The sequence below is a fragment of the Anabaena sp. UHCC 0204 genome, from assembly GCF_009711975.1.
In the GTDB taxonomy this organism is placed as follows: domain Bacteria; phylum Cyanobacteriota; class Cyanobacteriia; order Cyanobacteriales; family Nostocaceae; genus Dolichospermum.
Genome location: NZ_VIKW01000022.1, coordinates 1 through 57671 on the forward strand (window position 1 = coordinate 1; position 57671 = coordinate 57671).

Consider the following 57671-nt stretch of genomic DNA (forward strand, 5'->3'; position numbering starts at 1 on the left):
GGTATTGTTTATAGAACAAAATTTTATAAATATATTTTTCATGCTTTTCAAACAAATGAAATAAAAAAGCAAATTCATGAGAATATAGGTGCAACAATTAACCAGATAACAAATAAAAATTTAAACTCTTTTGAAATATTGCTTCCTCCCCAAATAGAAGAACAAAAAGCCATATCCGAAATACTCAGCGATATAGACAAAGAAATAGAAGCATTAGAAAAAAACCGCGATAAATACAAAGCCATAAAACAGGGAATGATGCAAGAACTATTAACAGGAAAAACGAGAATTTAGATCCCCGACTTCTTTTGTTAACTTATTTTTAAGTATAATTTTAATTACAGAAGTCGGGGATCTTAGCCCTAATTATATCATCTTCCTTTGCGACTTTGCTCCTTTGCGACTTTGCGCGAAACCTATATAGGGGTAGGGGTAAAACGCAATGCTAAACCCCTACAATATCTGGTTAATTAGAGATAATTATTTAACAAAAATTAACCTTGCAAAAAATCATCGGGTTTAATCCCCGCTTGCTTTAAAATAGCTCTTAATGTCCCCTCTGGCATATCACCAGAATGATTAGGAATGGTAGTATAAAGATTCGTTTCAGCATTAAACCAAATTTCATGACTTCCTGCTGCTTGACGATAAAAAACAAAACCAAACTTTTTAATAATCTTAATAATTTCCCGATAACTAAAACCCGATAATCTACCCATAAATAACTAAAATCCTACCACCAAAGGATAATTAAATTCTTCAGCTATAGGTTGTAAATAATCTAATTGTTGATTTTGAGCTTCTAATAACTTTCTAGCAACATCACGAGCTATTTCTAAAGTTTCAGCAACCGTCCTACCTTGAGCAACTAACCCTTGTAAATCATCAGATGTTGCTAAATAAACACCCTCTGGTAATTTTTCAATATGGATATTAAGTAACTTTTCCATAACTTATGGTTTGCTCAATTAGTTAATTACCTTAAATAATAACATATAAGATATTATTTGCATCTTTACGTAAAAATACCATCACACTCATAAACTAATACAAAGTAAAATATGTAAACCATTAACAAAGAGTAACGTAATGAGTCAAGTCGGACAACCAGAACGCGCAACCCAAAACCGCGTAGTGCAACTATTCCAGCAACAACTAGGTTATACATACTTAGGAAATTGGCACTACCGCGAGAATAACAGCAACGTTGAAACCGACCTACTCACCGCATTTTTACGCGATACCCAAAAATACAATCAAGACATTATCACCAAAGCCCTTCACGAACTAAATAAACTCACCACAGACACAACCCCAAACCTCTACGACATCAACAAAGAAATTTATGGCTTATTACGCTACGGTATCAACATCAAACCAGAAGCAGGTGAAAATACTCAAAGCATTTACCTGATAAATTGGCAAGAACCCTTAAAAAATCACTTTTATATCGCTGAAGAAGTCAGCATTAAAGGCGAAAATAATAAACGACCAGATATAGTTTTATACATTAATGGCATCGCGTTAGCAGTTCTCGAACTCAAAAGTAGCACCGTACCCGTTTCCGAAGCTATCCGTCAAAACCTAGATAATCAAGAATCATTATTTATTAAATCATTTTTTAATCCTATTCAATTAATCGCAGCAGGTAACGACACCCAAGGACTACGCTATGGAACAACAAAAACCTCAGAAAAATATTATCTAACTTGGAAAGAAGACACTCATCAACATATCACAAACCCTTTAGACAAACATCTGCTGCAACTGTGCGAAAAACACCGCTTTCTCGACATCATTTATAACTTTATCCTCTTTGACGGGGGTATCAAAAAACTCTGTCGTTCTCACCAATATCTAGGCATAAAAGCCGCCCAAGACCACATAAACCGCCAAGAAGGTGGCATAATTTGGCACACTCAAGGTAGTGGAAAAAGCTTAACAATGGTCTGGTTAACCAAATGGATTCGGGAATTTAACCCTAAAGCTCGTGTTTTAATTATCACCGACCGGGAAGAACTAGATGATCAAATCGAAGGCGTTTTTTTAGGTGTCAACGAAAACATCTACCGCACCAAAAGCGGACAAGATTTAATTACCCAACTCCAAAAAACCACACCTCCATTAATTTGTTCATTAATTCATAAATTCGGAAAAAAGAAAGAAAACCTAACCCCCCAACCCCCTTCCCTACAAGGGAATGGGGAGAATTTAAAGCCTCTTTCCTCCCAGGAGAGAGGTTTGGAGAGAGGTTCTTCAGACTATGAAGACTATATAAAACAATTAAAAAGCAGCTTACCCAAAAACTTCCAACCTTACGGAGAGTTTTATGTATTTGTAGATGAATGTCATCGCACCCAAGCGGGGAAATTACATAAAGCCATGAAAGATATATTACCAAATGCCTTATTTATCGGCTTTACAGGAACACCATTATTAAAACAAGACAAACAAAGCAGTTTAGAAGTTTTTGGTAAATATATTCACACCTACAAATTTAACGAAGCAGTCGGTGATAAAGTCGTTTTAGATTTACGTTATGAAGCGCGGAATGTTGAGCAGTATATCACCTCACAAACCAAAATTGATCAATGGTTTGCAGCCAAAACCCAAGGCTTAACAGAAACCGCAAAAGCCGAACTCAAAAAACGCTGGGGAACAATGCAAAAAGTCCTCAGTTCCAAATCACGACTTGAGGAAATTGTCAAAGATATTTTATTAGATTTTAGCACCAAAGAACGACTAGCAAATGGCAAAGGTAACGCCATACTTGTAGCTGGAAGCATTTACCAAGCTTGTAAATATTATGAATTATTCCAAAATGCTGGTTTTACCAAATGTGCCATTATTACATCTTATGATCCTACCATCAAAAGTATCAAAGGTGAAAACACAGGAGAGGGAAAAACCGATAAAATACATCAATATGAAATCTATCAAAAAATGCTCAATGGACAAAATGCAGATAAATTTGAACAAGATGTAAAAAACAACTTTATCAATTCACCCGGAGAAATGCAATTATTAATAGTCGTGAACAAACTCTTAACAGGTTTTGATGCACCTCCCGCTACCTATCTTTATATAGATAAATCTATGGAAGATCATAATTTATTTCAAGCCGTTTGTCGCGTCAACCGTTTAGATAGTGAAGACAAAGAATATGGTTATATTATAGATTACAAAGACCTATTTAAAAGTTTAGAAAAATCCGTTAAAGATTACACCTCAGAAGTCTTTGCAGATTATGATATTGCTGATATAGCCGGGTTATTAAGTGACAGATTAGAAAAAGGCAAAAATGACCTAGACACCGCCAAAGAAGCCATTAAAGCCTTATGTGAACCTGTAAAACCGCCTTATCATACAGAAGATTATATTCTTTATTTTTGTGGTAATCCTCAAAACCCAGAAGATTTAAAAAAGCACGAACCGCAAAGATTAGTATTATATAAAAGTGTTAATTCCTTAATTAGAAATTATGCAAATATAGCCAATGAAATGGAAAAAGCAGGATATACAACGCGAGAAATTTATGATATTCAACAGGAAGTTAAACATTATCAAAAAGTCAGCCAAGAGGTAAAATTATCAAGTGGTGACTATATTGATTTTAAAGCCTATCAAAATGATATGCGTCACTTAATAGATAGTTATATTGGTGCGGAGGAAAGTCAAATTTTAGCAAACTTTGAAAATCTCACCTTAGTAGAATTAATAGTTAACAATGGTGTGAATGCAGTTGATAGTTTACCCCCAGGAATTAGAAACAATAAAACCGCAGTCGCGGAAACCATAGAGAACAACCTACGGAAATTAATTATTGAACAACAACCAACCAACCCGAAATATTTTGATAAAATGTCAACTTTGCTAAATGAACTAATTGAAAACCGCAAAACCGCAACAGCAGACTATCAAAATTACTTACAGCAAATTGTCGAATTAGCTAAACAAGTTCAACAACCAAATACATCATCAGCATATCCCCAATCATTAAACACCCCCGCAAAAATCGCATTATATGATAACCTAGATCAAAATGAAGAACTAGCGTTAACAATAGATGCAGTAATTCGTCAAACTAAACAAGATGGTTGGAGAGGAAATAACATCAAAAAAAGACAAGTAAAAAACGCCATTAAAAAATATTTACCAGCACCAGAAGAGATAGATAATATTATGGAAATTGTTAAAAATCAAAATGAGTATTAAGATAATTGATAAAGCCAGAAGCCAGGGAATAAATTCCCTGTCTAAAAGTTAAAGTCGGTTAAAACCGACTATTTTGATTTTATTTATTTGATGTTGGATGATAAATTTAGATTTATGGTTAAAAATAATAATAAATGAAAAATTTAGATTGTTAATAATAGTACGTTTTAACGTACTTTCGCTATTAGACAGGGAATTTATTCCCTGGCTATATTATATATAACTCATGACTCCTAATAATACCATGAAAACCTATCAAATAACCATCGCTGACATAATTATAGATGTTGTCAGAAAAGATATTAAAAACCTACATTTAGCGGTTTATCCCCCAGATGGCCGCGTCAGAATTGCGACACCTTTACATATTAATGATGAATCTGTACGGTTATTTGCAATTTCCAAATTAGCATGGATTAAAAAAAATCAAACTAAATTTCAATTAAAACCACGTCCAGAAACAATAGAATATTTATCAGGAGAAAATCATTATTTTCAAGGTAAACCCTATACATTAAATGTAATTTATCAAAATCATCCCAAAGTAGAAATTAGAAATAATCAATATCTTGATTTATCTGTCAAACCAGGAAGCGACAAAGAACAACGTCAAAAAGTCTTAAACTCTTGGTATCGTCAACAATTAAAAGCACAAATTCCCCCATTAATAGATAAATGGGAAAAGGTAATTAATGTGAATATAAATGAATGGGGAATAAAAATCATGAGAACCAAATGGGGTACTTGCAATATCCAAGCTAAACGCATTTGGTTAAATCTGGAATTAGCTAAAAAAAATCCTTTATGTTTAGAATATGTGATAGTCCATGAAATTACTCATCTTTTAGAACGCAGTCACGGGGCTAAATTTCAGGCTTTAATGGATAAATTTATGCCAAAATGGAGAGAATATAAAGCAGAATTAAACCGTTAGAAACCAAACTAATACCAAACCGTGAAAATAAACAGAAGTAGATGTAATAGGTAATAGGTAAAAATTTAACTAATTACCCATTACCTAATGATTAAGCAGTTACCTTGTTACTTTCTAAATGAGCCAATCTTTCAGCTAATAGTTTTTCCAAAGAAATCAAAGCCTTGGTAAAACCATCAATACCTTCTGCAAGTTTATCAGAAGCCATGCGATCGCTATTGTGCATTTGCTCAAAGGTAGTTTTATCAAGAGAAATCTTAGCAATTGATAGATTTGCTACCTTAGCAGGATCAAGCTTCCGGGGTAATTCTGCCACAGTGTTTTGTAATTCTGTCAACAACCCTGGAGAAATAGTTAACAAATCACAACCAGCAAGTTCAGTAATTTCGCCGATATTACGGAAACTAGCACCCATCACTTCAGTTTTATAACCAAACTTCTTATAGTAGTTATAAATGGTAGTGACAGATAATACACCAGGATCTTCCGCAGCGGGGTAGCTATCGCGGCCAGTATCTTTCTTGTACCAGTCGAGAATGCGGCCGACAAAAGGAGAAATGAGAGTAATACCAGCTTCAGCACAGGCGATCGCTTGGTGCAGACCGAACAGTAAAGTTAAGTTACAATGAATACCTTCTTTTTCCAAAATTTCCGCAGCCTTGATACCTTCCCAAGTCGCAGCAATCTTTATTAAAACTCGCTCCGGAGAAATACCAGCAGCTTTATATTGAGCAATCAAATCTCGCGCTTTAGCCAGAGTAGCATCTGTATCGTAGGATAAACGAGCATCAACTTCTGTAGATACTCGACCAGGGATAATTTGCAAAATCTTCAATCCAAAAGCAACCGCCAAGCGGTCAAAAGCCAGGGACACTATCTGTGCTGGACTAGCACCTGCACCTGCATCTTTCTTCGCTGTCATTAAAGTTAGATCAACAATATTCTGATATTCCGGCATTTGTGCCGCCGCAGTAATCAGTGAGGGATTGGTAGTAGCATCTTGAGGTTTAAATTGTTCAATTGATTGGATGTCTCCAGTATCCGCTACTACAACTGTTACTTCCCGCAGTTGCTCTAGTAAGTTTTTAGGCATAACATACTCCTTCGTCAGTTGTCAGGGGACAGGGGACAGGGAATAGGAGACAGGAAATAGGGCAGGGAGAAGATGTTTCCCAATGACCAATGACCAATCACCAATTACCCTACCAATTACTATTTTAGATGTGTCAAGCAGTAATTGGCTGTCCAATAGAATGCACTTTAATTAAACTGGTTGTTCCTGATTGACCAATTGGGACACCAGAAGTAATTACCACCTTATTGCCTTCCTTAGCAAAACCACCTTCAACAACACTGTTGACGACTTTCTCAAACATCTCTTCAGCAGTGTGAACTGGTGGAATCAGCAAAGGTTCTACACCCCAAGATAATGCTAACTGACGATAAGCAATATCCTCAGAAGTGAGAGTAATAATCGGAGTCAACGGACGGTACTTAGAAATTAATCTCGCGGTATTTCCCGATGTTGTATTGCAAAGAATAGCCTTAGCGCCGGTTTCATAAGCCATACGACATACAGATTGGGCAACTGATTCGGTGACACTCAAACGACCAGCTTCATGATTCCAAGTATGTCTAGCACCTTCCTGAATTGCCTTTTCCGTTTCCACAGCAATATTGTGCATTGTTTGGACTGCGGCTATGGGATATGCTCCCACAGCGGTTTCTCCCGACAACATCACCGCATCCGTCCCATCTAAGATCGAGTTAGCAACGTCAGTCGCCTCGGCACGGGTAGGATCAGGGGCGCTAATCATTGACTCTAGCATTTGGGTAGCCGTAATCACTGGCTTACCAGCATGATTACAACGACGAATAATATCTTTTTGAATTAAAGGAACTCGATGAATCGGTACTTCTACGCCCAAATCACCACGGGCAATCATAATTGCATCAGCCACCTTGAGAATAGAATCTAACCGCTCTACAGCTTCGGCGCGTTCAATTTTAGCAATGAGGCGAATTTTTGCACCAGCAGCTTCAATCATCCGTTGGGCAGGTTCAAGGTCTTGAGGCGATCGCACAAAGGAAACTGCAACCCAGTCTACACCCAACTGAATCCCAAACCGCAAATCCATCAAATCCTTTTCTGTAATCGAACTCACAGGTAAAGGAGTCGCAGGTAAATTCACACCCTTATGAGTCGAAATTAATCCCCCAATCTTTACCTCAGCCCGAATTTTATCAGCATCACGGCTAGTCACAGTCAACTTCACCCGACCATCATTAATTAAAATCGGTTCACCTGGTCGCATCATTGCAAACAAAGTTGGTAGAGGTAAAGGAATTTCATCAATACTTTCCCCTTTATCTTGGAGGAGAAAAGTCACCTCGCTACCAGCTTCTAGCATTAACCCTTCTGGAGGTAACTTCCCCAACCGAATTTTTGGACCACACAAATCCTGCATCACTGCTACTGGTTTATGTAAATCCTTACTAATTTGCCGCAAATGATGAAAAGTCTGGGCGTGTGCCTCATAAGCCCCATGAGAAAAATTTAGCCGAGCCACATTCATTCCCGCTTTTATCAAAGCTTCTAGCTTCTCTGGTGCAGAAGTAGCTGGACCAATAGTACAGATAATTTTAGTGCGACGCATAACAAAATTAGGGAATAACGGTACGGTAGAAGCACTCAGTTAAGCCCAGGAGGGAGTAGGGGAGCGGAGGGGCAGGGGGCAGGGGGGCAGGGGAGCAGGGGGGCGGAGGAGCAGGGGAGCAGGGGAGAATAATGTATCATCTATTGTCTTTTGCCTATTCCCTTCTTACTGTCACCTGTACACTGTCACCTTTACCCTGTTACCTAAATCAACTTTTCCTTCCGTGCCATTGACAACATTAAATCAACAACGCGGTTGGAGTAACCCCACTCGTTGTCATACCAAGAGACAATTTTGAAGAAATTGGCATTGAGTTCAATTCCTGCACCTGCGTCGAAGATGCTGGAGTGGGAATCACCTTGAAAATCAGTAGATACTACTTCTTCATCTGTATAGCCCAAAACACCTGCTAATTCAGCCGCAGATGCTTTTTTCATCGCTGCACAGATTTCTTTGTAAGTGGTAGATTTTGTAGTTTTGAAAGTCAAGTCAACTACGGAAACATCAGGAGTCGGAACTCTAAAAGCCATCCCCGTTAACTTACCTTTCAATTCTGGTAACACCAAAGCCACTGCTTTAGCAGCCCCTGTAGCCGAAGGAATAATATTTTGTCCTGCACCTCTTCCACCACGCCAGTCTTTTCGACTGGGTCCATCTACCGTGGGCTGAGTGGCTGTTGTCGCGTGAACTGTAGTCATTAACCCTTCAGCTAAACCGAAGTTATCATTAATAACTTTAGCAATAGGTGCTAAACAATTTGTAGTACAACTGGCGTTGGAAACAATCAAATCTTTTGCAGGGTCAAACAGATGATGATTTACACCCATAACCATCGTTTTTACCCGCTCTGGTTCTTTTGTCGGTGCAGAAAGCACTACCCGCTTTGCACCTGCTTTGAGATGATTTTCAGCCCCAGTGTAATCTGTGAAAAGTCCTGTAGATTCCACAACATAATCTACACCTAATTTACCCCAAGGCAATTCCGCCGGATTTCGCACCGACACACAAGGGATAAAATGGCCATCAATCACCATTCCATCTTCTCTAGCTTCAACTTTGCTATTCAATCTACCGTGTGTAGAGTCGTATTTTAAGAGATAAGCAAGGTTATCTGATGGAACTAAATCATTAATTCCTACAAATTCAATGTTAGGATTTGTAATACCAGCACGCAGTACAAGCCTGCCAATACGACCAAATCCATTAATACCAACTTTCAACTTCGTCAAAATTAAACCTCCTGTTGTTGGGACTACAATCAATAATGATGGGCCGGGTTAATTCTAATCTGACTTAGTTGATCGTTACAGTCACAAAAGGCATAAAGCTAATTTAACTGGCATATTTTAAGGTTTAGTCATTAGTTATTAGTTATTTGTGATCATTGGATACTTTGTTGATCTATCTGTGTATCTGTGTCACTTTTTCATCTTTTACCTATTTTCCAATCTTCACCACCAGGTAACTGAGTTAAAAGTTCAGCAATAACTTTTGGTAATTCTTTAACAGAATATAAATAAGTCAATTCCAAAAAATTCTCAGTGATAGAAATCACCTGTTCTCTATTTACTATTTCTGCTAATTGAAATTCATTATAAATCCCATTCAAGACTTCTAAACTAGCATCAGCTATGGCTAATTCAATTTCATCTTCTAACCAACTATCCCATTCATCTTGATTGATATAATAGGATTTTTTATTTTCTTTGAGATTTACTTTTTTAATTTCTATCAATGAATTGCGAATAGAAGCAACCCAAGAATTAGTTAATCTTTGTTCTATTTGGTTTTTAATTAAATGAATTAACAAAATTCTCAAAAATGCTTGAATATTTCGTAAAATAGCTTGTTTACTCATCCCCTCTAATTCATCAACAATAGCTAAAGCGTCGGTGTAACGTTGTTCTATAATACTATTTCTCAGGTCTATTAATTCCTGGGTCATATTGATTACCTCAACTTAGAAATTTACTAATCTCAAAAAAGAAAAATTAAGAGTTTTGCAGCATTTTTAAATATTATCACGGTCAAATTCGTGATATAAATCTAATAAATTCTCCTGGAGTTCTTTTAAATAATTTCCTTGAGTCCAATAATCAGGATATTCTTCTAAGTAACCGATAAACATATCCTCGTCTTGCCAATAAATATATTTTTTTTTAGTGATTGTTTCCATGATCATCTCAACCTATAAGTAAAGGCTTGATCTAATTATATCAGATTTTTTCAAAAATTAAACATCAACTAGCATTAAGCAATTTTTTGATAGACAAGGTTAATCTTTGATTGAGATGTTTCTGTTTTTTGAGTGTCAAATAAATTAGGATCAACTTCAATACAATCATTTAAAATATGAACAGGTAATAATTCTGTTACTCCTAAAATATCTACAGAATAACCATCCCTGATAAAAACAGTAATAATTTCTTGAGTATTTTTAACTAAGGTCGCTTCTAAATCTATAATTTGTCCTTCTTCTTGCAAAATTTGTAAAAAATCTGAGGAAGAAATGGTGATATTTTCTTGATTATTCAAAATAGATGTTAAACTATTTCCTAATAATCCTGTTGCATCTATTTCAGTAATTAGCCATTGTGATTCAGGATAGGTTTTAGCTAGATCATCAACAATGAAATAAACTCGATTTTCTAGTTTTTCTTCTGGTTGAATAACTAGGGTAAAAGCCGATTTTTGCAGGTTATTCATAGAGGTTGTGGTTGTTTACTACGGTTGGGAATACCACCTGTTATGTTAGCAAGCCAAAGATGTTGATGAGGCGGTGGTAAATGATCAGGGCGGGGTGTACCATTAGGATATGTAGGACTGGTAAAGTCAATATCTCGCACTGGTTGACCATTAGTATCAAATTCTCTAGCTTGATAAATTCTTTGATGGTATTGATCCCATCTTAATCTGGAATGGGCTGCTTGTGCTAAAGGATCGGCTATAGGTTCACCAAATCTGGGAGGTATTTGACTTTGATAAACTGGTGTTCCATCCGCATATCTGGAATGGATTTTTTCAGACACTAATTAGAGACTCCTGAAAATTAAGTGTTTTATTATTAACCCACGTTTTGACCTAATTTTAACGCCCCAATTGCTTTAATAAATTATTACGATTCTTGATTGCTAGTTCAAAATCTGGTTTAATACTAATTGCCTTTTCACAACATTTTAGTGCTTCTTCATACCTTTGTAGATACCATAGGGAAACACTTTTAGCGGTCCAAGGTTCATGTTTGTCAGGTTTAATAGCAATGGCTTTATCATAAGATGCGATCGCTTCTTCGTATTTTTGTAATTGTCTTAGGGAAACACCCCGGTTATGCCAAGCATCATAATCATCAGGTTTAATAGCAATAGCTTTATCGTAAGATGCGATCGCTTCTTCGTATTTTTGTAATTGTCTTAGGGAAATACCCCGTCCATGCCAAGCTTCATGAAAGTCAGGTTTAATAGCAATAGCTTTATCATAAGATGCGATCGCTTCTGTGTATTTTTGTAACTTCTCTAAGGCAACACCCCGGTTATACCAAGCTTCATGAAAGTCAGCTTTAATAGCAATGCCTTTATCATAAGATGTGATCGCTTCCGTGTATTTTTGTAACTTCTCTAAGGCAACACCCCGGTTACTCCAAGCTTCGTGATAGTCAGCTTTAATAGCAATGGCTTTATCGTAAGATGCGATCGCTTCCGTGTATTTTCGTAACGCACCTAAAGCAATACCCCGGTTATACCAAGCTTCATGATCGTCAGGGTTAATGGCAATTGCTTTATCGTAAGATGCGATCGCTTCTCTGTACCTTTGTAATTCGTCTAGTACAGTACCCCTGTGAAACCAAGCATCATGATCGTCAGGGTTAATGGCAATTGCTTTATCAAAATATGAAATAGCTTCTTCATACCTTTCTAAATCAATTAATTCAATCCCCTGTTCAAACCAATATTGACTAGATTGATTTAGTGTTACTGGCTGTCTATTCTGTTGTTTAATAATTGAAAAAACCTGATTTAATTCTTCTAATGCTTCCTTTGCATCTTTATAACGTTGTCGCCAATCATAACGCACCATTTTAGTAATAAAATTCTCTAATTTATTACTAACAGAAACTAAATTACTCCAAATAATTTCCCCTTCCTCATCTTCTGATAATGTATTAAGAGAAATTCCAGTTAATCCTTCAATTGCTGTCATTCCTAAAGCATAAATATCACTACTTAATTTAGGCTTACCAAAACCCTGTTCTGGTGGCATATATCCATGAGTACCGACACCTACAGTTTTACTTGTTAAGCCTGATTTCATCGCAATAGTAGTATTAATTTGTTTGACTACCCCAAAATCAATTAATACTAATTTCCCATCTTTGCGTCGCATGATATTGGCAGGTTTAATATCTCGATGAATCACCTTATTTTCATGGACATAAACCAATATTTCTAAAACATCTCGTAAAAATTGAATTGCTTCTCCTTCATTCAACTTCTTACCAGGTGTTATTTCCTGAGTTAAATCATATCCATCAATAAATTCTTGAATCAAATAAAAATCTTGATCTTCCTGAAAATAGCCAGACAATTTAGGAATTTGATCGTGATTTTGTCCTAATTGATATAGTATTTGTGCTTCTTGTTCAAATAAACGGATAATTTCTGGGTCAATAATTGTTGGGTGCAGCTTTTTAACCACACAAATCGGTTTAGGAGTCACGGGAATATCTAAATCTTCTGCGAGGAAGGTTTCACCAAATCCACCTGCACCTAGTTGTTTAATAATCCTGTAACGTTGACGGAGAATATTACCAATCATAGAAAGATATTTTTATAACCCTGGTCTTTAAATTCTAGCATCAAGAGCAATAAACTTTTACAAGAGTACGAGAACCTTAAATGTGTAGGGGTTTAGCACTGCTAAACCCCTACCGATAAAATCAGCTTGACTCAATTATTAATATGGCCAAGTCCAATCACGGATTTCTGGCATATCTTCACCATGCTTCTCGATATAATGCTTATGTTCAATCAAAGTATCTTGTAATCTTTGCTTCACATAAGCAGCTTTAGAACCTAATTTTGGTACACGATCTATGACATCCATTACTAGGTGGAATCTATCTAAATCATTCATCACCACCATATCAAAAGGAGTGGTTGTTGTTCCTTCTTCTTTGTAACCACGGACATGAAGATTTTTATGATTAGTATGACGATATGTGAGGCGATGAATTAACCAAGGATAACCATGAAAAGCAAAGATAATTGGTTTATCAGTTGTGAAAATTGTATCAAAATCTTTGCTGCTTAAACCGTGAGGATGTTCACTTTGTGGTTGTAGTTTCATCAAATTAACTACATTCACTACCCGCACTTTTACTTCTGGGCAGTGCTGACGTAAAATATCAACTGCTGCTAAAGTTTCTAAAGTAGGAATATCCCCTGCACAAGCCATAACTACATCAGGTTCACCATCTAAATCACTGCTCGCCCATTCCCAAATACCTAAACCTTTGGTACAGTGTTTAATGGCTGCATCCATGTCTAAATATTGTAATGCTGGTTGTTTTCCAGCCACAATAACATTGACATAATGACGACTTCTTAAACAGTGATCAGTGACGGATAACAAAGTATTCGCATCAGGTGGTAAATAAACACGAATAATCTCTGATTTTTTGTTCATGACATGATCAATAAAACCAGGATCTTGGTGAGAGAAACCGTTATGATCTTGTCGCCAAACGTGGGAAGTGAGAAGATAATTTAATGATGCAATTGGTCTTCTCCAGGGAATTTCCAGAGTTGTTTTTAACCATTTAGCGTGTTGGTTAAACATGGAATCAATGATATGAATAAATGCTTCATAACAGGAGAAGAAACCATGACGACCTGTGAGAAGATATCCTTCTAACCATCCTTGACAATTGGTTTCACTCAGCATTTCCATGACTCGACCATTAGGTGATAAATGATCATCTTCGGGAAGAGTTTCGGCGACCCAAGTGCGGTCTGTGACTTCTAATACAGGATCAATGCGGTTGGATGCGGTTTCATCAGGACCGAAAACGCGGAAGTTGCGGCTTTCCTCGTTCAGTTTCATGATATCCCGCAGGAATTTACCACTAACTTTAGTAGCTTCGGCGTTAACAGTACCTGGTTTGGGGACTTCTACTGCATAGTTGCAAAAATCAGGCATGATTAAATCACGCAGCAACATACCGCCGTTAGTATGGGGGTTGTCTCCCATGCGACGATGGCCTTTAGGTGCGAGTTCTGCAAGTTCTGGAAGAAGCGTACCGTTTGCGTCAAAGAGTTCTTCGGGTTTGTAACTCTGCATCCAGTCTTCGAGGAGTTGCAGATGTTCTGGATTACCAACTACATTACCAAAAGGGACTTGATGCGATCGCCAATAATCTTCTGTTTTCTTTCCGTCTACTTCCTTGGGACCTGTCCAACCTTTAGGAGTCCGTAATACAATCATCGGCCATTGCGGGCGTTCTTTGAAACCATGTACCCGCGCTTCTCTTTGGATACCTTGAATTTCTTGAATGATTGTATCTAATGTTGCCGCCATTTTTTGGTGAACTTCGGCGGGATCAGACCCTTCCACAAAGTAAGGTTTATAGCCATAGCCGATAAATAGGCTTTCTAGTTCATCATGAGGTATCCGTGCTAATACTGTGGGGTTAGCAATTTTGTATCCATTCAAATGCAGAATTGGTAAAACTGCACCATCAGTAACGGGGTTGAGGAATTTGTTAGAATGCCAACTGGTAGCTAATGCGCCAGTTTCTGCTTCTCCGTCACCAACAACCGCAGCGACGATTAAATCAGGGTTGTCAAAAACCGCACCAAAGGCGTGAACCAAAGCATAACCGAGTTCTCCCCCTTCATGGATAGAACCGGGGGTTTCTGGGGCGACGTGGCTGGGAATACCACCAGGGAAGGAGAATTGTTTGAACAGTTTTTGCATTCCTCCAGCATCTTGGGTGATGTTGGGGTAATATTCGCTATATGTTCCTTCTAGGTAGGTATTGGCGACAAGTCCGGGTCCGCCATGTCCGGGTCCAGCTATGTATATGGTGCTGAGGTCGTATTTTTTAATGACTCTGTTCAGATGGGCGTAAATCAAGTTTAGCCCTGGAGTAGTTCCCCAATGTCCTAATAGTCTGGGTTTGACGTGTTCTTGTTTGAGTGGTTCTCTCAGTAGGGGGTTGTCGAGGAGGTATATTTGTCCGACTGAAAGGTAGTTGGCTGCACGCCAATAAGCATTAATTCTTTGTAATTCTGTGTCTGTTAAGGGTTTTATTTGTGGAGTGCTGGCTAATGTCATTTGGAACTCCGGTAAGATGTATTTACACCAATGTCAGTGTAATGGTTTGTTGTTTCTGTGTCATCTTACCTATGATTAGTTTTTCTGGGGGGAAGTTACAGATTTTTTTTATGTCACGCAGAGGCGCAGAGGCGCAAAGAGGAGTTAAGTGTTTTGTAGTATTTTGAGAATATGTTTAGCTAAGTTCTCATTAATTTCTCTATGTCTAGGAATGGGTTGTGATACTTTAGTAATAGGATTTTGATACCAATCATGATTGCCACCATGTCTGATAAAAATACAACCCATTGCTTCTAATTCTTTTATTAAGTCCCTTCTTTTCACAATAATTCTAACTCCGCAACTTTTCTGATAGCAGGAATATTACCACTGGTAAATTCGTGATACAAATCTAATAAGTTGTTTTGGAGTTCTTCTAAAGAATTTCCTTGAGTCCAATAATCAGGATATTCTTCTAAGTAACCAATAAACATATCCTCGTCTTGCCAATAAATATATTTTTTCTTAGTGATTGTTTCCATAATGGTTTTGACCTCATAATTAAGTATGGGAATAATGCACAATTTAATTATATAGTATAAGCCATTCCAGATAATTTATAAATATGATATTTGATTTGCTTTAGTGTTTCTACGACTTAAACATCTTTAAAAAAGACAGATGGAGAAATATGAAAGAATTTAGCCAGTTTTTCTATGTGATTCATAGTCATTTGCTGTTTTCCGCTGAGAACCTCATATAAAACTGTTTCCTGTTCAAATATTGGCATTAAATCTTGGGATTGTAAGTTCAATTCTTCCAGTAATACTTTTAATAATTCGATTCCATAAATGTCTGCCACAGGATAATGATGTTCTTCATATTCAGATACTAATAGTCCTAATAAATGAAGATAATCTCGTTCGTCAGAAGTTAGCCTTTCTTGATCTAATAAGGAATCAATGATATTTTGAGTTGTCGCTAGTTCTTCCTCTGATGTAATTTTGCGAGGAGGAAAAGCAGTTATCAATTCTAGATATGTTTTAGGTGTACCAAGGGTCTTGTTTCCAATTTTGTTTGTCATATTCTGCATGGGTAAGGATATGGCGAATATAAACTTCTTGATATTGATAGTCTACTAAAGCGATCAGTCGGTAATTGTTACCACTAATATTAAAAACAGTAAAATTGCCAACTAAATCAGCAGATGGGAATACTTGACGTAATGCAACAAAATTTTCCCATTTGGCTTTATTAATAATTTTATACCATGTTTCTAGATTTGATTCAGCTTTTGGATGTTGCTCCCAAAATTCTTTCAGTCTTTTTTTGCTGATAATGTGCATATCTAGACGTTAAGCAATTTTTTGATAAACAACATTAATTTTAGGTTGAGATGTTTCTGCTTGTTGATTTGTTACCATTATTTCTATATTTTGTCCTAATTTTATTAAGTAAGTTAATAAATTCTCAATTGTAAAATCTTTGAGAATACCGTTATTTAAATTATTTACTTTTTCAATTTCTAACCCTAAAAGTTGTGCCGCTTGTTGCGTTGTGATTTGTTGCTGTTCTAAAATATCAGCTATGACAGAAGCTAATTTAACTTTGGCTAGTTTTTCTTCTGCATTAGCAAATCCTAAATCTTGAAAGATGTTGCCGGAACTGATTGTATAATCTAACATAATCTTTATATTATATTGTATATAATAGCACATAATTATAGTTACATCATGCGTGTCAAACTATGAAATTCAACTTCTTTAAAAAATAGAGTATTTATAAAAACTTACTGATTATTATTAAATCGGCAGAATTACAAATTAACACATTAGCAAAAAACGAAAAATGCAAATTGTTAAACGCAATATCGAATTAAGAGTAGATGATAGTTTAATGCGGGTTTATGTCGCTTCTCCTAAAGCAGAGGGTAAATATCCAGGAATTGTTTTTTACAGTGATATTTATCAATTAGGTGATGCCATAATTCGCTTAGTTAATTATTTAGCTGGTTTTGGTTATGTTGTCGCAGCAACGGAAATTTTTCACCGCATTGAACCTGTGGGTTCTGTAATTGAACCTAATGATATTGGGAGAATGCGCGGTAATGATGATGCACGACGGACGTTAATTTCTGAATATGATGCTGATACTCGCGCTGTCATTGATTTTCTCAAACATGATAGTTCAGTTATTGCTGATAAAATCGGAACATTGGGTTTTTGTATTGGTGGACATTTAGCTTTTCGGGCTGCTTTTGAAAGTGAAATTGAAGCTTGTGTTTCTTGTTATCCTACAGGTATTCCTATTGGTAAATTAGGTAAAGGTGTGGCGGATACTATTCACAGATTTGAGGAAATTAAAGGGGAAATGCTGTTGATTTTTGGTACTCAAGATCCACATATTTCTGAACATGACAGACATACTATAATTAATGCTTTAGAAAATGCTAAAGTTCATCATCAATTTTTCTCTTATGAAGCAGAACATACTTTTATGAGAGATGATGGTTATCGTTTTGATGCTGTTGCGGCTACTTCAGCTTGGGAACAAATAATTGCTTTTTTAGAACGGAAATTTAAAAGGTAATTCGTAATTAAGAGGATATTTTAAGTTTGGGTAAGTCTTCGGCTTTGACACCTACCAAGCTACCCAAACCAGTTTGATATTAGGATGCTGTCACCAACATCACAGGAACAGGTCTGGACTCTCCTTTGACACGCCCGACGAATTCCCATCCGTCAGTTCTGGTACAAGAGAGTGCTGGCAGCACCACCGCACACTACCCGAAAACCCACATTGTTGTTACGGTTGTCGGGGGTATTCCTGTTGCGATTGGCAGAACGACACCACTTAGGGTTGTTGTTCCACGAACCACCGCGCAGCAGCCGGAGTTGCCTGTCCCTTCTTTATCCTCTTGTTTGCACAAGAGAAATAAATAGCTGTTTAGGAATCTGATTTACAGATTCAGATTTATATGTTATTATAAATCAAACCAAGGCTGTAAAAGTTTCTATTAAATTAAATAACGCGGCTTTCTGAAAAAGCCCAAAAATTAAAAAAAGATCGCTCCACTCCGTTACGCTTGGTAAGGGTAAAGAGGAAAAGAGCAGAGGGCAAAAGGGCAAGAGTGTAAAGGGCTACTAAGTCCTGGCAGCACCACCGCACACTACCCGAAAACCCACAAGGCCGTTACGGACGTCGGGGGCAAGCCTGTTGCGAGTGGCAGAACGACACCACTCAGGGTAGTGGTTCCACGAACCACCGCGCAGCAGCCGATGTTGATTATCATTCTCATTTATCCATGCACTGCCGTCACTAGGTGCATCTTCATAGCTATCATGCCAACTATCGGCGCACCATTCCAAGACATTTCCGTGCATATCATATAAACCAAAGGCGTTGGGCGGAAAAGTTCCTATTGCTGTTGTTTGTACGCGATATTTTCCCTTGGGGGCATTACCATAAGTGTAGTTACCATCATAGTTTACCACATCTGTGGTGATTGTGTCACCAAAAGCAAAAGGTTTTGCCGAACCAGCCCGACAAGCATATTCCCATTCCGCTTCACTGGGTAAGCGATATTGTCGTCCTGTTTTCTTAGCCAATCTAGCACAAAATTCGACGGCATCGTACCAAGATACTTGCTCTACTGGTAGTTTATCACCTTTGAAGTAAGAAGGGTGTGGATCTAGCCAATCCTCGATGGTAGGACAGGAATAAACTACCTTTTCCCATTGTTCCTGGGTAATGGTGTATTTCCCCAGGTAAAACGGTTTGACAGTTACATAGTGTTGGGGACGTTCATCATCATCACTATCTACTTCAATTTTTGGTGCGCCCATTAAAAATGTACCACCAGGAATATAGATCATTTCTAACTTAACACCAAAACCCAATTCTTCGATAAAAGATTGATTTGTTGCTGGAGTAAGAGAAGTTTTAGGTAGTTTATCTAATTCCTGTTGACGTTCAGAAATTTGTAGTTTAATTCTATTAATTTCACTATTGTACTGACCGATAAGCCGTGGATTTGTTTCATCTCGCCGCTTTTCTTCATACTGCTTGAGTAAATTAAAATCTTTTTCTAATTCTTCTTCGAGGTGCTGATGCAAATTCACTGCTTACTTTCTCCCTAATTTATTCATAATTTGCTCCCAAGCAGACTTGATATTAAAACCAGTTCCTAATTCTAGTTCACCTTCATAATTAACTAACAAGGGAACAATAGGAAAAGTGACTGTGATTTTATGTTTTGCATCTAATTGAGGAGATTTAATAATTTCTGTAATTTCGGCTTGACTGCTAGGTGGTAAAGAAGGTATACGTTCCTCTAACACTGCCAACATCTGGTGCATTTCTGATTCAGATACCTGATTAGCTGCTACTGCATTTAATATATTTTCTGTCAGAGCTAATTGAGTTTGATTTAGCTGTTCGATAATAACTCTGAGGATGGATTGTTCCGCAGCATTATAACGATTTAATAACGAATCATGATTAATAAGAACAATATTTAACTTTGCGTCTATTTGCTGTAATTGGCTTTCTACTAACTGTAATTGATTTCCTACCACCTGCATTTGTGGTTCAGATATACCAATTAACTGTTGTTCTAGTTCGGTGTATTCTTGTCTATAGTTATTAATAGATTCCTTTTGTCGTTTAATTTCTTTTTTATATTTCTTAAGTATGCGGGGGTTGTCTTCGACACTTAACTCTTCCTCAAATTCTTTAAGTAATTTTTGGTCTTGAGTAATGTTATCTAGTAAATCTGTCAGTCTCTGTTGGAAAATCTGAGAAAGCATGAGTTAAATGCCTTAATTTGGGGATATTGTAGAGTTTACGGTATTTTTTAATTGTATCATAAGATCCGCTAAACTGGGATTGAAAGAAGCAAAATTTATTTAATTTATTTATGACTTTTTCCCCTCCTCTGATTTATCAATCAGATCCTCCTCTTCCTCCTTGGGAAAACCTACCGACAATGTATGATTTACCTAGTGAAAATCCAGAAAAATCCGGTTTACCAGACGAATTTCATTTTTTACAACCTTTACTTTTATATCTCACCTTTCAACCTCTAAACTGGAGTCCAGAACTCATTTTTAGTGCTGCTGATATGAATCTTTATTATGATCTGGAGCATCCTTTATGGTATAAACGTCCTGATTGGTTTGGTGTCGTTGGAGTTTCTCTGTTATTCCAAGGTAGAGATTTGCGTTTAAGTTATGTCACTTGGCAAGAAATAGTTAACCCTTTTGTGGTGGTAGAATTATTATCTCCCGGTACAGAGGATGAGGATTTAGGAAACACAAAAACTACAAAAGATAAACCTCCGACAAAATGGGAAGTTTATGAAAATATTTTGCGGATTCCTTACTATATTGTTTTTAGTCGCTACACTAATGAACTTCGTGCATTTCATTTAGTTGGTGGTCATTATGAACCTATGAATTTGATTGCAAATCGTTTACCCATGCCCGAATTAGGGTTAAGTTTAGGATTGTGGGAAGGTTCATTTCGAGGGATTTCTAAGTTGTGGTTAAGGTGGTTTACTTTGGAGGGAGAATTAATTTCTGAACCAACTGAAGAAGCTATTTCTGCAACTGAAGAAGCTGCTGCTGCGACAGAAAGGGCTATTATTGCTGAACAAGAAGCAACTGAAGCGAAAATAAAAGCTGCAAAATTAGCCCAAAGGTTGCGTCAGTTAGGTATTAATCCTGATGAAATTTAGGAGGATTGATAGTTAATACCCAAGTGCTAATCATGTTGGGTTTCCTTGCGTCCACCCAACCTACATTCAATTATTAGGAACTAATCATTAATTGACAACAAACCAGGGGGAGGAGTGATTTCAACTCGACGGGTTTCTAAATCAACAATAGGAACAATTTCCATGACAAAAGGAATTAAAATTGTTTTTCCGGCTTTATCTTCAGAAAAAGTAGCATCGAATTTGACTTCTAACAAATCATGACCTGAAGGTAATATATCTACTACTGTTCCTATAAATTGGCCAGATTCCTGCATGAAGACTTGCAATCCTAACAAATCTATCACATGAAATTCACCTTCTGCTAATTCTGGTCGATCGCTTACAGGGACAAAAAACCGGAAATGGGGGATAAAAATGCCATTTGTTACATTATTTGAAGATTTGGTGTAACATTATTGACCATAGTGGAAGATACAAACTGACTGGAGTTTGGACTAATTTCTTCGGGTAAAGCTTCAAACACAAGCTAAGAGAAGGTTTCAAACTTTAGAAATCTCCTTTGGATTCGTAATCTCCAGAGCTTACTTAGTAAGGGTTTCAGCCTATGGAAGTTAACTTAGTCCCAACTCCAGAGCAATATTGTTACCAAGAAAAAAATTAGTTCACAGGTACGTAAAATGAGCGAAATAACATTGGTTTCATTTTTAGATGAGGCAGCCGAAAATCAACGGAAGAAGGAGTTATCGATCACCCTCCAGTTTGACAACGGAGATACAGAGAAATATTCGATTAATACTAAACCAGCAAGTAAATCTAAGTTGGTGTTTGAATCTGAGAAGTCAATTCTCAACAATTTATCTGTCCGCGAAGTGGTGAAGGGGTTGGATCATGCAGCCGATTTAATGTTTCTTGCATATAATGCCTTAGCAGCAAGAAAAAACGACTCGCTCCAAGCAACAGTGTCTGGATTACAGAAATCCCTGTTAGATGCCACGATGGAAGCCACTGTAACAATGGGGGTTTTTAAAACTAAGTCTGAAAAGGTCGTAAATGATGCGTTTAGTGCCTATAAATGGCTAGTCAAGGGTAAGGAGTCGTTGGCTCTAAAACAACTACAACGTTGTGGAGAGACGGCTTTGCAAATGGCGGATGAATCGCAAAAACTAGCGGATCGTTTTCAGAAGATTGTTGATGAATCTCAGACTGCCGTGGAAGCAGCTATTACTCAGAAGGTGACCGATCAAAACACCAAGAAAAAACTACAAGAAAAGCTTAACCTGATCAAAACCCTTCAGACAAGAACTGTAGAGCTTCAGAAAAATATTCAAACAGACCTTGTTGCGGCACAAAAAGAATATGAAGAAGCCAGAGAGCGAGAAAAGGTTGAAGGTGAACGCGCTTTCATTACCGGAATAGTTGGGGCTACTATTGGCGCTTTGGCTGCTGGTGTTGGTGCGGGAATTCAAGCGGCGATCGCCATCAAGTCCCCCGTTGGACTTCCAGGAAGTCAATCAGGTGGTAATCAGCCAAGCGGTCAAGCCCCTTCACCAGAGATAGTGCAACAAAAGGAAAGTCTCAGCAAGCAATTGCAAGATAAAGAGGCAGCAAAGACCGCTATTTTTGCAGAGAAGACAGAAAACGACGCTCAAATCACAAAAGCTGAAGCAATTATCAAAGATCCTCAATCTCCAACACAGGCTAAGGCGGACGCAGAAACACAAAAGGCTGCGGCTGAGGCAAAACGTGCTGATATTGATAAAAAGCTAAAAGCGGCAGAAGAAGCTGTTAAAACTGTTTTATCAGGATTGAGCGGCGTGTCACAGCAACTTCAACAAATATCGAGCCAGTCATACTCGGCTGCGGACACTGCGTCGAAACAGAAGATGGCATACTACGAACACAGAAATAAGCTGGCAGCAGAAAACCGAGAAGCGTTAGCTAATCTTGCACAATATGTAGTGGAAATTAAATATACCACTGATGACACTAAGAATATAGAAACGGCAATCAAAAGTCTACAATTTGCCATTGAAGCTCTCAGCGGAGTTGTAGCTGCATTAAGTCAGACAACACTGTTCTGGCGTAATATGGCGAACTATTGTAAAGAAACTCTGGGAAGCACTAGCTTTACTGAAGACCTTGAATTTATCCAAAGTAGTTTTACTTTAGAGGAACGGAAGGATTACTACTCTAGCGAGGACTTCATCCAAGGGGCGTTGGTTAATATAGCTCAATGGGTTGCACTGAATAATGTCTGCGATCAATATCTGACAGCAGTAAACGAGGTATATGGCAAGGTAAATAAAAATGTCGGAAAACCACCATCCGATGACGAAGCAGCAGCCCAAGTCGCTGGATTAGCTCAAGCAGTTCTTAAATCTGCTCAAAATGAAGCTGCGGCTGTAGATGCTGAAATTGAGTCTTTTCGGAAGCAGATGCAGACTATAAATGTTTCAGCGCAACCAGTAAGCTAGAGCATTTACAAAGGGCGATTAATAGGCACAGTTTTGTATCGCTTACTTTAATCTGTACTTTTAAGCGATATGGATGTCTATTATTGTCATCCATATCTACTCTAAAATTAAAACCAAAAACTACCTGTCTCAGTCATAAACAAGAAAAATTAGAGTATGAAAATGAAATTTTTGCTCCAAAAAAGCCTACAAACTTCAGTCAAGTTTGTGTGGAAAACCTTAGTAGTTTTCATCCTATCTACGTTACTTTTCCTTCCCACACCCATATTGGCATTAGACTACAGTGGGACTGTACAGTCATATATATCTGTTGTGAAGGTAGATATAGATGGCATAGTTACATCTATTAAAAAACTGCCAAATCTATCTTATGAGAATGGTAAAACTGCACTGGCTGAGATAGACACCAAATTACAACAGATTCAAGGCAATGCTGGTAAAAATGCCATAGATTTCGAGAAGTTAAGAGATGAAGGGCAGAAAGAATCTAATCAACTTCTAGATGAGATAAATAAGCTATATACTTCTCAACAAGCTTTAGAGAAGCAGGTACAGAGAAATCAAGTGGAATTCAAGCAAAAGCAAAGTGAACTAGAACGCATTCAAAAGGCAGCAAAAATGCTGGGAACGCAAGTAGACAGTCAGTTCTTTCAAGGACTTGATAACTTTAAGAACTATGTGGAAAGAAATAGGTCAGATATATTATTAATCCAGTCTAAGCTACAGTCATTAAAAGACAGTAGAGCAAAGTTAGAGACAGATAATCAGAGGCTATCTCAGGGAATAGTATTAGCCGACAAAATATCCAAGTTGTCTACTAACATAAAAAATCGTGTCAACGATGCAAAACAGAAAACTAGCAATATCAAAGATTATGCGGAAGAATTAGAGTCTTTTAGCGATCAAGATATACTGAGCGAAATCAGCGAACTGGATCAATTTATTACGGATTTAACTAACAACCTCCCATTGGCAAGCTAGGAAAGCTATTCAGTAATCTGTGTTAGCGGAATAACTCTACATTGCTCGGATTTGTAACTTTCGCAAAATGGATAGATAGCAGCAATAGTTATCTATCTAAAATTAAAACCAAAAACTACCTGTCTCAGTCATAAACAAGAAAAATTAGAGTATGAAAATGAAATTTTTGCTCCAAAAAAGCCTACAAACTTCAGTCTTTTAGTGACCCGGATATATTAGGTGAAATCAGCGAACTAAATAGGCTTTGCTGAAAAAGTTATCTGTGAGGGCTAGGAGTATGGCTAACGCCACGCTGCGCTATCAGAAGTTCAGGAGTATGGCTAACGCCACGCTGCGCTATCAGGAGGAGTAGGAAGGAGGCAAGAATGGTCTCGAACCTGAGAAAATGAGCAGGTTTTGATCGTTTTCAGGCTAATTCCTTACATCCAATTTAATTTTTTCCACCTAAAACGCTTGATTTATCTAGGTTTTACATTTATTCAGCAAGCCCTAAATAAATTTATTGCCGATTTAACTAATAACCTTCCATTGGGAAGCTAGGAAAGCTATTCAGTAAAAACCTGACTAATTTAGTAATTAGTAGATGATGCCAGCTAAGTATTAACTAGTTAACACACACATTAATGGAGTAAGTCAAATGAGTGAAATTACAATAGTTAACAACAACTCAATACCAGGATCGATCACACTTTCTATCAACGGTAAACAAGAAGTATATTCTGTGCAAAATCTTCCAGCAAGCGGCAGTCAATTAGTGCTGGAATCTCGCCAGGATATTTTAGGTAAATTGTCCATTGATTCCTTGGTTTCCAACTTTGAAAATGCGGCGGATTTTATGTTTTTGGCATACAACGCCTTAGCGGGTACAGAAGTTTGGACAAAAGTGTCTGGATTGCAGAAGTCACTGCTTGATATTTCTGGTGATTGCATGAATACACTTGACATTTTTGGTCTTCGCTCCCAAGAAGTCGCCAAAACTTTAATTAAGATCTATGGATTGTTATTACAACGTAAAGACACGTTAGCCATAATTAAATTAAAATATTGTGCGGACCTTGCCCGCGATATGGCTAATGAATCAGAGCAATTAGCGGCAAAGATTTCAGAACTTGGTAATCAATCCCAGGTTGTAAATGAAGATGCTATTAACCTAAAAACTCTGACTGAAGGCGAGAAGTCGAACCTGAATAAACAATTGAATGATTTTAAAGCAAAACAGGCAGCAGCCGAAACGCAACGTGAAAAGCTTAGAGAAGACATGGATAAGCTGTCCAAAGAATATTATGCCAGCGTCGCTAAACTCCAGGATGGCTGGTTCATGGGTGCTGTTAAAGCGGTCGCTAACTTTTGCGGAATCAAAGTTCGAGATCCTAAGGAGGAAGCTCTACGGGAAACTCATGCTACCTACATCAGAGACTCGCAAAGGCAAAATCAGTTAATCCTTGACAATTTGAATGATCTTAAACAATATGCAGCAGAAATTATGAAAGCGCAAAGTGCTGTTTCTGAGGCGGAAAAATCTGTTCAAACTTTCCATTATGCAATTCGCGCGCTCTCTGCAATAGTGTCCACATTAACTGATGCAACACTCTTCTGGCGTTCAATCGAGACATATTGTAGGCAACTTGAAAGTTCAGACTTATCAAATACCGTTCAAGATTATCAGGGTGAATTATCTCCAGAGGAGCTAATTAAGGAATACTCTAGCCCGGAATTTATGGTGCTGTTCGTGAAAAATTTATCTCAATGGGTAGCTTTAGATAGCGTCTGTCGGGAATATCTAGTAGGAGCAAAAAATACATACAATAAAGTAGGAGCTAACATTGTCGCATCACCTTCAATTGACCAAGCAAAAGAACAAACACCTATATTAGCTAAACGGATTTTTGATTCTCTTGACAAACAGGTGAAAACTGTAGAAGCAGCGGCGGTAAAAGATAAAAGATGGGGGAATTATATAACAGTATTGAATGCTAGGTATTAGGTAAGAAGCAGTTAAACATCGGACAGGTGCAATAGATAGCATTTTTTGGTGCTTTGTCATCTATTGCCATCTATTGCTATCTAAACTTAAATCAAAAAACTACTGAGTTAATTTGTGGAAACCCAAAACTATCGGAGTATAAACATGAGATTCTTTATCAAGAAAAACCTACCAAGTCCAGTTAAGTTTGTCTTGAAAACCTTAGTAGTTTTCATCCTATCTGCCTTACTTTTCTTTCCTACACCCGTGTTGGCCTTAGACTACAGTGGCACTTTACAGTCCTATGTATCTAATGTGAAGGTAGAGTTAGATAGTGTATTAACAGCGATTAAAAAACTGCCAAATCTATCTTATGAGAATGGGAAAACAACACTGGCAGAGATAGAGAGTAAATTACAAAAAACTCAAACTGATGCTAGGAAAAATGCCACAGATTTTCAGAAATTAAGCAATGAAACTCAGCAAGAATACAACAAAATCAATGACGATATCAAGAGTCTATATATCACCGAAGAAGCTTCGCAGAAGCAACTTGACGACTTACGTGAAAGGCAAAGGCTCAAACGTGCCGAGAACGAGAAGAAACTCTTAGCCTGGCTCATTGCATCGGATGATAGTCCCAATCCGCTAGTAATAGATGGTAGTTATGAAGAGTATGACAAATATCTCCAGTATGTTTTATCGTTAAATACTCAGTTAAAAAATCTCCAACTGAGTAGAGCCGAGTTAGAGAGCAAGAATCAGAGTCTGTCCGAGGTAATAGTCTTAACCAATAAAATCTCCAACCTGTCTGATAAGGTAGAAAAGCGAATTAAGTTGGCAAACCAAAAATACGGTAACGTCAAAGACTATGCGGATGCACTTGCATCTTTTAGCGACCCGGATATATTAGGTGAAATCAGCGAACTAGATCAATTAATTGCGGACATCAGTAAAGACCTTTAATTAAGCACTTAGGAAAACCATTCAGTAATCTGCACCAATGGGTTAATCTTCAGAACAGGGAAAAGCGAACTAACTTGGCAAACTCTTCCCTGTTCCCTGCCTTCACAGACAAATTTTCCAGCAAGCCCTAAATAAGCTGTGTTGAGTCTATTAATATTGGTGTCACTAGCCACTAATTGTTAATGAATAATAAACCGGGGGGAGGAGTAATTTCCACTCGACGATTTTCTAAATCTACAATAGGGACAATTTCCATGACAAAGGGAATTAAAACATTTTTTGGTACTTTGTCAGTGGTCAACTCTTCATTATTAGCAATAAAAGCAGAATCGAATTGAACTTCTAATAAATCATGACCGGAAGGTAAGATATCCACAACCGTTCCTACAAATTCCCCAGATGATTGGAGAAAGACCTGCAATCCTAGTAAATCTAACACATGAAATTCACCTTCGGCTAATTGTGGGCGATCGCTCACAGGCACAAAAAACCGACAATCACGCATATTTTCAGCTTGATGGCGATCGCTTACTCCCTTCAATTTAATCACATAAAGATTCTTCCCATCAAGATACCGTCCATTTAATAACTCTACAGGTTGGAGTTCCGTTTCCCCTGGACGTAATAACCAGCGTTTTCCCGGTTCTTCAAAGCGTTCAGGAAAATCAGTATTAGGATAAACCCGCAACTCCCCAGTTAAACCTTGAGGTGAGACAATTTTGCCAATTTCCAACCAATCATCAAGATTAGGGACTGGGGACACTTCGACAAGCTCAGTGCGTCGCTGGGGACTGGGGACTGGTTTAGTCGGTTTAGGAGGGCGGGGAGACCCCGCCCCTACGGGTTTCTTCTTCTTCGTGTTCTTCGTGCCTTCGTGGTTCATTTTCCTTACACACTTACAGCCGCAACTTGATAAACCTGTTCAGCAACCTTCGCTAAACGCTGCATACCGATAGTAATTTCTTCATCACTACCCGTTAAACTAATTCGCAGACATTGGTGTTTGTGTTCCCACTCTTCTTTTAAACCAGGGAAGAAACTACTACCAGGAACAACAATCACACCCACCTTCTTTAATTCCTGGTAAAATTCCCAATCAGTCATAGGTAAATCTTGCAACCACAACCAGCCAAAAATCGCTCCTTCACCACGATGTAAAAACCAAGGTAAATTTTTCGGCATTGCTGCTTCCAATGTACTTTCCAACACATCAAACTTTTTCTGATAGAAAGGACGAATCACATTTTCCGCAATATTTGCTAATGTACCTGATTCTATCGCTCTAGCTGCGATCGCTTGACCATATCGAGACGAATGAATTCCCACATTGGTTTGGAAACATTCCAAAACTTGAATCAGGTTTTCATCACCAATAGCTACCCCAATGCGTTCCCCAGGCAATCCCGCCTTTGATAAACTCATACAGTGGAGGATATTTTCCCCAAATACCGGAGTCATTTCTGTAAAATTCAACGCCGGGAAAGGAGGTGCATAAGCTGAATCAATTAGCACGGGTACATTATAAGGTGCAGCTAAATCAGTGATTTTGTTCACCTCATCATTAGTTAAAACATTACCCGTAGGATTACAAGGACGGGAAAAAATCACACAACCAGTATTTTCTGTAATCGAAAGTTGGTTAAAATCAGGACGATATTTAAAGCGGTGCGCTGCTGCATCAATATCTAGAGTAGGCTTGTAAGCAACCAAAGCTTCTGGAAATAAACACACACCGCCATAACCAGTATAATCTGGACTTAATGGCAGCACAATTTCTTTTAACGCTCCATTACCCATATCGCCACCAAAAGCATTAGCAGCGTAAAAATAGATAGTTTGACTACCCGCAGTAATTAAAATATTCCGCTCAGTTAAACTTAACCCATAACGCTGGTTAAAATCCTTGACAATTGCCTCAATTAATGGTGCATAACCCTGACTAGAACCATAACGACAAACAACTTCACCATATTCAGAACTAGCTAATAAATCTGCCGTGCAATCCCGCCATAACTGTTCTACCTCTGGTAAAATCAACGGATTGCCAGCACTCAAATTATATAATTCCTGTCCCTTACTAGCTCTGAGGGTTTCGTTAATATCTTTCATAATCGCTCTCACGCCAGTTAAGTTGGACATTTGAGCGCCAATTTTAGTAAGGGCAGGTTTCATAGTTTTGTTACAGACTGAATTAATCGCAAAAGTGGATAATTGATTGAGTGGTTGCAGCTAAGACAATGTTTATTATAGTTGCCAAAATAGCCACTACCTTTCACCAATCTAAACCAGTGAATGCGATTTTAACAAAATCTGGCAGTTAATAAAGCCCCACTTGTAAAGGTGGGGGGTTTCTCTTGTTATAGGTACTAATGTACTATATATAAAATCACTTGACAAGTAATTATGGAAAATATTCCTCTCTGAGACTCTGCGACTCTGCGTGAGATAAAATTACGTAAATCCTCACCACCAAGGAGAATGGAATGGAAGTCAAAGCAGCAGTAGCGCACACCGCAGGTAAACCCCTAACTATCGAAACCGTACAATTAGCAGCACCACAAGCCGGAGAAGTATTAATTGAGATTAAAGCCAGTGGGGTTTGTCATACTGACGCTTTTACTCTTTCTGGTAATGATCCTGAAGGTTTATTTCCCGCCATTTTAGGACATGAAGGCGCTGGTATAGTTGTCGAAGTGGGGGCTGATGTCAACAGCCTCAAAAAAGGAGATCATGTAATTCTTTTATACACGCCTGAATGTCGGCAATGTGATTATTGCTTAAGCTTTAAAACCAATCTCTGTCAAGCAATTCGCGGCACACAAGGACGGGGTTTAATGCCCGATGGTACTAGCCGTTTTAGTATCGGTGGCGACATGATTCACCATTATATGGGTACATCCACCTTCGCTAATTATACGGTATTACCAGAAATCGCCGTTGCCAAAATTCGAGAAGATGCCCCTTTCGATAAAGTTTGTTATATCGGTTGTGGTGTTACAACAGGTATAGGTGCGGTGATATATACAGCTAAGGTAGAGCCAGGCGCAAATGTGGTAGTTTTCGGTTTGGGTGGGATTGGTTTAAACGTCATCCAAGGGGCGCGAATGGTGGGCGCAAATATGATTATTGGTGTAGATATTAATCCCAAAAAACGGGCTTTAGCTGAAAAATTTGGGATGACACATTTTGTCAATCCTAATGAAGTGGAAGGTGATTTAGTTGCTTATTTAGTAGATTTAACAAAAGGTGGTGCTGATTATTCTTTTGAATGTATTGGTAATGTCAATATCATGCGTCAAGCTTTGGAATGTTGTCATAAAGGTTGGGGTGTGAGTGTGATTATTGGTGTTGCTGGTGCGGGTAAAGAAATCAGCACTCGTCCATTTCAATTAGTAACTGGAAGGGTTTGGAAAGGTTCGGCTTTTGGTGGTGCAAGAGGACGGACAGATGTGCCGAAAATAGTAGATTGGTATATGGATGGTAAGATTAATATTGATGATTTAATTACTCATGTGATGCCAATTGAAAAAATTAATGATGCTTTTGATTTGATGCACAGGGGGGAGTCTATTCGGAGTGTGGTGACTTTTTAGGTTTTATGGCTCACGCAGAGGCGCAAAGGAAGAAGGGAGTTATAATTAGTTCAAGTTTGCTAGGTTTTAATTATGCAGTCACGAAGGGCGAAAGAATCGGGTGTAAACTTGAATGATAATCTTTATGAAACGGATTTTTATGCCTGGACTCAAGAACAGGCTAAGTTGTTACGTTATCAACAATGGAATCAAGTTGACTTAGGTAATTTAATTGAGGAAGTTGAATCTTTGGGGAGAAAGGAACGCCAAGAGTTAAGAAATCGGCTGAGTGTTTTAATTGGACATTTACTCAAGTGGGAATATCAATCATCAAAACGTAGTCGCAGTTGGTTAGCAACTATTCGGATTCAACGCCGGGATATCATAAAATTGCTAAGTGAAAATCCTAGTTTACAATCTTCTCTAGAAATATCACTTCAAGAAGCTTATGAAAATGCTAGGGATTTAGCATCAGGAGAAACAAATTTACCTTTATCAACTTTTCCTCCACAATGTCTATATTTATGGGAAGATTTAATTAACTTAAACTTTTATCCCGGTGAATCTGCAAATGATGATTTAATGCAATAATCAGCGTTATTAAATTAAAGGATGAAAATTGAACCTTTGCAACCTTAATTCTTTGCGCCTTTGCGCCTTTGCGTGAGACATATTCATATATTTAATCCAAAACGCCTAATAATCTATCATTCTCCCAACTTTTCAAACAACTTCGCTAACATCACGTTAGAAAATATAAAACCATCGGGATCGCTAAAACGCAACCTACCCTCAACAATCTTCACCCAAGCTTGGGCAAAGTATGGTTGCAAACAGCTTTGAATTTTCTCTACTTGATGCTTACCGAAATTCGCGGTTAAGGAATTTAAACTTACTCCTTCGGCTAACCGTAACCCTAACATTAATGTTTCTAACAAAACATCCTGTTGTGGTGTGACTTCACAATCAATGACAGCACCAGCTTTTAACCATTGGTAATATTCCTGAGTTTTCCGGGGACGGGTGAAGCGTTTACCATCAATATAGCTGGCTGCACCCATGCCAAAGCCATAATAGGGGCGATTTTGCCAATAAACTCGATTATGCCTACATTGATGTCCTGGTTGGGCATAATTGGAAATTTCGTAATGTTCGTACCCGGCATCAGTTAAGGTTTTTTGCCCCATTTGATACATTTTGACTGTGGTTTCATCTGTGGGTAAAGGATGATCTCCCGGTTTGAAATAACGATTGAAGGCTGTTCCCGGTTCAATGGTAAGGTCATAGATGGAGATATGAGTTGGTGTGGCTGCTACTGCTTGGGTTAAGGATTCTTGCCATTGTGCTAAGGACTGATGCGGTAAGCCAGAAATCAAGTCTAAGCTAAATTCGGGAATCTCGACTTTGTGGATTAACTCGATCGCTGTAAAAATATCTACAAGGGAATGCGATCGCCCTGCGGCTTTTAACAATTCTTCTTGAAAGGCTTGTACACCCAAACTGACGCGATTTACTCCTAAGCTGCGATAACCGGCTATATGTGCTAAATCAAACGTCCCTGGATCAATTTCCATCGAAATTTCCACCTGAGATGTCATCCCAAATCGCTTTTCTAAGGTTGTTAATATCTGTTGCAATTGTTCTGTTGATAACAGCGAAGGAGTCCCACCACCAAAAAAAATTGTTTCTAAAGGTTGAGCATGAATTGGTGCAATTCTGATTTCTTGACATAAAACTTCAACATATTCGGCAATTGTCCCAGAATTTTCACCCCGTGAGCGATCGCCTACCACAAATACCGGAAAATCGCAATAAAAGCACCTGCGCCGACAAAAGGGAATATGCACATAAGCAGAACGGGGAACTCCCCAACCAATATCTTCTTGACTCATTTTGAGTAATAGTTAAGTTAATTTAATCTGACTGTTAACAATAATGAAAATGAGGAGTTTATTTACAAGTTTTTATCCTTTTTGCCTAAAAATAAAAATAATATGCAGTAAAAACCCTTTGGTTATAATGTTGGCATATTCTCTGTGCCTGAGCAGGTAATATTATTCCATCACCAAAAAGGATAGAAGCAAGCATACTTTACTTTATCGAATAAATATCGTTGTAGGAACACAACACAACCATGCTGGATGCCATTATTATTCTCTCATTTACTTTGGCAGCGGCGGGGATAGGTTATTACAGCACCGATCTACTCCCGCCCGGTACTCTTAATGGAGTCACAAATCTAGAAGCCTTACGCTTAGTTGTAGCCGTATTTGCTGCCATTATTGGTGGTGCGATCGGACTAAGTTTCCAGACTACATACCGCCGTCTCGAATCGCAAGTTCGGGAAATGCCTCTAGAAGTTATTTTAACCCGTGCCATTGGCTTAGTAATTGGGCTATTACTCGCCAATTTAATGTTAGCCCCGCTATTTTTATTACCCATTCCCCCAGATTTCGGCTTTATCAAACCTCTTGTAGCTGTTGTTGGCAGTATCATCCTCTCTGTCACCGGCATGAACTTGGCTGATGCCCATGGACGCGGTTTGTTAAGATTAATTAACCCCAACACTGTAGAAAGCATGGTAGTGGAAGGAACTCTCAAACCTGCCAATACCAAAGTTTTGGATACTAGCTGCATTATAGATGGCCGCATTGAAACATTGCTAGAAACAGGATTTCTGGAAGGGTTAATTCTTGTCCCCCAATTTGTTTTACAAGAATTACAACAAGTAGCTGATGCTAGTAAAGATCAAAAACGGGTGAGAGGGAGAAGAGGATTAGAAATCCTGAACCGCATTCGCGAAACTTACCCAGATCGGATTTTAATTAACCCTGTGGACTATGAAGATACTCCCACTGTTGATGCTAAATTAGTCCGTTTTGCTCAAGAAATCAATGGGACATTACTCACCAATGATTACAATTTGTCTAAAGTTGCTAGTGTCCAAAAAGTCCCCGTTTTGAATGTTCATGATTTAGTAAATGCCGTTCGTCCGACTTATTTACCTGGTGATAATCTTGATCTAAAAATTCTCAAAGAAGGGAAAGAACCAAGTCAAGGAATTGGTTATTTAGATGATGGGACAATGGTAGTAGTAGAAGAAGGTAGTCCTTATGTCGGTGGTGAATTGCGGGTAGTCGTCACCAGTGCTTTACAAACCTCAGCCGGCAGGATGATTTTTGCCAAACCCCAAGCTTCCGCATTAGCCTGAGGAATATGGTGCGAAAAACTAGAATTAAACTATGGAATCGGTGTAGGGAAACTGCACCGATTTTGTTGATTAAGCTGAATATTTATATTTGGCTGATCAATCTCAAACAGGATATTGTTATCTAATTAATATTAAAATAAGAATAGTAGTTGGTAAATAAAGTTAGACATGAAGACCATCTTATCAAATGAAAAAGCATTTATTATTCGGACTGAGCGAGGACTAACAATTGCGGGAACGCGCATCACCCTTTATGATGTAATAGATTTGATTAAGGCTCAGTATCCTCCGAAGTTAATTCGAGATAAATTCAATCTCACAGATGAACAAATTAGTGCAGCTTTATCTTACATTGAAACAAATCATACCCAGGTAGAAGCTGAATATCAAGAAGTTATACAAACTAGAGAAGAAATTTATCAATACTGGGAAGAACGTAACCGCGAACACTTTGCAAAAATTGCAGCAAAACCACAAAAGCCAGAAAAACAGGCTCTTTGGGCGAAACTTGAGGAGCAAAAAGCTCAACGTACCTCAATAAAGCCATGATATTTTTACAGGACTTACGCAATAACTCTCCGAAACTCTTATTTCTCTGTGTCCTCTGCGTCCTCTGCGGTTCGTCTTTTCATGATTTTGCGTAAGTCCTGCTAATGTAAAACCAGAAATTATAGATATTTTTCCATGACATAATTTTTTAATTTTACCCCTCGACGTTCTACTTCTTGTTCCTTGACTATAGTAAATCCTTGGTATTGAAAAAATGATTTTGCGGTAATACTCACTTCTGCATATAGGCGATTAATTCCTCTGGATATGGCAATATTTTCTAGATGAGTCAAGAGTTTTGAACCTATACCCTGTCTTTGGTATTGGCTATGACAGTAAAAACAATCAATGTGACCATTTGCTTCTAATTCTGCAAATCCAACTATTTCACCATGATTTTCAGCAATAAAAGGCCGCTTGGATTGTAACCTTTGATGCCAAAATTCATAATCCATACTTTCGCCAGTCCAAGCATTTACCTGTTCTTGAGTATAATCACCAATATTTATTTGATGAACTGTATCATAAAACAGTTTCATGATTGCCTGAGTATCCGATATTTGATATTCTCTGACTATCATTATTGAGTTTGCACAGGTTTAATATTTTTGGCCTTATAGAATGTTTCCAAACTATCACTATCACCCACAAAACGCCAATGCCAAGGTTCATAACTGACACCTTGGAGATTCTCTTTAGGAAAAGAAAGTTCAAAACTAAACCGGGCTGCATTAGCTTGTAACCACTGATAGGCTTTAGTGTTATCAAAATTAGCTTGGAGATTAGTGGCTGGTACAGTGCGATCGCCAATATCCACCGCATAACCTGTATGATGTTCACTATGACCAGGAGGGGCGCTGAGAGCGGCTCTTTCCGCTGGAGTTTGATTACGTTGGGCGCTAATCTCAAAAAATAACTGATTCTGCTGTTTTACTGACCGAAAACCAGAAATTGGTACTAAAATTACCCCAGCACTCCTAGCAGCTTGTACCATGGCTTGAAACTTAACAGCAGCAGATTTCCGCATTCTAATGCGTCCGTCAGCCGTAATAGCAACTAATTCTGATTCTGGTGCTTCTGGGTATTCAAAATGTCCCAAAACACTCTTACTATTATCTGGGGTATTAGTAACTAGAGGTGGAGAACTAATCGTTTCAGCTACAGAATTAGTCGTTGGCTTAGGTGTCGTCAACGAAAACAAAAAGCCACTAATTACAGCCAGCAATACAAATCCTGCTAATCCACCTGTAATTAAAACCGGAGGTTGTAATTTTAATTTATTTCCCGTATCGGAAGTATCACGTAGAGCCGCCGGAATATCATCACTAGAATGAGAATATGAATTTGGCGATTTTTTCGGAAATCCAGCTTTATTATTCAAGTTTCTGCTCCTGATTTGTATTTAATGATTAAAAAAGGCAAGGACTAAGAGACAACAGTTTTTTTAATTTTTAATTTTTACAGCAGATTGCAGATCAATGAAGTACATAATCTAAATTGAAACCTATACACAAAGTACGGGCGAAGCATTCGGGCGATAAATTATCCATTTTTGTACAAGGCTATTTTCCGAATGCTTCGCCCCTACGAATCCTGCTGTAATTGTTCTAGGTGTAATCTTGATAAATCTTTTAGAACTATATGTCAAGTTAGTGGGGTTAATCCTCATAGGATTCATACTGGGACGGAAATTACCTAGTTATGCTTCCACTTATGTAGGCCAGTTTCTCTTTTGGCTGGGAGTACCTATCAGTATTATTGGTTTTTTAATCCGAACAGACTTATCGGGACAAATCTGGATTGCGCCGATAATAGCTCATTTAGCTATCTTCTTAGGAGCATTTTTAGCATGGTTAATAATTAAAGCTCAAGCCTATTTCACTCAGTCAGTCCCCCAAAAATCAACTCAAGGTAGTCTGATTCTAGCAGCGATGGTAGGTAATACAGGTTATCTGGGTTTTCCCATAACTTTAGCAATGGTAGGTAAAGAATATTTTGCCTGGGCTTTATTCTACGATATGTTGGGGTCGCTTTTTGGGGCTTATGGTTTGGGTGTGTTTTTCGCAGCCAAGTTTGGTAGTAATGTCCAAAGTCATATCCAAACAGCCAAGGTAATTTTTATTAATCCTGCTTTATGGAGTTTTGGATTTGGCTTGCTGTTGCGTCAGGTTGCACTTCCTTCGACAGTTGTATTTAGTTTGGAGAAATTGGCTTGGGGTGCGGTAGCTTTATCCTTGATGTTAATTGGAATGCGACTTTCTCAACTAAAATCTTGGCGCAAAGTCCCGCAAGCTGGGAGTAGTATCTTCATCAAAATGCTATTAGTGCCGATGATTTTAGGTAGTACGCTGTCGCTGTTTGGGGTGACTGGCAATGCAGCACAGGTGATAGTTTTGCAAATGGCTATGCCTCCAGCTTTAGCTACATTGGTAATAGCTGAGACATTTGATCTTGATCGTGATTTGGCTGTTACTGCTTTAGCTATGGGGATTGTAGTATTATTAGTTACTCTGCCTGTTTGGTTATGGCTGTTTTGAAGAAAGGTATCCTGGCTGTACCCCATTCTGGGATGATGTATTAAAAACAATTCAAATACTATCGCTCCATGTCGAAGCCGAATAACCAAGCCCAACGGACTCAAATCATTGAAGTTCTGACACGGGATTACTTTCCAATGATTCCTCAACTTCAGGCTGAACTTCAGAAAAATTGGACACCAGAACAACATTATAAAAATCGTTTAAGTCGTTCTTTAGCTGCATTTGCGATCGCTAATCTCGCTGATCTTACTCCTCCTCAAGCTGCTCATTCAATTATCAATGGAGGAGATGATAATGGTATTGATGCAGTTTATTTTGATCGGGTTAATAATCGGCTTTTGTTAGTACAGGCTAAAGCGGGGAATGCTCCCAATATGGGTGATAATAAAAAATTTTGTGATGGAATTAGGGATCTTGTCCATAAAAGGTTTCAAAAATTTAATTCGAGTTTTTCCCGGTTGCAACAAGATATTGAAGATGCTTTAGACAAAAATGGCGTAATAATAGTTGGCTGTAATATATATTTAGATGAAAGTTTGGGAACTCATGTAGTTAATGATCTCAATCAATTAGAAAATGAACTAAATAAGTTTGATTCGCGTTTTGAATGGCAAGATTTGAATATTGAAAATATTTATGGATGGTTGACAGCAAAACAAAAAAATGCACCTATTAAGGTTGAATTGACCTTAGAAAAATGGCATTGTTTAGAACAGCCCAGAAAAGCTTTTTATGGATTAGTGAATGCTATTGAATTAGCTAAGTTATATAACAACCATAATAAATTATTATTTGAGAATAATATCCGTTATTACCTGGGTACGGAAGATGTTAATACAGCAATTGCTGAAACTGTAGAACAACAACCATCAGAACTTTTTTATCTCAATAATGGATTAACCATTACTTGTGCAAAGGTTAGTTTACCATCTGGACACAATCAGGACTCAACTCAATTTACTTTAGAGGGGTTTTCGATAGTCAATGGAGCGCAAACAGTGGGATCTATTGCATCTGTATTTAATGCTAATGGTTCTGTTTCTACGAATGCAAAATTATTAGTTACCATCATTGAATTAGGGACAATATCAGATAAAATAGGAGTAGAAATTACTAAAGCGAGGAATACACAAAATACAGTCCGTGATGTTTATTTTGCGGCGTTAGATCCTAATCAAGAACGGTTGCGGCAAGAATGTATGGTATCAAATATTGTCTATCAATATCGTCCATCAGCAGATCATCATGATGCTATCACCATTGAACAAGCTGCAATAGCCCTGGCTTGTTTTAGCGGTAATATTGAAATAATTGTTGCCGCAAAGAAAGATATTAGTCAGCTTTATAAGCGTTATTATTCAAAACTTTTTAGTAATGAGCTTTCAGGAATTACACTTTGTCGCTATGTGCGTATATTTGAATATCTTGATCAGATTTTTGAAGATTCTCGAAAAGCAGAAACAGAACCTCGGCGTAAAAATTTCTATCAACATGGTAGATTGTTTATATTAGATATTTTATCAAGGCGCTATAAATCTCTAATCAATAAACCAGAAGTTAATTTATCTCAAGATGACTTGACTGATTTTTCCAGAATTGGTACAGACCTTGCTGAGTTAATTTATACTCTCGCCGAATCTCAGTTTGCTAGTGATGAAAAAGGATATCTTGCTATTTTTAGAAGTTTGACAGATGTTAAGTCTTTAACCAGTGCAGTGATGCAAAAATTAACTAACAGAGAAGCTTAATCTAACAATATTAATTGACATGGAGTTTAAATTTTAAAATTTAATTTTTAAGACAAAATTAGAATTAATTATGAGTAAAAAGCAGAGACTAGAATTAACATGGATTGGTAAAGAAATTCGCCCCCAATTAGAACCGCGAATTTTATTAGAAGATGCTGATAAATCTTATCATGCTACACATCGAGTCAGTGAAAATGATATTTTTGATAATCGCTTAATTTTTGGGGATAATTTGTTAGCTCTCAAAGCTTTAGAACAGGAATTTACGGGAAAAGTTAAATGTATTTTTATTGATCCTCCCTATAATACTGGTTCAGCTTTTGAACATTATGATGATGGTTTAGAGCATTCTATCTGGCTTGGCTTAATGAGAGATCGTCTAGAAATTTTGCGTAATTTATTATCTAAAGATGGTTCTATTTGGATTACGATTGATGATAATGAAGCACATTACTTAAAAGTGATGTGTGATGAGATTTTTGGACGTACAAATTTTGTTAGAAATATTGTGTGGCAAAAAAAATATACATCAGCCAGTGATTCTAAAGGTATCCCTGATTCTCATGATCATATTTTAGTTTTTAGTAAAACAAATAGTTACTGCCGTAATTTATTGCCCAGAACAGATAAACAAAACTCACTTTATAAATATGATGATAGTGATGGTCGTGGTTTATGGAGAACCGATAATCTAAGTGTAAAAACTTACTCTGCCAATTATGATTATGAAATTATCAATCCTATAACGGGTATAAGTTATTGGCCACCTAAAGGAAGATCATGGTTTACCAGTAAAGATAGAATGCAGGCAATGATTGATGATAAAAGAGTCTTTTGGGGAAAAGATGGTAAAGGCGCACCACAACTTAAACGATATTTAAATGAAGTTCAACAAGGCGTAGTTCCTATTTCATGGTGGCCTCATGATGAAGTAGGTCATAATGATGAATCACGAAAAGAGCAGAAATCACTTTTTCCTAACAGTGCATTTTCAACTCCAAAGCCTGAAAGATTGCTCAAAAGAATTTTAGAAATTGCAACAATTCCAGGTGATCTAGTATTAGATTCCTTCGCAGGTTCAGGAACAACAGGCGCAGTTGCTCACAAAATGGGAAGACGCTGGATCATGATTGAATTAGGAGAACATTGTCATACCCATATTATTCCCAGACTCAAAAAAGTAATTGATGGCGAAGATCAAGGTGGCATTAGCAAAGCAGTAAACTGGAAAGGTGGTGGCGGTTTTCGTTATTATCGTCTTGCACAATCATTATTAGAAAAAGACAAATGGGGTAACTGGATTATTAATAAAGAATATAACCCTGCTATGTTAGCAGAAGCACTCTGCAAAATTGAAGGCTTCACTTATGCACCATCAGATACATTTTATTGGCAACATGGTTATTCTACAGAACGAGATTTTATTTATGTCACTACCCAAAATCTCAGTCACGAACAATTATCTCAACTTGCTGATGAAGTAGGACAAGAACGCACATTATTAGTTTTATGTAGTGCCTTTCGTGGCAAAGTTGATATATTCCCAAATCTGACAATCAAAAAAATCCCTCAACAAATACTTTCACGTTGTGAATGGGGTCATGATGATTACAGTTTAAAAATCGAAAATCTGCCTAAAGCATTTCCAGAAATTGAAAAAATATCACTAGAACAACCTATACAAAAATCACTATTTGACATGGATAACTTATGATAAATCAACTTGTTAATAACATTGCTAATCGTCTCAGTCTCAGACAACCTCAACGACAATCATTAAAAATTTTAGATCGTGTTTGTCAACTTTTACCGATCAATGGACAATCAGATATACAAACAAGTTTAGCGAAAATTAATCAAGAATTTTACACCGTTACAGATTTTGAAAGGGAATTTCCATCACTATGTTTTGCACTAGCTACAGGTGTGGGTAAAACTCGATTAATGGGGGCTTTTATTAGTTATTTATATCTAGCTTATGACATCAAAAATTTCTTTATTTTAGCACCTAACCTAACTATTTATAATAAACTGATTAAAGATTTTACACCTAATAATCCCAAATATGTATTTACAGGTATTTCTGAATTTGCAATCAATTCACCAATTATTATCACAGGTGAAAACTATGAAACCAATGCGAGAACAATTTTAGATCCACAAATTACTTGTAAAATCAATATTTTTAATATTTCAAAAATTAATTCTGAAGTGCGCGGTGGCAAAACCCCTAAAATCAAACGACTATCTGAATATATTGGTGAAAGTTATTTTGATTATCTTTCGCAGTTAAAAGACCTAGTAATTTTAATGGATGAATCCCACCGATATCGAGCTTCAGCAGGTATTCGAGCAATTAATGAATTAAAACCATTAATGGGTTTAGAACTCACAGCTACACCTTCTATAGAAACCAGTAGAAAACCAGTATATTTTCAAAATGTTATTTATGAATATTCTTTAGGAAAGGCAATTACAGATGGTTTTGTTAAAGATCCTGCTGTTGTTACTCGTAAAGATTTTAATCCTGCCAGTTTATCACCAGCAGCAATTGAACAAATCAAATTAGAAGATGGAATTTATTTACATGAAAATATTAAAGCTGAATTAAAAATTTATGCTCTCCAAACAGGAAAGCCAATTGTTAAGCCATTTATGCTGGTTATTGCTCGTGATACTAACCATGCTACACAACTTTTAGAACTTATTAAATCTGATGAATTTGCAGAAGGGTTCTATAAAGATAAAGTCATACAAGTTGATTCTAGTAAAACTGGCGCTCAAGAAGATGAAATGGTAGAAAGATTGCTAAAAGTAGAACATCCAGATGAACCAACAGAAATAGTTATTCATGTGAATATGTTAAAAGAAGGTTGGGATGTTACTAACCTTTATACAATTGTACCATTAAGAGCCGCAAATTCGGAAATTTTGATTAAACAATCAATTGGTAGGGGACTACGTTTACCTTATGGAAAGCGTACAGGTGTAACCATTGTAGATCGTTTAAATATTGTTGCCCATGACAAATTTCAAGAAATTGTAGAAGAAGCAAAACGCCCAGAATCAGAAATTAGATTGCAACAAATTATTCTCACACCTGAAGAATTAGAAGGAAAAAACAAAACAGTAGTTTCACGGTCAAAACTTGCCCAAAGTTTAGGAATTACTACGGAACAAAAGAGTGAACAAAATATAATTTTTCCAGAAACAGAAAATCAAGATATTCAAACATCTATATTTGCATCTCCCATTGAACAAAAGATTGCAAATCTGACTTACCAAGAAATTCGGAAATTAGAAAGTCAGCCTGAAAAAGTCCCAACTGCATCATATCTGTCAACGCCAAAAGTTCAAGCAATAGTGCGGGAAGCTGTAGCTAGAGAATATCAGCCAGAACAACTGGAAATTGAAGGGGTAACTACACCACCAAATATTGAAGCTATTGTTGCTAAAACCACTAATTTAGTTATTCAACAAACCATTGATATTCCCAAAATTATTGTTGTTCCCCAAGGAGAAGTAAAATCAGGTTTTAGGTCTTTTGCACTAGATGTAACTGGCTTAAATTATCCTATACCATCGAAAAAAGAATTACATATTCAATCTCTAGTTACTGATGATTATAGCTCTCTAGAAATCAAAACAACAACGTTAGAAGAAGTGCAACTAGAAAACTATATTGTCAAAAATTTAGTTAATTTTGATGATATTTGCTATGATGAAAATGCTGATTTACTTTATGATTTAGCAAATCAAGTTATTAGTTATTTTCTTACATATTTATCGCCAGAAGATACACAGAAAGTTTTATTTTATTACCAAATTGAAATTGCTAACTTTGTCCATAACCAGATGATAAAACATTTCTGGGAAGATAATAATGTTGAGTACAAACCCGAAATTAGCAAAGGTTTTACAACCTTAAAAGAGAGTGCATATACCACAAATACAAAGAATTATTTAGATTATAGAACCTCGCCTCCAGATAAAAGCAATATGTCCAAATATCTGTTTACAGGGTTTTCTAAATGCCTCTATACAGAACAAAAATTTCAATCAGAAGCGGAGAGAGTATTATCTATAATTTTGGAACGAGATGCAATAAAATGGTTTAAACCAGCAAGAGGACAATTTCAGATTTATTACCAATGGGATGGAAATTATTTAGAATATCAACCCGATTTTGTAGCAGAAACAGCAGAAATTATCTATATGCTTGAACCCAAAAATCGAGACGAAATAGATAATCCTCAAGTAGTTGCTAAGAAGGATGTAGCGGTTCAATGGTGTCAAAATGCTTCTGAATATATGCTACAACACAATGGAAAGCCTTGGGTTTATGTGTTGATACCCCATGATGCGATCGCACAAAATATGACACTCAAAGGATTAGGCGATCGGTTTCAAAAAAAGTAACAAGTGCAATAAAATTAGGGAAGAATTACTAATCCCCAAGCCCTAATTAGCAATTTCTTAACATTTTTGACTCATCTTTTCTGCCAGTTCCGCAGGAGTAATATGTTCGTAATCTTCAAAAGGTTGATGAATCCAAGGATTATCAGCCAAGTAATCAGCGTAGTAATGCGGGACAACGACTGAACAAGCTTTATACCAAATTACAGCGGTGCGAATTTCCTCTATGGGGGATTGACTGTAGGAGTGTAACCAGGGAACAGTTTGTTGAATAGTGATTCCAGAGTCTACTAAGTCATCTACTAGCAGAATCCGCGCACCTAATTTATCTCCTGTCATCGTTAAGTGCTGGGAAACAATCAAACCGGCTCTATCTTGTTTACCTGCACCGTTGTAAGATGAGGTAGCTAAAATTGCCAAGGGTTGATTATAGATGCGAGAAAGAATATCCCCTACTCGCAATCCCCCTCTAGCTAAACAGACAATTTGGTTAAATTCCCAACCTGATTGATATATCTTGATGGCCAATTGTTCAATTTTGTGATGATAATCTGACCAAGAAATGTAAAGGTCTGACATAAGACTAATAAAAGTGTGTTAATAATTGTCAATTATCCATTGTCAATTGTCAATTAATATGAGCGTGATTTATGGTCAAAGATAATTCTGATAATAACGATTTCCCAAAATCTCTGACAAGTGAAAAATTAGATTTTAAAACCAAACTGGCTTATGGGGCTGGCGATTTAGGACCTGCTATTACGGCTAATATTGCTGTATTTTACCTGCTAGTTTTCTTTACCAATGTAGCAGGAATTCCGGCGGGTTTGGCAGGTAGTATTTTGATGATTGGCAAAATTTGGGATGGTGTCAATGATCCTGTAGTGGGAATGTTAACAGATAAAACCCAATCTCCTCGTTGGGGTCGTCGTCTACCTTGGCTTTTATATGGGGCGATTCCCTTTGGATTTTTCTTTTTTTTGCAGTGGATTGTCCCCCAATTTACTGCGGATAAAAGTAGTAATATGTGGTATTTATTTTGGTATTATGTAGCTATTGGTATTGTATCTCAGGTATTCTATACTGTTGTCAATTTGCCTTATACAGCCATGACTCCTGAATTAACTCAGGATTATGATGAACGGACTAGTTTAAATAGTTTTCGGTTTACGTTTTCCATTGGTGGCAGTATTTTATCGTTGATTTTATCAAAAATTATTTTCTCACAAATTAGCGATCGCCAACAACAGTATTTAGTTTTAGCCGCAGTTTGTACTGTGATTTCGGTTTTATCTTTGTATTGGTGCGTTTATGGGGTACGCGATCGCATTTTGGCTTTTGAAGCTAAACGAATTCCCTTAGCAGCAGAAGCAGAAATTCCTTTTTTGGAACAGCTAAAAATCGTTTTTAGTAATAAACCTTTTCTCTTTGTTATTTCTATATATCTTTTTTCTTGGTTAGGTGTGCAAATCACCGCTAGTATTATTCCCTATTTTGTAGTTAACTGTATGCGTCTGCAAGATGGAGATGTACCAACAGTCATGATTGCAGTCCAGGGAACAGCTTTATTTATGCTATTTATTTGGAGTTATTTAAGTAAAAAAATTGGTAAAAAACTTGTTTATTTCTTAGGAATGACTTCATGGATTATTGCTGCTGCTGGATTATTTTTCTTACAACCTGGTCAAGTTGGCTTAATGTATGTGATGGCTGTCATGGCAGGTATTGGAGTTTCCACAGCTTATCTAATTCCCTGGTCAATGATACCTGATGTGATTGAATTAGATGAATTGCAAACCGGACAACGACGAGAAGGGATTTTCTATGGTTTCATGGTTTTATTGCAAAAATTTGGTTTAGCTTTTGGACTATTTTTAGTCGGTAATACTTTACAAGCTTATGGTTTTAAAGAAGCTGTTGCTGGACAAAGTTCTTTACCTGTACAACCTGAATCAGCACTTTTAGCTATTCGTATCGCTGTTGGACCTATTCCCACAGTTTGTTTAATTGCAGGTTTAATTCTGACTTACTTCTATCCAATTACCCGCGAAATTCATGCAGAAGTAATACTAAAACTTCAGGAACAAAGGCAGAAAAATGGAGGATAACTAGCATTAGTAGTTAACAGGCATTTGATAGTTCTAAGTATTGAGATAATTGTTCTAATATCCACACTAAATCTTCTAAAGTATAAATATTTTGAGGTTCTGAATCAACAAAAAATCCTCCCGTATAAATTTCTGTGTCTTTTTCCGTAAAACTAATATCAATGAGTTGCATTGCTTGATTCCCTGATACTTGACACTATCCATATTCACTGAATTTGAGACATAGCGTAGTGATGAACACTGCTTAAAGTTGTGATATTTTAATAGTAAAGATTTGATGAAGGTCAGTTGCCTTGGTGATCAAAGTTTGCTAATTTGTGTGATTGATATCACAGAATTTATGTAAGACTTGCTGAAAAAGTCTATGTGCAATTAACTTTGACCAATTTTAGTTAAAGCTTATTGACAGGTATTTATAAGTAAAATACGATTACTGTATATAAAGTGTTTTCACTTATAAATTTATGAACCAGTTTAATCATAGCGAACTTGCAAAGTCAGGGGATATCAACGCGATTAATAATCTTGTTAATCAGTGGTTGCACTCACCTAGTATTACTGTCAAAACAACTCTTAAACAGGACTGTCTCCAGATAATGCTAGAATCAGCAAAAGTTCCAGAAAAAGAGTCAATCATTTCTTGTATTCGTGATAACTTACTGAATTTATCTATTGACTCTGTGAAGAAAGTAAAAATATATGCACGAGAAGCAGGTGAAGATTTTCCAGATTGGCAGGAAGAAGTAGAATTAAATTATACATTGATAGTGCAGAAAACAGAAAGTCAGTTATCTACACAAAAACCATCTTTGTTTAATTCCTTTTTTGGTGTGATCGCAGGAACAGCAGAAGCGGTTGGTGGTGCAGCTTTGGGTGTTGGTGGTGCTGTTGGTGGTGCAGCTATACAAGCAGGGCAGGTTGTTGGTGGTGCAGCTATAGGTGTTGGTAGTGCTGTTGCTGGTGCAGCTATAGGTCTTGGTGGTGCTGTTGGAGGTGCAGCCATACAAGCGACCCAAGTTGTAGGACAAGCATTAGCAATTGTTGGTAATAATCCCACCTTACAAACTGCGATCAAATCATTAAATCAGGATTGGTTAAATCCTTTAATGGATCAAGTAGATGTGGTGAAAGCTGAGGCTGCTGTAAGAAAATTACAACAAGAGTATCCAAATGAAAAACCTCCAGAAATTGCCCATCGTTTGATGTTGGAAAAGTCACTTCTTGCTGGAACAAGTGGTCTTGCTAGTAGTCTTGCACCTGGACAAGCTGCTGCCATGTTTGCAGTAGATTACGTAGCGACGGCTGCATTATCGGCTGAGTTAGTTTATCAAATTGCTGCTGCTTATGGAATGGATTTACAAAATTCAGAACGTAAAGGTGAAGTAGTAGCTATTTTTGGTTTAGGCTTAGGAGGAAAAACCGCTATCAAAGCTGGTTTAGGTTTATTGCGAAATCTGCCTGTTGCTGGTGCAGTGATTGGTGCTAGTTCAAATGCCGTGATGATTTATGGATTAGGTTATGCTGCTTGTCAATTTTATGAAGCAAAACAAAATCCATTAACTTTAGAAGCGACTTTGGTAGATGCTCAAAAAGAGAGCGAAAAATATTTAGAAGCTGCTGTTTCTCAAACCAAGATTATGGATCAAATATTGGTTCATATTGTGTTAGTTGGTAATCCTGATAAATCTTGGGAAAATATTTTACCAGAGTTAAAAGCAGCTAATCTGAGTCCTGCTTCTTTGGATGAAATTGCTGCTCATATTAAATCACCACCATCTTTAGAAAAATTACTGGAGCAAATTAATAGTGATTTTGCAGTTGCGTTGCTAGCACAATGTGAAAAAATTGCTAATTTAGATGGCGTAATTACATCAGAAGAAACTCAAGTAATAGAAGCTATTCGTAAAAGGTTTAAGATGTAAGTTGCTAGGTGGAAATAAATTAAAGTTTGTAGTTAGGACTTTAGTCCTGATCATCCTTGTGTTGAGGGATAAATCCCTCACTACGAACTATAGTTTTATTTTATATTTAATGAAACTCTTGTTATATACTAGGGGTAATTCATGAATTACCCCTACTTTTGTTCTCTTTTGCGTAAGTCCTATCTCAAAAATACTCAAGTTTCATTTGTATAAAGGCGTAACATTGAATGTTAGATGATAATGATGGGTTTAAACACACGCCTACAAGTGAAAAATTAGATTTTAAAACTAAGTTGGCCTATGGTGTAGGCACTTTAGGCCAATCAATGACTGGTAACATAGGCGTTATATTTATGTTGCTATTCTTTACTAATGTTGCTGGTATTCCCGCCGGTTTAGCTGGTAGCATTTTAATGATTGGTAAAATTTGGGATGCTATTAATGATCCTATGGTAGGTTGGCTAACGGATAACACTAAATCCCGTCGTTGGGGTCGTCGTCTTCCTTGGCTATTGTATGGGGCTATTCCTTTTGCTATTTCTCGGTTTTTGTTGTGGGTTGTTCCCCAATTTAGTGCCAATCAAAGTAGTAATATTTGGTTATTATTTTGGTATTATGTCGTCATAGGTGTGATATCTGAGGCGTTATTTACTGTGGTGAATTTGCCTTATGCAGCCATGACTCCTGAACTGACTCAGGATTATGATGAACGCACTAATTTAAATAGTTTTCGCTTCACATTTTCGATTAGTGGCGATATTTTATCATTAGTTTTGGCAATAATTATTTTTTCGCAAATTGCCGATCCTCAACAACAGTATTTAGTGTTAGCAGGGATTTGTAGTTTAGTTGCAGTGATAAGTTTGTATTTGTGTGTTTATGGGACACGCGATCGCATTTTATCCTTTGAAAAAGAACGTAATCAACAAGAAGAACCCGAAAAAATTCCCCTGCTGGAACAACTAACCACTATTTGGACAAACAAACCGTTCCTATTTGTTATTTCTATATTTCTCTGTTCGTGGTTGGGTGCAAATGTTACCGCTTCTATTCTTCCCTATTTCATCATTTACTGCATGGGATTACAAAACTCAGATGTCCCCCTGGTAATGATTGTAGTCCAAGTTACGGCTTTATTTATGCTCTTTGTTTGGAGTCATTTAAGTAAGAAAATTGGTAAAAAAATGGTTTATCTCCTGGGTGTAAGTTTATGGATAATTGCCACAGGTGGACTATTTTTTGTCCAACCCCAACAAATTTGGTTAATGTATATCATTGCTATGATTGCAGGTGTAGGACTTTCTACAGCCTATTTAATTCCTGCGTCCATGATTCCTGATGTTATTGATTTAGATGAACTCCAAACTGGACAAAGAAGGGAAGGTATATATTATGGTTTTATGGTTTTATTGCAAAAATTTGGTTTAGCCTTTGGGTTATTTTTAGTAGGTAATGTTTTGCAAGCATTAGGTTTTAACCCATCTGTCGCTGGACAAATTTCTACACAACCTGATTCGGCATTATTAGCAATTCGGATTGTAGTTAGTCCAGTTACAATATTCTTCCTGAGTTTGGGTTTGATTTTAAATTATTTCTATCCTCTTACCCGCGATATTCATACAGAAATTATGCTGAAACTCAAAGAACGTCGCCAGGAAATTGGATAAAATGAAAATTAACCGCAGATGAACGCAGATGAACGCAGATAAGGATGGATTTTATGATTCTGTGCAGTTTGATCTTAATTAGACATCTCCAAAAAAGAATGTAGGGACAATTCATGAATTGTCCCTACAAGGGTTTCAGAGTACGCATATTTAATTTCTGGAGATGTCTATTTGGTATAACTATATTTTTAAGCTAAAATCAAGCATTACAGCACTTTTGACGCAGATTCAATTTAGATAATGAACGCTACACAAGAACAACTAAAACTAAAATTAACACAGGCTTTAGTGGCTGCTTTTGGTACAGATTATACCAATACAGATCCAATTTTGGTTTCTGCCAGTAATCCTAAATTTGGTGATTATCAGGCTAATGTGGCTTTATCACTGAGTAAAAAGTTAGGAAAGCAACCCCGAATCATTGCTACTGAAATTGTCAATAACCTAGATGTATCTGATATTTGTGAACCTCCAGAAATCGCTGGGCCTGGTTTTATTAACCTCAAATTACAAACATCTTATCTAGAAGCGCAACTCAACGCCATTCAAGCAGATTCTAGATTGGGAATACCCACAGCGACAACTCCCCAAAAGCAAATTGTTGATTTTTCTAGTCCGAATATTGCCAAAGAAATGCACGTTGGACATTTACGTTCGACAATTATTGGTGATTCCATTGCCCGGATTTTAGAATTTTGTGGCCATGCTGTTTTGCGGTTAAATCATGTGGGTGATTGGGGTACGCAATTTGGGATGTTAATTACCTATTTACGGGAAGTTTATCCAGAAGCACTCACCACCGCAAATGCTTTAGATATTGGAGATTTAGTGAGTTTTTACCGCAAAGCTAAACAGCGGTTTGATGAAGATCCGATTTTTCAAGAAACTTCCCGTCAAGAAGTTGTAAGATTACAAGCTGGTGCGGAAGATACACTTCATGCTTGGAAACTTTTATGTGAACAATCTCGACAAGAATTTCAAATCATTTATGATTTACTAAATGTCGAATTAGTAGAAAGAGGTGAATCTTTTTATAATCCTTTATTACCAAAAGTTGTCGCAGATTTAGAAACAACGGGATTACTAGAAGAAAACCAAGGGGCAAAATGTGTTTTTTTAGATGGTTTTACGAATAGAGAAGGTAATCCTTTACCTTTAATTGTCCAAAAAACTGACGGTGGTTATAATTATGCAACTACAGATTTAGCAGCCCTCCGTTATCGGATTCAAGAAGATAAAGCCAAGCGGATAGTTTATGTTACAGACGAAGGACAATCTAATCACTTTTCCCAATTTTTCCAAGTAGCAAGAAAAGCAAATTGGATACCGGAAGATGTGGAATTAGTTCATGTTCCTTTTGGGTTAGTGTTAGGTGAAGATGGCAAAAAATTTAAAACTCGTTCTGGGGATACTGTGCGGTTGCGAGATTTGTTAGATGAAGCCATTAACCGCGCTCGTGCAGACATAGAAAGTAGATTAAAAGAAGATGAACGAGTCGAAACAGAAGAATTTATTCAAAATGTCGCGGAAGTTGTCGGGATTAGTGCGGTTAAATATGCTGATTTAAGCCAAAATCGCACCAGTAGCTATGTCTTTAGTTATGACAAAATGTTATCTCTCAAAGGCAATACAGCCCCTTATCTTCTCTATGCTTATGTGAGAATTCAAGGTATTAGTCGTCAAGGAAATATTGATTTTACCAACTTGGGAATAAACCGCCAAATCTTACTGAAGGAAGATGCAGAATTAACTTTAGCAAAACATCTTTTACAACTTGATGAAGTTATTAAAGAAGTAGAACAAGATTTATTACCAAATCGTTTGTGTGATTATTTGTATCAACTCAGCGATAAGTTTAATAAGTTCTATGAAAATTGTCCTGTTCTCAAATCTGAAGAACCTGCTAGAACTTCACGGTTAATGTTATGTGATTTAACTGCAAAAACTCTCAAGTTGGGATTATCTTTGTTGGGAATTAAGGTTTTAGAAAGGATGTAAAAATTCAATTATTTACGTTGACTTAGTTACTCTCGTTCCCTGTCTATGACAGGGAATAAATTATATAGGCTCTGCCTTAATGCTATCATTACTTCAGAATTAATCCAGAGAATAAATTCTCTGTCTAAAAGCTCAAGTCGGTTAAAACCGACTAAGTCGAACGGACTAAATAATTCCAGGTTTGTAGTGAGGACTTTAGTCCTCATTTAAGGGCTGAAGCCCTTACTACCAAATCATCTCAATATTTTTTACATTACTTAATCTAAGTTGATTTATTTTTGTCTAATTACTTATATATATTATAAATGAGAGCGATCGCTCATTAGAAACAATATTCCAAGCATTCGGACGATAAATTATCGGTTTTTTCCCAAGTTTATGCTCCGAATGCTGATGCTTCCATCTTCCGTCAGGGATACGCCCCTACTCATTTAGGATTGCTATATTTGGCAAAGTTACTGTAAAAGTTGAACCTACTCCCACTTGACTATTAACTGTGATTTCACCACCATGTGCATCAACACATTGTTTGACAATAGTTAATCCCAAACCACTACCAGCAATTATGCCGACATTTTCTCCGCGATAAAATGGTTGAAATAGTTGTTTTTGGTCTTCTTCTGTAATCCCAATTCCCTGATCTTGAAATCTCAAAATTACAGATTTTTCTTGTTTACTTAATTCAAAAAAGATTGTACCACCGGGAAGTGAATATTTAATAGCATTATTGAGTAAATTACCAACAATATGCTTTAATAGAGTTTCATCTCCCCAAAACTGAAAATAATTATCAGAACTTGTAAAAATTAAATTCAAGTCTTTTTCTTGGGCAGATAATTGAGCTTGTTCTGTTAATTCATAACATAAGTTTTCTAAATAAATTATCTGTGGTTGGTAGGATAATTGACCTGCATCAGCTTGACCAATTAACGAGGCTTCATCTAATAAATGTGAGACATTTTTAATGGCTGTGCGAATGAGTTGCAAATGATTAATTTTTCTATCACTTGTCAATCCTTCATTATGCTTTTGGAGTAATCCAGCCGCTAGGAGAATGGTGTTTAAAGGATTACGAATATCATGGGAAAGCATGGAAACAAATTCAGATTTAAACTGATTTATTTCCTGGGCTTTTAATAGTTCCGCCGTTCTTTCTTCAACTTTGGTTTCTAATGTTTGATTGACTGTTCGTAATTGTTCTAAAACCTGCTTGCGTTCTATAGCATATCGTACGGAACGCACTAATGTATCTGGATTTACTTGTCTTTTAACTAGGTAATCTTGCGCTCCTTGTCTGACAGCTTCAATGGCTAGTTCTTGATCATTTGTGTTAGTGAGAACTATGATAGGAGTGCTAGGATTTTGCTCCATTAACTGTGGGATAGAAGATAATCCTTGACTATCAGGAAGAGTCAAATCTAACAAAATTACATCATAATTTTCGCTGTTTAATTTGTTAATTCCGTCTCGTAGTCTTTGGACATGAACTAAACTAAATTCTTGAGCTTGAGCTTGTTTGATAAACTCTTGTAATAGCCTAGCTTCTGCTAAGTTATCTTCAATTAATAGGATTTTTAATGAGTAGGTCGCAGCCATCATTTCTTGGTTTGACCTCTTGCGAGTGCGGTAAATTTTTGTCTGGTTCTCCAAGGGTATATTGAATATTTATCTTTTTATTCTAACGGTAAAGTTGCGGTAGAAAACCAAAATTCTTCAATCCCTTTGATGATTTGGAATAGCTGACTGAGGTTACGAGATTTGGTGATGTAACAGTTGGCGTGTAAGTCATAACTATGGAAAATATCATCTTGATTTTTCGAGGTTGTCAATATGACGACGGGAATACGTTTTAATTGTGGATCAGCTTTAATTTCTGCTAATACTTCCCGTCCATCTTTTCTCGGTAAATTCAAATCCAATAATATCAAGTCAGGACGTGGTGCATCTGCATATTCTCCTTCTTTACGAAGATAAGCCATAGCGTCTACACCATCCCTAACTGTCACTACTTGATGAGGTAATGAACTGCTTTTTAATGCTTCTTGAATAAGACGAACATCAGCTTTATTGTCCTCCACTAAAAAGATTGTTTTGTGAGTTTCTGCCATTTCGATGCTCATTATCACGGCCTCTGACGGGAATCGTAAAGTAGAAAGTAGCGCCCTGACCGAGTTGTGACTCTACCCAGATCCGCCCTCGATGACATTCGAGGATTTTTTTACAAATAGCCAAACCCATTCCTGTACCGGGATATTCATCTCTGGTGTGTAGACGTTGAAAGATGATAAAAATGCGATCGCTAAATTGTGGATCTATACCAATTCCGTTATCTCGAACAGAGAATAACCATTCATCTTCTAATCTTTCCGCTGCGATATGAATTTTTGGTGGTTGACTACTGCGGAACTTGATAGCGTTACCAATGAGGTTCAAAAATAGCTGGATTAATTGTGTACCATCAGCCATGACGGTAGGTAAGGGATCATAGGTAATGGTTGCGCCGGTTTCAGCAATGCGTTGACGTAAATTGCTCACAGCCCGATCTAAAGCTTTTTCAACTTCTATGACTTGAAAAGCAACTCCTAATGTATCTACTTTGGAATATGCAAGTACGTCATCAATCAACGTCTGCATTAAACTTACGCCTTCAACCACATAACCAATAAACTCTTTTCCATCCTCATCGAGTGCTGCTTCATAGCGCATTTCCAACAGTTGCACATAATTGGCTACTTGATTTAGTGGTTCTTGCAAATCATGAGAAGCGACATAGGCAAACTTTTTCAATTCTGCGTTAGAACGTTCTAAATCCTGTGCTAATTGTGCTAATTCATCAGCTTGACGTAAGACAATATTGATGATTGTTTTGCGTAGTTCTAATGCAGCTTTAATTTCTACAGATTGCCAAGGTAAAGATGTTAGTTGAACTATTTCTTTCCATAATTCAAATGATTGCCGTGGAGACAGCCGGACATTGTCTCCCGATTGATTTACAGAAAAAGCTTGATGGGGATTTCCACCCCAATTTACAGTTTGAATTACTTCAGGTCGAAACCACAATACATAATTTTGCTCGGAAATGGGAATAGCTAATAAACCACTGGCAACATTTTTAAAACTAATCGCATCTGGATAAATCTTCGGCAAAGAGTCTGTATAAAAAACCTCATTTTCGACATTATTTTTCAACCATTCTACTAAAAAATTCAGTTCTTCTTCTTTAGGAGTATTGCCAATCAGGGTATACTTACCACCCAGATATATTGCTGCTCCTTGAGCATTTGTTAAATCTAGAATATTTGGTTGATTTCTGACTAAACCATCAATAAAGTCTTCTTCTTGAGACATATATTCAACCAATGATGATTGAATTTGTTTCAAATTCATCCGATAATCATAGTCTTCTGTTTCTTCTCTGGCGGAAATTTCTGCAAAGATGACTCTGCCTAAAAATTCACAGGCTTTCCGTAATTCATAGGAAACAAATTTTGGTGATTGATGATGACAAGCAATTAAACCCCAAAGTTTTTTGTCTTTAATTAAGGAGATTGTTAAAGATGCGCCCACACCCATATTATGTAAATATTCTATATGACAAGGGGCAGCATTTCTGAGAATTGAATTAGTTAAATCAATGGGTTTTCCCGTGAATGGATTAACTTTGGGAAAAAGCTCTACTGATGATTGAAAGTTGGTATCGGGAATAATCCTAATGGAGTTTTCTAGAAATAATTTTCGCGCTGGCCGGGGAATATCTGACTCTGGATAATGTAACCCTAAATAAGGTTCTAAACCATCTATTTTTTCTTCAGCAATCACAGAACCATGGCCATCATCACCAAATTTATATAACATTACTCTGTCAAATCCTGTCATTTTTCGGATTTCTTGGACAATGATTCGACTAAAGTCAGCTAAATTTCTATTTTGCTCTAAGCGGTTAATTGAAGCTTTGGCTAAATGATAAAAACTTAAAAAAGGAATATTTTCTTGGGTAGTAGTAGGTTCTAATTCTAGGATTAAAAAACCTTCAGGATTGCGATGAAAAACAGCATCAAATACTGTATATTCATCTCCTTTTTTTCTAATCCAGATTTTTGTAGGGTTAATAAAATCTAGATTTTCTTCTGACAACCAAAATTTAATTTTTTGAATTTGGTAAGGATCTAATAAATCTTCTAACTCCTGTTGCACCATATCTTCGGGAGATATGCCAAAGGTGTTAGAAGCATTTTTACTGACTTGTAATATTTGTAAATCTGGCTCTTGTAATACTAATAAAATCCCATGAGGTTGAATCTCACTAGCCAGATGTATTGCTGCTTCTTTTAAGCTAGTGATATTAATATGCTGCTGCTTTAGATTGATATTCATAACGCTTCTCCTCCATAATTTGGGAGTATAAAAAATATGTAGATTTAATCTGGTTTTTCACATCTATAAAAATATTCTTTGATTTAGTACCATTAATGGTGGCAAAGCTTGTTGTTATAGTTGCTCTTACCTGCTATTCTTACACAATTTAACAGTTACTTACGTAAACTACTGATAAGAAATGTAAAAAGTAACATGATTAAAGCTATAAAATTTGTGTATATATATTAAGAAAAATATTTTAATTTAAATCAAATCCAAGAACTAAACCACATCCGCATTCTATAACCGTCAGGAGAGATGGGTAAACCGAGATAAATAGGCATCCAGACAATAAAAGCAGCGATAATTATAAAAGTTATAGTTACACCGACAAACCGCAATGTCCGATCATAACTAAGCAGACATTGATCAACAAACCAGGCGATCGCTATAAATGTAAAAACAACCGCAGACATATAATGATAGATAAAAACACATCTTGTCACCTTCACCCAAGGTAATAAATTAGCCCCATAATTGATCACTAAAAATAAACCAATCCAAGTATCCACGCTGAGATTTTTGGGTATATATAAAAGCTTTTTTTCTATCCCTGGGAAGATGATTTTCATAATCACCATCCCCATTAAAAATATCATAGCAGCCAAACCAAACCACCATAAAAAAGGATTTCCCATGGCATGAACATCATAAACTACTTTACCAGCACCACTAGGTAAAGGAGGTCCAAATACAGGTAAGGAATCATTAATACTTTGAGTAGTTTGATAATAATAAGCCATTGGCCGAGTTAACAATGGCCATTTGTACCATGCTGCACAATAAGGATGAATATTAGAACTATTACCACCTAATTGGAGATGAAATTGTAAAATTTGTTTGTGAACTTCAATAAATCCATATCTTTGATCAAGTTGAAGATGAGGAATCCAAATCAGACTATAAACAACTATAGGAATAATGCCTAAATAGGCAAACATTTGCCAAATATTTAGTTGTGTCAGGTTTAGCAATGGTGTTTTTATAGTAATATTTGGGGAATTCCGAGAATGATTAAAAAAACGCAAATAAGAAAATAAAGGAACGCGCGATTTCAGATCAAAAGATTGTAGCCAGCGAATTATCCAAGCTGTTATCCATAGACTATAAGCACCACTTAAAAACCATAAACCATTCCATTTAGTGCCAATAGAAGCGCCAAAACTGATCCCCGAAATAATTAATAAAAACCACCGTTTATGCTTTGGCTTTTCTAATGCTAATAATAATAACCATTGTCCTAGTAACCCAAAAATAACTATATAAATATTGCTGAGAGCATAACGAGATTCTACCAAAAATAGACCATCACAAGCTGTAAAAAAACCTGCCAATAAAGCAAAACGATGACGATAACTAATCTGATAACTTAATAAAGTAACTACTACAGGAATAAATGAGCCAGTCAGGGCATTTACCCAACGATAACTCCAAGGAGATAATAAAGAACCAGTTAAACTATTGACGATATCTTTATTTATGGGAATATAATTACTAATCCAAATCCCCAACCCAATCAAATATTGACTTAGGGGAGGATGGGCATTAAAAAATGGTGTATTTGTCAGATAATTATTACCAAATTTAGCAAAATAAACTTCATCAAATACTAAAGTATTAAATCTGTCCAATCCCCAAAAACGTAGGCTGAGTGAAAGCAGAAATATTCCCATTATTCCTAATCGAAACCAAGTTTTTTTCATAACTTATTGTGGTGTTTTTGGGGAAATAGCCGGAGTGTCATCCCATAATACTGAATTTTTCCTCTTAATGATGCCATATCTAGCGCCGCGCGGCAAAAATAACCCAGAAGATTTTTGCACGGTGTTCTCCTCAACTGTCTTATTGAACTAATCTATTGGTATTTGTTCACAAATGCAGAATAATAGTTGTAATACAGTAAAAAGCTTAATTTACCATGTCACAATTAGAACGACTACGAAAAATGGCTGAAGATGAACTGACGGAGTATAGCACTGATGCCCGCAAAATGGAAAAACTGCGCCGTAAAATCGGTTTATCAGTATCATTGGCGGAACAGCGACAAATAAAAGCTGCATTATTAGACACAATGCAGTATAGTAAAATTGCAGAAATTGTGGAAGAGCAAAGACAAGCCGTATCATTGCCTTTTTGGGGGATTGCTGGTTTAGGTTTGCTGTTTGGGATTTCTCTGAATCAACCTATATGCTTATTAGCAGCGATCGCCGGAACTGTAGCAGCCTTTAAAATTCAAAAATGGGGTTGGCAATTGCAGGCAAATCGTCTATTATTACGCACATTAGAAGATATTGAAATCCGTAT

Annotated in this window: 51 protein-coding genes and 2 pseudogenes (1 of these 53 running past the window's edge); 22 read left to right on the top strand and 31 right to left on the bottom strand. The window is 37.0% G+C overall.

Annotation, left to right across the window (positions count from 1 at the left end):
- The coding region (locus FJR04_RS17340) for a restriction endonuclease subunit S (RefSeq protein ID WP_174763557.1) at positions 1 to 294 on the top strand (294 nt) is incomplete at its 5' end.
- Between the two features lie 200 nt (positions 295 to 494).
- Here the strand turns inward: FJR04_RS17340 and FJR04_RS17345 are convergent.
- Both FJR04_RS17345 and FJR04_RS17350 read right to left on the bottom strand, forming a co-directional pair.
- Complete coding sequence (locus tag FJR04_RS17345) at positions 495 to 719, bottom strand: type II toxin-antitoxin system HicA family toxin (RefSeq protein ID WP_168497027.1); 225 nt, start codon at positions 717 to 719, stop codon at positions 495 to 497.
- 6 nt (positions 720 to 725) lie between these two features.
- The gene (locus tag FJR04_RS17350; RefSeq protein ID WP_168497029.1) at positions 726 to 950 is read right to left on the bottom strand and encodes a type II toxin-antitoxin system HicB family antitoxin; all 225 of its coding nucleotides are present in this window, start codon (positions 948 to 950) and stop codon (positions 726 to 728) included.
- 139 nt (positions 951 to 1089) lie between these two features.
- On the opposite strand from FJR04_RS17350, the gene FJR04_RS17355 reads away from it, so the two are divergent.
- Entirely contained in the window at positions 1090 to 4215 is a 3126-nt protein-coding gene (locus tag FJR04_RS17355; RefSeq protein ID WP_168497031.1) for a type I restriction endonuclease subunit R, read from the top strand.
- A 226-nt stretch (positions 4216 to 4441) separates the two neighbouring features.
- Positions 4442 to 5149, top strand: a complete 708-nt coding sequence (locus tag FJR04_RS17360) for a M48 family metallopeptidase (RefSeq protein ID WP_168497033.1) — start codon at positions 4442 to 4444, stop codon at positions 5147 to 5149.
- A gap of 91 nt (positions 5150 to 5240) precedes the next feature.
- On the opposite strand, the gene FJR04_RS17365 is transcribed toward FJR04_RS17360, so the two are convergent.
- The 14 genes from FJR04_RS17365 to FJR04_RS17430 all read right to left on the bottom strand — a co-directional run bounded on the left by FJR04_RS17365 (position 5241) and on the right by FJR04_RS17430 (position 16802).
- Positions 5241 to 6242, bottom strand: a complete 1002-nt coding sequence (locus FJR04_RS17365) for a transaldolase (protein ID WP_168497035.1) — start codon at positions 6240 to 6242, stop codon at positions 5241 to 5243.
- Positions 6243 to 6375: 133 nt separating this feature from the next.
- Positions 6376 to 7806: a pyruvate kinase gene (pyk, locus tag FJR04_RS17370; protein WP_168497037.1), complete on the bottom strand. Its 1431-nt coding sequence runs from the start codon at positions 7804 to 7806 to the stop codon at positions 6376 to 6378.
- A gap of 203 nt (positions 7807 to 8009) precedes the next feature.
- Positions 8010 to 9035 (bottom strand): type I glyceraldehyde-3-phosphate dehydrogenase, encoded by a 1026-nt coding sequence (gene gap, locus FJR04_RS17375; protein ID WP_168497039.1) that lies wholly within the window; start codon positions 9033 to 9035, stop codon positions 8010 to 8012.
- Between the two features lie 197 nt (positions 9036 to 9232).
- Positions 9233 to 9751, bottom strand: a complete 519-nt coding sequence (locus FJR04_RS17380; protein WP_168497041.1) for a DUF29 family protein — start codon at positions 9749 to 9751, stop codon at positions 9233 to 9235.
- A gap of 66 nt (positions 9752 to 9817) precedes the next feature.
- Positions 9818 to 9982: a hypothetical protein gene (locus FJR04_RS17385; protein ID WP_168497043.1), complete on the bottom strand. Its 165-nt coding sequence runs from the start codon at positions 9980 to 9982 to the stop codon at positions 9818 to 9820.
- A 74-nt stretch (positions 9983 to 10056) separates the two neighbouring features.
- Positions 10057 to 10512 (bottom strand): hypothetical protein, encoded by a 456-nt coding sequence (locus FJR04_RS17390; RefSeq protein WP_168497045.1) that lies wholly within the window; start codon positions 10510 to 10512, stop codon positions 10057 to 10059.
- Complete coding sequence (locus FJR04_RS17395) at positions 10509 to 10835, bottom strand: hypothetical protein (RefSeq protein ID WP_168497047.1); 327 nt, start codon at positions 10833 to 10835, stop codon at positions 10509 to 10511. The genes FJR04_RS17390 and FJR04_RS17395 overlap by 4 nt, the downstream gene beginning before the upstream one ends.
- A 58-nt stretch (positions 10836 to 10893) precedes the next feature.
- Positions 10894 to 12618, bottom strand: a complete 1725-nt coding sequence (locus tag FJR04_RS17400; protein WP_168497049.1) for a tetratricopeptide repeat protein — start codon at positions 12616 to 12618, stop codon at positions 10894 to 10896.
- Between the two features lie 138 nt (positions 12619 to 12756).
- Positions 12757 to 15138 carry a phosphoketolase gene (locus FJR04_RS17405; protein WP_168497051.1) on the bottom strand — a complete coding sequence of 794 codons (2382 nt, stop codon included), beginning with the start codon at positions 15136 to 15138 and terminating at the stop codon, positions 12757 to 12759.
- 144 nt (positions 15139 to 15282) lie between these two features.
- Entirely contained in the window at positions 15283 to 15462 is a 180-nt protein-coding gene (locus tag FJR04_RS17410; RefSeq protein ID WP_168497053.1) for a type II toxin-antitoxin system HicA family toxin, read from the bottom strand.
- A complete protein-coding gene (locus FJR04_RS17415) occupies positions 15459 to 15659 on the bottom strand; it encodes a type II toxin-antitoxin system HicB family antitoxin (RefSeq protein ID WP_168497055.1) in 201 nt (66 codons plus the stop codon). The genes FJR04_RS17410 and FJR04_RS17415 overlap by 4 nt, the downstream gene beginning before the upstream one ends.
- A gap of 116 nt (positions 15660 to 15775) precedes the next feature.
- Positions 15776 to 16201, bottom strand: a complete 426-nt coding sequence (locus FJR04_RS17420) for a type II toxin-antitoxin system HigA family antitoxin (protein WP_168497057.1) — start codon at positions 16199 to 16201, stop codon at positions 15776 to 15778.
- On the bottom strand, positions 16161 to 16463 hold the full coding sequence (locus FJR04_RS17425) for a type II toxin-antitoxin system HigB family toxin (protein ID WP_168497059.1): 303 nt from the start codon (positions 16461 to 16463) through the stop codon (positions 16161 to 16163). Before FJR04_RS17425 ends, FJR04_RS17420 begins: the two co-directional genes overlap by 41 nt.
- Positions 16464 to 16472: 9 nt before the next feature.
- A complete protein-coding gene (locus FJR04_RS17430) occupies positions 16473 to 16802 on the bottom strand; it encodes an XRE family transcriptional regulator (RefSeq protein WP_168497061.1) in 330 nt (109 codons plus the stop codon).
- 163 nt (positions 16803 to 16965) lie between these two features.
- Here FJR04_RS17430 and FJR04_RS17435 point away from each other — a divergent pair, with 163 nt between their 5' ends.
- A complete protein-coding gene (locus tag FJR04_RS17435) occupies positions 16966 to 17706 on the top strand; it encodes a dienelactone hydrolase family protein (protein ID WP_168497063.1) in 741 nt (246 codons plus the stop codon).
- 152 nt (positions 17707 to 17858) lie between these two features.
- Here FJR04_RS17435 and FJR04_RS17440 read toward each other — a convergent pair.
- From FJR04_RS17440 to FJR04_RS17450, 3 genes and pseudogenes are all read right to left on the bottom strand, one after another.
- Positions 17859 to 18008: pseudogene (locus tag FJR04_RS17440) on the bottom strand (formylglycine-generating enzyme family protein); the annotation flags it as partial.
- Positions 18009 to 18260: 252 nt separating this feature from the next.
- Positions 18261 to 19238: a formylglycine-generating enzyme family protein gene (locus tag FJR04_RS17445; RefSeq protein ID WP_371718254.1), complete on the bottom strand. Its 978-nt coding sequence runs from the start codon at positions 19236 to 19238 to the stop codon at positions 18261 to 18263.
- A gap of 3 nt (positions 19239 to 19241) precedes the next feature.
- Positions 19242 to 19925: a hypothetical protein gene (locus FJR04_RS17450; protein WP_168497065.1), complete on the bottom strand. Its 684-nt coding sequence runs from the start codon at positions 19923 to 19925 to the stop codon at positions 19242 to 19244.
- Between the two features lie 110 nt (positions 19926 to 20035).
- Here FJR04_RS17450 and FJR04_RS17455 point away from each other — a divergent pair, with 110 nt between their 5' ends.
- Complete coding sequence (locus tag FJR04_RS17455) at positions 20036 to 20854, top strand: Uma2 family endonuclease (protein WP_168497067.1); 819 nt, start codon at positions 20036 to 20038, stop codon at positions 20852 to 20854.
- 80 nt (positions 20855 to 20934) lie between these two features.
- On the opposite strand, the pseudogene rimM (FJR04_RS17460) reads toward FJR04_RS17455, so the two are convergent.
- Positions 20935 to 21234, bottom strand: a pseudogene (rimM, locus tag FJR04_RS17460) (ribosome maturation factor RimM); the annotation flags it as partial.
- 279 nt (positions 21235 to 21513) lie between these two features.
- On the opposite strand from rimM (FJR04_RS17460), the gene FJR04_RS17465 reads away from it, so the two are divergent.
- The 4 genes from FJR04_RS17465 to FJR04_RS17480 all read left to right on the top strand — a co-directional run bounded on the left by FJR04_RS17465 (position 21514) and on the right by FJR04_RS17480 (position 27220).
- On the top strand, positions 21514 to 23310 hold the full coding sequence (locus FJR04_RS17465) for a hypothetical protein (RefSeq protein ID WP_168497068.1): 1797 nt from the start codon (positions 21514 to 21516) through the stop codon (positions 23308 to 23310).
- A gap of 162 nt (positions 23311 to 23472) precedes the next feature.
- Positions 23473 to 24291, top strand: coding sequence for a hypothetical protein (locus FJR04_RS17470; protein WP_168497070.1), 819 nt, complete (start codon positions 23473 to 23475; stop codon positions 24289 to 24291).
- Positions 24292 to 24928: 637 nt separating this feature from the next.
- Positions 24929 to 26275 (top strand): hypothetical protein, encoded by a 1347-nt coding sequence (locus FJR04_RS17475; RefSeq protein WP_168497072.1) that lies wholly within the window; start codon positions 24929 to 24931, stop codon positions 26273 to 26275.
- Between the two features lie 144 nt (positions 26276 to 26419).
- A complete protein-coding gene (locus tag FJR04_RS17480; protein ID WP_168539711.1) occupies positions 26420 to 27220 on the top strand; it encodes a hypothetical protein in 801 nt (266 codons plus the stop codon).
- Positions 27221 to 27392: 172 nt separating this feature from the next.
- Here FJR04_RS17480 and rimM (FJR04_RS17485) read toward each other — a convergent pair whose 3' ends face one another.
- Together rimM (FJR04_RS17485) and FJR04_RS17490 are read right to left on the bottom strand one after the other, a co-directional pair.
- Complete coding sequence (rimM, locus tag FJR04_RS17485) at positions 27393 to 28103, bottom strand: ribosome maturation factor RimM (RefSeq protein ID WP_168497077.1); 711 nt, start codon at positions 28101 to 28103, stop codon at positions 27393 to 27395.
- A 5-nt stretch (positions 28104 to 28108) separates the two neighbouring features.
- Positions 28109 to 29392, bottom strand: a complete 1284-nt coding sequence (locus FJR04_RS17490; protein ID WP_168497079.1) for a valine--pyruvate transaminase — start codon at positions 29390 to 29392, stop codon at positions 28109 to 28111.
- Positions 29393 to 29703: 311 nt separating this feature from the next.
- On the opposite strand from FJR04_RS17490, the gene FJR04_RS17495 reads away from it, so the two are divergent.
- The gene (locus tag FJR04_RS17495; protein ID WP_168497081.1) at positions 29704 to 30813 is read left to right on the top strand and encodes an S-(hydroxymethyl)glutathione dehydrogenase/class III alcohol dehydrogenase; all 1110 of its coding nucleotides are present in this window, start codon (positions 29704 to 29706) and stop codon (positions 30811 to 30813) included.
- 72 nt (positions 30814 to 30885) lie between these two features.
- Positions 30886 to 31383 (top strand): DUF29 domain-containing protein, encoded by a 498-nt coding sequence (locus FJR04_RS17500; protein ID WP_168497083.1) that lies wholly within the window; start codon positions 30886 to 30888, stop codon positions 31381 to 31383.
- A gap of 116 nt (positions 31384 to 31499) precedes the next feature.
- On the opposite strand, the gene hemW is transcribed toward FJR04_RS17500, so the two are convergent.
- The gene (gene hemW / locus FJR04_RS17505; RefSeq protein WP_168497085.1) at positions 31500 to 32684 is read right to left on the bottom strand and encodes a radical SAM family heme chaperone HemW; all 1185 of its coding nucleotides are present in this window, start codon (positions 32682 to 32684) and stop codon (positions 31500 to 31502) included.
- Between the two features lie 242 nt (positions 32685 to 32926).
- Between hemW and FJR04_RS17510 the strand changes: the two genes are divergently transcribed.
- A complete protein-coding gene (locus FJR04_RS17510; protein ID WP_168497087.1) occupies positions 32927 to 34003 on the top strand; it encodes a PIN/TRAM domain-containing protein in 1077 nt (358 codons plus the stop codon).
- Between the two features lie 168 nt (positions 34004 to 34171).
- Positions 34172 to 34552: a DUF433 domain-containing protein gene (locus FJR04_RS17515; protein ID WP_168497089.1), complete on the top strand. Its 381-nt coding sequence runs from the start codon at positions 34172 to 34174 to the stop codon at positions 34550 to 34552.
- A gap of 119 nt (positions 34553 to 34671) precedes the next feature.
- Here the strand turns inward: FJR04_RS17515 and FJR04_RS17520 are convergent, their stop codons facing one another.
- Both FJR04_RS17520 and FJR04_RS17525 read right to left on the bottom strand, forming a co-directional pair.
- Positions 34672 to 35091 (bottom strand): GNAT family N-acetyltransferase, encoded by a 420-nt coding sequence (locus FJR04_RS17520; protein WP_371718261.1) that lies wholly within the window; start codon positions 35089 to 35091, stop codon positions 34672 to 34674.
- A 41-nt stretch (positions 35092 to 35132) separates the two neighbouring features.
- Positions 35133 to 35933: a D-alanyl-D-alanine carboxypeptidase family protein gene (locus tag FJR04_RS17525; protein WP_168497093.1), complete on the bottom strand. Its 801-nt coding sequence runs from the start codon at positions 35931 to 35933 to the stop codon at positions 35133 to 35135.
- 238 nt (positions 35934 to 36171) lie between these two features.
- Here FJR04_RS17525 and FJR04_RS17530 point away from each other — a divergent pair, with 238 nt between their 5' ends.
- The 4 genes from FJR04_RS17530 to FJR04_RS17545 all read left to right on the top strand — a co-directional run bounded on the left by FJR04_RS17530 (position 36172) and on the right by FJR04_RS17545 (position 43259).
- Positions 36172 to 37089, top strand: a complete 918-nt coding sequence (locus FJR04_RS17530; RefSeq protein ID WP_168497095.1) for an AEC family transporter — start codon at positions 36172 to 36174, stop codon at positions 37087 to 37089.
- Between the two features lie 68 nt (positions 37090 to 37157).
- Positions 37158 to 38840, top strand: a complete 1683-nt coding sequence (locus FJR04_RS17535) for an AIPR family protein (RefSeq protein ID WP_168497097.1) — start codon at positions 37158 to 37160, stop codon at positions 38838 to 38840.
- Between the two features lie 70 nt (positions 38841 to 38910).
- Entirely contained in the window at positions 38911 to 40554 is a 1644-nt protein-coding gene (locus tag FJR04_RS17540) for a site-specific DNA-methyltransferase (RefSeq protein WP_168497099.1), read from the top strand.
- Positions 40551 to 43259: a DEAD/DEAH box helicase gene (locus FJR04_RS17545; protein WP_168497101.1), complete on the top strand. Its 2709-nt coding sequence runs from the start codon at positions 40551 to 40553 to the stop codon at positions 43257 to 43259. The genes FJR04_RS17540 and FJR04_RS17545 overlap by 4 nt, the downstream gene beginning before the upstream one ends.
- 57 nt (positions 43260 to 43316) lie before the next feature.
- Here FJR04_RS17545 and FJR04_RS17550 read toward each other — a convergent pair whose 3' ends face one another.
- Positions 43317 to 43835, bottom strand: a complete 519-nt coding sequence (locus FJR04_RS17550; RefSeq protein WP_168497103.1) for a phosphoribosyltransferase — start codon at positions 43833 to 43835, stop codon at positions 43317 to 43319.
- Between the two features lie 71 nt (positions 43836 to 43906).
- On the opposite strand from FJR04_RS17550, the gene FJR04_RS17555 reads away from it, so the two are divergent.
- Positions 43907 to 45364, top strand: a complete 1458-nt coding sequence (locus tag FJR04_RS17555; RefSeq protein ID WP_168497105.1) for an MFS transporter — start codon at positions 43907 to 43909, stop codon at positions 45362 to 45364.
- Positions 45365 to 45377: 13 nt separating this feature from the next.
- Here FJR04_RS17555 and FJR04_RS17560 read toward each other — a convergent pair whose 3' ends face one another.
- Positions 45378 to 45536, bottom strand: coding sequence for a hypothetical protein (locus tag FJR04_RS17560; protein WP_168497106.1), 159 nt, complete (start codon positions 45534 to 45536; stop codon positions 45378 to 45380).
- A gap of 292 nt (positions 45537 to 45828) precedes the next feature.
- Here FJR04_RS17560 and FJR04_RS17565 point away from each other — a divergent pair, with 292 nt between their 5' ends.
- The 3 genes from FJR04_RS17565 to argS all read left to right on the top strand — a co-directional run bounded on the left by FJR04_RS17565 (position 45829) and on the right by argS (position 50951).
- On the top strand, positions 45829 to 47286 hold the full coding sequence (locus FJR04_RS17565; RefSeq protein WP_168497108.1) for a hypothetical protein: 1458 nt from the start codon (positions 45829 to 45831) through the stop codon (positions 47284 to 47286).
- Positions 47287 to 47513: 227 nt separating this feature from the next.
- Entirely contained in the window at positions 47514 to 48953 is a 1440-nt protein-coding gene (locus FJR04_RS17570) for an MFS transporter (RefSeq protein WP_168497110.1), read from the top strand.
- 240 nt (positions 48954 to 49193) lie between these two features.
- Positions 49194 to 50951 (top strand): arginine--tRNA ligase, encoded by a 1758-nt coding sequence (argS, locus tag FJR04_RS17575; protein WP_168497112.1) that lies wholly within the window; start codon positions 49194 to 49196, stop codon positions 50949 to 50951.
- Between the two features lie 423 nt (positions 50952 to 51374).
- Here argS and FJR04_RS17580 read toward each other — a convergent pair whose 3' ends face one another.
- From FJR04_RS17580 to FJR04_RS17595, 4 genes are all read right to left on the bottom strand, one after another.
- Entirely contained in the window at positions 51375 to 52550 is a 1176-nt protein-coding gene (locus FJR04_RS17580; protein ID WP_168497114.1) for a hybrid sensor histidine kinase/response regulator, read from the bottom strand.
- A gap of 74 nt (positions 52551 to 52624) precedes the next feature.
- Positions 52625 to 53071: a response regulator gene (locus FJR04_RS17585; protein ID WP_168497117.1), complete on the bottom strand. Its 447-nt coding sequence runs from the start codon at positions 53069 to 53071 to the stop codon at positions 52625 to 52627.
- Positions 53016 to 55325 carry an ATP-binding protein gene (locus tag FJR04_RS17590; protein ID WP_168497119.1) on the bottom strand — a complete coding sequence of 770 codons (2310 nt, stop codon included), beginning with the start codon at positions 55323 to 55325 and terminating at the stop codon, positions 53016 to 53018. The genes FJR04_RS17585 and FJR04_RS17590 overlap by 56 nt, the downstream gene beginning before the upstream one ends.
- A gap of 251 nt (positions 55326 to 55576) precedes the next feature.
- Positions 55577 to 57070, bottom strand: a complete 1494-nt coding sequence (locus tag FJR04_RS17595; protein WP_168497121.1) for a dolichyl-phosphate-mannose--protein mannosyltransferase — start codon at positions 57068 to 57070, stop codon at positions 55577 to 55579.
- Between the two features lie 215 nt (positions 57071 to 57285).
- On the opposite strand from FJR04_RS17595, the gene FJR04_RS17600 reads away from it, so the two are divergent.
- Positions 57286 to 57671, top strand: partial view of a hypothetical protein gene (locus FJR04_RS17600; RefSeq protein WP_168497123.1) — the 5' portion only. It continues 19 nt past the right edge of the window; 386 of the gene's 405 nt are visible here — the first part of the coding sequence; it begins with the start codon at positions 57286 to 57288; its stop codon lies off the right edge, out of view.

Bases quoted from the DNA above. Each gene is read 5' to 3' on its own strand.
- FJR04_RS17360 (WP_168497033.1), top strand. From the start codon at position 4,442: ATGACTCCTAATAATACCATGAAAACCTATCAAATAACCATCGCTGAC.
- FJR04_RS17385 (WP_168497043.1), bottom strand. From the start codon at position 9,982: ATGGAAACAATCACTAAAAAAAAATATATTTATTGGCAAGACGAGGAT.
- FJR04_RS17425 (WP_168497059.1), bottom strand. From the start codon at position 16,463: ATGCACATTATCAGCAAAAAAAGACTGAAAGAATTTTGGGAGCAACAT.
- FJR04_RS17480 (WP_168539711.1), top strand. From the start codon at position 26,420: ATGAGATTCTTTATCAAGAAAAACCTACCAAGTCCAGTTAAGTTTGTC.
- FJR04_RS17535 (WP_168497097.1), top strand. From the start codon at position 37,158: ATGTCGAAGCCGAATAACCAAGCCCAACGGACTCAAATCATTGAAGTT.
- FJR04_RS17380 (WP_168497041.1), bottom strand. From the start codon at position 9,751: ATGACCCAGGAATTAATAGACCTGAGAAATAGTATTATAGAACAACGT.
- FJR04_RS17365 (WP_168497035.1), bottom strand. From the start codon at position 6,242: ATGCCTAAAAACTTACTAGAGCAACTGCGGGAAGTAACAGTTGTAGTA.
- FJR04_RS17520 (WP_371718261.1), bottom strand. From the start codon at position 35,091: ATGAAACTGTTTTATGATACAGTTCATCAAATAAATATTGGTGATTAT.
- FJR04_RS17355 (WP_168497031.1), top strand. From the start codon at position 1,090: ATGAGTCAAGTCGGACAACCAGAACGCGCAACCCAAAACCGCGTAGTG.
- FJR04_RS17400 (WP_168497049.1), bottom strand. From the start codon at position 12,618: ATGATTGGTAATATTCTCCGTCAACGTTACAGGATTATTAAACAACTA.
- FJR04_RS17555 (WP_168497105.1), top strand. From the start codon at position 43,907: ATGGTCAAAGATAATTCTGATAATAACGATTTCCCAAAATCTCTGACA.
- argS (WP_168497112.1), top strand. From the start codon at position 49,194: ATGAACGCTACACAAGAACAACTAAAACTAAAATTAACACAGGCTTTA.
- FJR04_RS17495 (WP_168497081.1), top strand. From the start codon at position 29,704: ATGGAAGTCAAAGCAGCAGTAGCGCACACCGCAGGTAAACCCCTAACT.
- FJR04_RS17470 (WP_168497070.1), top strand. From the start codon at position 23,473: ATGAAATTTTTGCTCCAAAAAAGCCTACAAACTTCAGTCAAGTTTGTG.
- FJR04_RS17510 (WP_168497087.1), top strand. From the start codon at position 32,927: ATGCTGGATGCCATTATTATTCTCTCATTTACTTTGGCAGCGGCGGGG.
- FJR04_RS17540 (WP_168497099.1), top strand. From the start codon at position 38,911: ATGAGTAAAAAGCAGAGACTAGAATTAACATGGATTGGTAAAGAAATT.
- FJR04_RS17345 (WP_168497027.1), bottom strand. From the start codon at position 719: ATGGGTAGATTATCGGGTTTTAGTTATCGGGAAATTATTAAGATTATT.
- FJR04_RS17580 (WP_168497114.1), bottom strand. From the start codon at position 52,550: ATGATGGCTGCGACCTACTCATTAAAAATCCTATTAATTGAAGATAAC.
- FJR04_RS17490 (WP_168497079.1), bottom strand. From the start codon at position 29,392: ATGAAACCTGCCCTTACTAAAATTGGCGCTCAAATGTCCAACTTAACT.
- FJR04_RS17350 (WP_168497029.1), bottom strand. From the start codon at position 950: ATGGAAAAGTTACTTAATATCCATATTGAAAAATTACCAGAGGGTGTT.
- FJR04_RS17415 (WP_168497055.1), bottom strand. From the start codon at position 15,659: ATGGAAACAATCACTAAGAAAAAATATATTTATTGGCAAGACGAGGAT.
- FJR04_RS17420 (WP_168497057.1), bottom strand. From the start codon at position 16,201: ATGACAAACAAAATTGGAAACAAGACCCTTGGTACACCTAAAACATAT.
- rimM (WP_168497077.1), bottom strand. From the start codon at position 28,103: ATGAACCACGAAGGCACGAAGAACACGAAGAAGAAGAAACCCGTAGGG.
- FJR04_RS17585 (WP_168497117.1), bottom strand. From the start codon at position 53,071: ATGAGCATCGAAATGGCAGAAACTCACAAAACAATCTTTTTAGTGGAG.
- FJR04_RS17500 (WP_168497083.1), top strand. From the start codon at position 30,886: ATGCAGTCACGAAGGGCGAAAGAATCGGGTGTAAACTTGAATGATAAT.
- FJR04_RS17565 (WP_168497108.1), top strand. From the start codon at position 45,829: ATGAACCAGTTTAATCATAGCGAACTTGCAAAGTCAGGGGATATCAAC.
- FJR04_RS17560 (WP_168497106.1), bottom strand. From the start codon at position 45,536: ATGCAACTCATTGATATTAGTTTTACGGAAAAAGACACAGAAATTTAT.
- FJR04_RS17435 (WP_168497063.1), top strand. From the start codon at position 16,966: ATGCAAATTGTTAAACGCAATATCGAATTAAGAGTAGATGATAGTTTA.
- hemW (WP_168497085.1), bottom strand. From the start codon at position 32,684: ATGAGTCAAGAAGATATTGGTTGGGGAGTTCCCCGTTCTGCTTATGTG.
- FJR04_RS17515 (WP_168497089.1), top strand. From the start codon at position 34,172: ATGAAGACCATCTTATCAAATGAAAAAGCATTTATTATTCGGACTGAG.
- FJR04_RS17465 (WP_168497068.1), top strand. From the start codon at position 21,514: ATGAGCGAAATAACATTGGTTTCATTTTTAGATGAGGCAGCCGAAAAT.
- FJR04_RS17550 (WP_168497103.1), bottom strand. From the start codon at position 43,835: ATGTCAGACCTTTACATTTCTTGGTCAGATTATCATCACAAAATTGAA.
- FJR04_RS17475 (WP_168497072.1), top strand. From the start codon at position 24,929: ATGAGTGAAATTACAATAGTTAACAACAACTCAATACCAGGATCGATC.
- FJR04_RS17405 (WP_168497051.1), bottom strand. From the start codon at position 15,138: ATGACATTAGCCAGCACTCCACAAATAAAACCCTTAACAGACACAGAA.
- FJR04_RS17570 (WP_168497110.1), top strand. From the start codon at position 47,514: ATGTTAGATGATAATGATGGGTTTAAACACACGCCTACAAGTGAAAAA.
- FJR04_RS17450 (WP_168497065.1), bottom strand. From the start codon at position 19,925: ATGCTTTCTCAGATTTTCCAACAGAGACTGACAGATTTACTAGATAAC.
- FJR04_RS17430 (WP_168497061.1), bottom strand. From the start codon at position 16,802: ATGTTAGATTATACAATCAGTTCCGGCAACATCTTTCAAGATTTAGGA.
- FJR04_RS17390 (WP_168497045.1), bottom strand. From the start codon at position 10,512: ATGAATAACCTGCAAAAATCGGCTTTTACCCTAGTTATTCAACCAGAA.
- FJR04_RS17595 (WP_168497121.1), bottom strand. From the start codon at position 57,070: ATGAAAAAAACTTGGTTTCGATTAGGAATAATGGGAATATTTCTGCTT.
- FJR04_RS17545 (WP_168497101.1), top strand. From the start codon at position 40,551: ATGATAAATCAACTTGTTAATAACATTGCTAATCGTCTCAGTCTCAGA.
- pyk (WP_168497037.1), bottom strand. From the start codon at position 7,806: ATGCGTCGCACTAAAATTATCTGTACTATTGGTCCAGCTACTTCTGCA.
- FJR04_RS17455 (WP_168497067.1), top strand. From the start codon at position 20,036: ATGACTTTTTCCCCTCCTCTGATTTATCAATCAGATCCTCCTCTTCCT.
- FJR04_RS17590 (WP_168497119.1), bottom strand. From the start codon at position 55,325: ATGAATATCAATCTAAAGCAGCAGCATATTAATATCACTAGCTTAAAA.